General features: G+C 71.3%; 52 protein-coding genes (2 of these 52 cut by a window edge). 22 read left to right on the top strand and 30 right to left on the bottom strand.

Going from position 1 to position 55,481, the window contains the following annotated elements:
• The 7 genes from QBL25_RS26115 to QBL25_RS26085 all read right to left on the bottom strand — a co-directional run.
• Window positions 1–729, bottom strand: the 5' portion of a protein-coding gene (locus tag QBL25_RS26115) for a DUF5936 domain-containing protein (RefSeq protein ID WP_409062783.1). Its footprint begins 147 nt before the window's first position; 729 of the gene's 876 nt are visible here — the first part of the coding sequence; it begins with the start codon at window positions 727–729; the stop codon falls past the left edge of the window.
• A 27-nt stretch (window positions 730–756) separates the two neighbouring features.
• The gene (locus tag QBL25_RS26110) at window positions 757–1,701 is read right to left on the bottom strand and encodes a type II secretion system F family protein (RefSeq protein WP_409059399.1); all 945 of its coding nucleotides are present in this window, start codon (window positions 1,699–1,701) and stop codon (window positions 757–759) included.
• A 106-nt stretch (window positions 1,702–1,807) separates the two neighbouring features.
• Window positions 1,808–3,166: a CpaF family protein gene (locus QBL25_RS26105; protein ID WP_409059398.1), complete on the bottom strand. Its 1,359-nt coding sequence runs from the start codon at window positions 3,164–3,166 to the stop codon at window positions 1,808–1,810.
• A gap of 8 nt (window positions 3,167–3,174) precedes the next feature.
• Window positions 3,175–3,504, bottom strand: coding sequence for a TadE/TadG family type IV pilus assembly protein (locus QBL25_RS26100; protein ID WP_409059397.1), 330 nt, complete (start codon window positions 3,502–3,504; stop codon window positions 3,175–3,177).
• A gap of 274 nt (window positions 3,505–3,778) precedes the next feature.
• Entirely contained in the window at window positions 3,779–5,401 is a 1,623-nt protein-coding gene (locus QBL25_RS26095) for a CpaE family protein (RefSeq protein ID WP_409059396.1), read from the bottom strand.
• A 286-nt stretch (window positions 5,402–5,687) separates the two neighbouring features.
• On the bottom strand, window positions 5,688–6,401 hold the full coding sequence (gene cpaB / locus QBL25_RS26090; RefSeq protein WP_409059395.1) for a Flp pilus assembly protein CpaB: 714 nt from the start codon (window positions 6,399–6,401) through the stop codon (window positions 5,688–5,690).
• Between the two features lie 208 nt (window positions 6,402–6,609).
• On the bottom strand, window positions 6,610–7,521 hold the full coding sequence (locus tag QBL25_RS26085) for a hypothetical protein (RefSeq protein WP_409059394.1): 912 nt from the start codon (window positions 7,519–7,521) through the stop codon (window positions 6,610–6,612).
• A gap of 216 nt (window positions 7,522–7,737) precedes the next feature.
• Between QBL25_RS26085 and QBL25_RS26080 the strand changes: the two genes are divergently transcribed.
• Window positions 7,738–8,751 (top strand): chitinase, encoded by a 1,014-nt coding sequence (locus QBL25_RS26080; RefSeq protein WP_409059393.1) that lies wholly within the window; start codon window positions 7,738–7,740, stop codon window positions 8,749–8,751.
• An 87-nt stretch (window positions 8,752–8,838) separates the two neighbouring features.
• Here QBL25_RS26080 and QBL25_RS26075 read toward each other — a convergent pair whose 3' ends face one another.
• The gene (locus QBL25_RS26075; protein WP_409059392.1) at window positions 8,839–10,260 is read right to left on the bottom strand and encodes an Nramp family divalent metal transporter; all 1,422 of its coding nucleotides are present in this window, start codon (window positions 10,258–10,260) and stop codon (window positions 8,839–8,841) included.
• A 196-nt stretch (window positions 10,261–10,456) separates the two neighbouring features.
• Between QBL25_RS26075 and QBL25_RS26070 the strand changes: the two genes are divergently transcribed.
• Window positions 10,457–11,800 carry a M14 family metallopeptidase gene (locus QBL25_RS26070; protein WP_409059391.1) on the top strand — a complete coding sequence of 448 codons (1,344 nt, stop codon included), beginning with the start codon at window positions 10,457–10,459 and terminating at the stop codon, window positions 11,798–11,800.
• 63 nt (window positions 11,801–11,863) lie between these two features.
• Here the strand turns inward: QBL25_RS26070 and QBL25_RS26065 are convergent, their stop codons facing one another.
• The 4 genes from QBL25_RS26065 to QBL25_RS26050 all read right to left on the bottom strand — a co-directional run bounded on the left by QBL25_RS26065 (window position 11,864) and on the right by QBL25_RS26050 (window position 15,669).
• Window positions 11,864–13,354: a GntP family permease gene (locus tag QBL25_RS26065; protein WP_409059390.1), complete on the bottom strand. Its 1,491-nt coding sequence runs from the start codon at window positions 13,352–13,354 to the stop codon at window positions 11,864–11,866.
• 126 nt (window positions 13,355–13,480) lie between these two features.
• Window positions 13,481–13,891 (bottom strand): RidA family protein, encoded by a 411-nt coding sequence (locus QBL25_RS26060; protein ID WP_409059389.1) that lies wholly within the window; start codon window positions 13,889–13,891, stop codon window positions 13,481–13,483.
• Window positions 13,892–13,897: 6 nt separating this feature from the next.
• Window positions 13,898–14,656 carry an IclR family transcriptional regulator gene (locus tag QBL25_RS26055; RefSeq protein ID WP_409059388.1) on the bottom strand — a complete coding sequence of 253 codons (759 nt, stop codon included), beginning with the start codon at window positions 14,654–14,656 and terminating at the stop codon, window positions 13,898–13,900.
• Window positions 14,653–15,669, bottom strand: a complete 1,017-nt coding sequence (locus QBL25_RS26050; RefSeq protein WP_409062782.1) for a sugar kinase — start codon at window positions 15,667–15,669, stop codon at window positions 14,653–14,655. Before QBL25_RS26050 ends, QBL25_RS26055 begins: the two co-directional genes overlap by 4 nt.
• Window positions 15,670–15,851: 182 nt before the next feature.
• On the opposite strand from QBL25_RS26050, the gene QBL25_RS26045 reads away from it, so the two are divergent.
• Both QBL25_RS26045 and QBL25_RS26040 read left to right on the top strand, forming a co-directional pair.
• Window positions 15,852–17,159: an amino acid deaminase gene (locus QBL25_RS26045; RefSeq protein ID WP_409059387.1), complete on the top strand. Its 1,308-nt coding sequence runs from the start codon at window positions 15,852–15,854 to the stop codon at window positions 17,157–17,159.
• A 125-nt stretch (window positions 17,160–17,284) separates the two neighbouring features.
• A complete protein-coding gene (locus QBL25_RS26040; RefSeq protein WP_409059386.1) occupies window positions 17,285–18,886 on the top strand; it encodes an N-acyl-D-amino-acid deacylase family protein in 1,602 nt (533 codons plus the stop codon).
• A 14-nt stretch (window positions 18,887–18,900) separates the two neighbouring features.
• Here the strand turns inward: QBL25_RS26040 and QBL25_RS26035 are convergent, their stop codons facing one another.
• The 3 genes from QBL25_RS26035 to QBL25_RS26025 form a co-directional block, all read right to left on the bottom strand.
• On the bottom strand, window positions 18,901–19,512 hold the full coding sequence (locus QBL25_RS26035; RefSeq protein ID WP_409059385.1) for a hypothetical protein: 612 nt from the start codon (window positions 19,510–19,512) through the stop codon (window positions 18,901–18,903).
• Between the two features lie 114 nt (window positions 19,513–19,626).
• Window positions 19,627–20,520 carry a trypsin-like peptidase domain-containing protein gene (locus QBL25_RS26030; RefSeq protein ID WP_409059384.1) on the bottom strand — a complete coding sequence of 298 codons (894 nt, stop codon included), beginning with the start codon at window positions 20,518–20,520 and terminating at the stop codon, window positions 19,627–19,629.
• 145 nt (window positions 20,521–20,665) lie between these two features.
• Window positions 20,666–21,499: a serine protease gene (locus tag QBL25_RS26025; protein WP_409059383.1), complete on the bottom strand. Its 834-nt coding sequence runs from the start codon at window positions 21,497–21,499 to the stop codon at window positions 20,666–20,668.
• 229 nt (window positions 21,500–21,728) lie between these two features.
• On the opposite strand from QBL25_RS26025, the gene QBL25_RS26020 reads away from it, so the two are divergent.
• Both QBL25_RS26020 and QBL25_RS26015 read left to right on the top strand, forming a co-directional pair.
• Complete coding sequence (locus QBL25_RS26020) at window positions 21,729–22,940, top strand: pyridoxal phosphate-dependent aminotransferase (RefSeq protein WP_409059382.1); 1,212 nt, start codon at window positions 21,729–21,731, stop codon at window positions 22,938–22,940.
• A gap of 103 nt (window positions 22,941–23,043) precedes the next feature.
• On the top strand, window positions 23,044–23,454 hold the full coding sequence (locus QBL25_RS26015; RefSeq protein ID WP_409059381.1) for a hypothetical protein: 411 nt from the start codon (window positions 23,044–23,046) through the stop codon (window positions 23,452–23,454).
• Between the two features lie 75 nt (window positions 23,455–23,529).
• On the opposite strand, the gene QBL25_RS26010 is transcribed toward QBL25_RS26015, so the two are convergent.
• Together QBL25_RS26010 and QBL25_RS26005 are read right to left on the bottom strand one after the other, a co-directional pair.
• Window positions 23,530–25,242 (bottom strand): Ig-like domain repeat protein, encoded by a 1,713-nt coding sequence (locus QBL25_RS26010; RefSeq protein WP_409062781.1) that lies wholly within the window; start codon window positions 25,240–25,242, stop codon window positions 23,530–23,532.
• Window positions 25,243–25,435: 193 nt separating this feature from the next.
• The gene (locus QBL25_RS26005; protein ID WP_409059380.1) at window positions 25,436–27,280 is read right to left on the bottom strand and encodes a phosphoenolpyruvate carboxykinase (GTP); all 1,845 of its coding nucleotides are present in this window, start codon (window positions 27,278–27,280) and stop codon (window positions 25,436–25,438) included.
• Between the two features lie 310 nt (window positions 27,281–27,590).
• Here QBL25_RS26005 and trhA point away from each other — a divergent pair, with 310 nt between their 5' ends.
• The 3 genes from trhA (at window position 27,591) to QBL25_RS25990 (ending at window position 29,877) form a co-directional block, all read left to right on the top strand.
• Complete coding sequence (trhA, locus tag QBL25_RS26000; protein WP_409059379.1) at window positions 27,591–28,319, top strand: PAQR family membrane homeostasis protein TrhA; 729 nt, start codon at window positions 27,591–27,593, stop codon at window positions 28,317–28,319.
• 119 nt (window positions 28,320–28,438) lie between these two features.
• Window positions 28,439–29,074: a TetR/AcrR family transcriptional regulator gene (locus QBL25_RS25995; RefSeq protein ID WP_409059378.1), complete on the top strand. Its 636-nt coding sequence runs from the start codon at window positions 28,439–28,441 to the stop codon at window positions 29,072–29,074.
• A 68-nt stretch (window positions 29,075–29,142) separates the two neighbouring features.
• Window positions 29,143–29,877, top strand: a complete 735-nt coding sequence (locus QBL25_RS25990; RefSeq protein ID WP_409059377.1) for a Mut7-C RNAse domain-containing protein — start codon at window positions 29,143–29,145, stop codon at window positions 29,875–29,877.
• Between the two features lie 136 nt (window positions 29,878–30,013).
• Here the strand turns inward: QBL25_RS25990 and QBL25_RS25985 are convergent, their stop codons facing one another.
• The gene (locus tag QBL25_RS25985; protein ID WP_409059376.1) at window positions 30,014–32,026 is read right to left on the bottom strand and encodes a thioredoxin domain-containing protein; all 2,013 of its coding nucleotides are present in this window, start codon (window positions 32,024–32,026) and stop codon (window positions 30,014–30,016) included.
• Window positions 32,027–32,160: 134 nt separating this feature from the next.
• Between QBL25_RS25985 and QBL25_RS25980 the strand changes: the two genes are divergently transcribed.
• The gene (locus QBL25_RS25980) at window positions 32,161–35,355 is read left to right on the top strand and encodes a tetratricopeptide repeat protein (RefSeq protein WP_409059375.1); all 3,195 of its coding nucleotides are present in this window, start codon (window positions 32,161–32,163) and stop codon (window positions 35,353–35,355) included.
• On the opposite strand, the gene QBL25_RS25975 is transcribed toward QBL25_RS25980, so the two are convergent.
• Together QBL25_RS25975 and mca are read right to left on the bottom strand one after the other, a co-directional pair.
• Window positions 35,352–35,564 (bottom strand): hypothetical protein, encoded by a 213-nt coding sequence (locus QBL25_RS25975; RefSeq protein WP_409062780.1) that lies wholly within the window; start codon window positions 35,562–35,564, stop codon window positions 35,352–35,354. The two genes, QBL25_RS25980 and QBL25_RS25975, sit on opposite strands and share 4 nt — an antisense overlap.
• A gap of 19 nt (window positions 35,565–35,583) precedes the next feature.
• Window positions 35,584–36,465 (bottom strand): mycothiol conjugate amidase Mca, encoded by an 882-nt coding sequence (mca, locus tag QBL25_RS25970; RefSeq protein ID WP_409059374.1) that lies wholly within the window; start codon window positions 36,463–36,465, stop codon window positions 35,584–35,586.
• A 115-nt stretch (window positions 36,466–36,580) separates the two neighbouring features.
• Between mca and QBL25_RS25965 the strand changes: the two genes are divergently transcribed.
• Both QBL25_RS25965 and greA read left to right on the top strand, forming a co-directional pair.
• Window positions 36,581–37,012, top strand: coding sequence for a DUF4307 domain-containing protein (locus tag QBL25_RS25965; RefSeq protein ID WP_409059373.1), 432 nt, complete (start codon window positions 36,581–36,583; stop codon window positions 37,010–37,012).
• 211 nt (window positions 37,013–37,223) lie between these two features.
• Window positions 37,224–37,721 (top strand): transcription elongation factor GreA, encoded by a 498-nt coding sequence (gene greA, locus QBL25_RS25960; protein WP_409059372.1) that lies wholly within the window; start codon window positions 37,224–37,226, stop codon window positions 37,719–37,721.
• A gap of 71 nt (window positions 37,722–37,792) precedes the next feature.
• Here greA and QBL25_RS25955 read toward each other — a convergent pair whose 3' ends face one another.
• The 3 genes from QBL25_RS25955 to ilvA form a co-directional block, all read right to left on the bottom strand.
• A complete protein-coding gene (locus QBL25_RS25955) occupies window positions 37,793–38,659 on the bottom strand; it encodes an ABC transporter permease (RefSeq protein ID WP_409059371.1) in 867 nt (288 codons plus the stop codon).
• A complete protein-coding gene (locus tag QBL25_RS25950) occupies window positions 38,656–39,696 on the bottom strand; it encodes an ATP-binding cassette domain-containing protein (protein ID WP_409059370.1) in 1,041 nt (346 codons plus the stop codon). The genes QBL25_RS25955 and QBL25_RS25950 overlap by 4 nt, the downstream gene beginning before the upstream one ends.
• 214 nt (window positions 39,697–39,910) lie before the next feature.
• Window positions 39,911–41,140 (bottom strand): threonine ammonia-lyase, encoded by a 1,230-nt coding sequence (gene ilvA / locus QBL25_RS25945; protein WP_409059369.1) that lies wholly within the window; start codon window positions 41,138–41,140, stop codon window positions 39,911–39,913.
• Window positions 41,141–41,285: 145 nt separating this feature from the next.
• Here ilvA and QBL25_RS25940 point away from each other — a divergent pair, with 145 nt between their 5' ends.
• From QBL25_RS25940 to QBL25_RS25930, 3 genes are all read left to right on the top strand, one after another.
• Window positions 41,286–41,789 carry a MarR family winged helix-turn-helix transcriptional regulator gene (locus QBL25_RS25940; RefSeq protein ID WP_409059368.1) on the top strand — a complete coding sequence of 168 codons (504 nt, stop codon included), beginning with the start codon at window positions 41,286–41,288 and terminating at the stop codon, window positions 41,787–41,789.
• Between the two features lie 120 nt (window positions 41,790–41,909).
• Window positions 41,910–42,389 (top strand): sigma factor-like helix-turn-helix DNA-binding protein, encoded by a 480-nt coding sequence (locus QBL25_RS25935; RefSeq protein WP_409059367.1) that lies wholly within the window; start codon window positions 41,910–41,912, stop codon window positions 42,387–42,389.
• Entirely contained in the window at window positions 42,386–42,640 is a 255-nt protein-coding gene (locus QBL25_RS25930; protein WP_409059366.1) for a hypothetical protein, read from the top strand. The genes QBL25_RS25935 and QBL25_RS25930 overlap by 4 nt, the downstream gene beginning before the upstream one ends.
• A 13-nt stretch (window positions 42,641–42,653) precedes the next feature.
• On the opposite strand, the gene QBL25_RS25925 is transcribed toward QBL25_RS25930, so the two are convergent.
• A complete protein-coding gene (locus QBL25_RS25925; RefSeq protein ID WP_409059365.1) occupies window positions 42,654–43,808 on the bottom strand; it encodes a cystathionine gamma-synthase in 1,155 nt (384 codons plus the stop codon).
• Window positions 43,809–43,898: 90 nt separating this feature from the next.
• Here QBL25_RS25925 and QBL25_RS25920 point away from each other — a divergent pair, with 90 nt between their 5' ends.
• The 5 genes from QBL25_RS25920 to QBL25_RS25900 all read left to right on the top strand — a co-directional run bounded on the left by QBL25_RS25920 (window position 43,899) and on the right by QBL25_RS25900 (window position 48,617).
• Complete coding sequence (locus QBL25_RS25920; protein WP_409059364.1) at window positions 43,899–45,017, top strand: hypothetical protein; 1,119 nt, start codon at window positions 43,899–43,901, stop codon at window positions 45,015–45,017.
• A gap of 190 nt (window positions 45,018–45,207) precedes the next feature.
• Window positions 45,208–45,912, top strand: coding sequence for a peptide-methionine (S)-S-oxide reductase MsrA (gene msrA, locus QBL25_RS25915; protein ID WP_409059363.1), 705 nt, complete (start codon window positions 45,208–45,210; stop codon window positions 45,910–45,912).
• Between the two features lie 82 nt (window positions 45,913–45,994).
• Window positions 45,995–47,215, top strand: a complete 1,221-nt coding sequence (locus QBL25_RS25910) for an HNH endonuclease (RefSeq protein WP_409059362.1) — start codon at window positions 45,995–45,997, stop codon at window positions 47,213–47,215.
• A 152-nt stretch (window positions 47,216–47,367) separates the two neighbouring features.
• The gene (locus QBL25_RS25905) at window positions 47,368–48,009 is read left to right on the top strand and encodes an ATP-dependent Clp protease proteolytic subunit (RefSeq protein ID WP_409059361.1); all 642 of its coding nucleotides are present in this window, start codon (window positions 47,368–47,370) and stop codon (window positions 48,007–48,009) included.
• Window positions 48,010–48,011: 2 nt separating this feature from the next.
• Window positions 48,012–48,617: a ClpP family protease gene (locus tag QBL25_RS25900; RefSeq protein ID WP_409059360.1), complete on the top strand. Its 606-nt coding sequence runs from the start codon at window positions 48,012–48,014 to the stop codon at window positions 48,615–48,617.
• 13 nt (window positions 48,618–48,630) lie between these two features.
• Here QBL25_RS25900 and QBL25_RS25895 read toward each other — a convergent pair whose 3' ends face one another.
• Both QBL25_RS25895 and QBL25_RS25890 read right to left on the bottom strand, forming a co-directional pair.
• Window positions 48,631–49,044 carry a helix-turn-helix domain-containing protein gene (locus tag QBL25_RS25895; protein ID WP_409062779.1) on the bottom strand — a complete coding sequence of 138 codons (414 nt, stop codon included), beginning with the start codon at window positions 49,042–49,044 and terminating at the stop codon, window positions 48,631–48,633.
• 285 nt (window positions 49,045–49,329) lie between these two features.
• The gene (locus QBL25_RS25890) at window positions 49,330–50,295 is read right to left on the bottom strand and encodes an aminoglycoside phosphotransferase family protein (protein ID WP_409059359.1); all 966 of its coding nucleotides are present in this window, start codon (window positions 50,293–50,295) and stop codon (window positions 49,330–49,332) included.
• Between the two features lie 128 nt (window positions 50,296–50,423).
• Here QBL25_RS25890 and QBL25_RS25885 point away from each other — a divergent pair, with 128 nt between their 5' ends.
• Window positions 50,424–51,233 carry an alpha/beta fold hydrolase gene (locus tag QBL25_RS25885; RefSeq protein ID WP_409059358.1) on the top strand — a complete coding sequence of 270 codons (810 nt, stop codon included), beginning with the start codon at window positions 50,424–50,426 and terminating at the stop codon, window positions 51,231–51,233.
• On the opposite strand, the gene QBL25_RS25880 is transcribed toward QBL25_RS25885, so the two are convergent.
• A complete protein-coding gene (locus QBL25_RS25880) occupies window positions 51,230–51,616 on the bottom strand; it encodes a VOC family protein (RefSeq protein WP_409059357.1) in 387 nt (128 codons plus the stop codon). The two genes, QBL25_RS25885 and QBL25_RS25880, sit on opposite strands and share 4 nt — an antisense overlap.
• A 290-nt stretch (window positions 51,617–51,906) precedes the next feature.
• On the bottom strand, window positions 51,907–52,965 hold the full coding sequence (locus tag QBL25_RS25875) for an NAD(P)-dependent alcohol dehydrogenase (RefSeq protein WP_409059356.1): 1,059 nt from the start codon (window positions 52,963–52,965) through the stop codon (window positions 51,907–51,909).
• Between the two features lie 118 nt (window positions 52,966–53,083).
• Between QBL25_RS25875 and QBL25_RS25870 the strand changes: the two genes are divergently transcribed.
• Window positions 53,084–54,022, top strand: coding sequence for a helix-turn-helix transcriptional regulator (locus QBL25_RS25870; RefSeq protein WP_409059355.1), 939 nt, complete (start codon window positions 53,084–53,086; stop codon window positions 54,020–54,022).
• A gap of 19 nt (window positions 54,023–54,041) precedes the next feature.
• Here the strand turns inward: QBL25_RS25870 and QBL25_RS25865 are convergent, their stop codons facing one another.
• Both QBL25_RS25865 and QBL25_RS25860 read right to left on the bottom strand, forming a co-directional pair.
• Entirely contained in the window at window positions 54,042–54,812 is a 771-nt protein-coding gene (locus tag QBL25_RS25865; RefSeq protein WP_409059354.1) for a group II truncated hemoglobin, read from the bottom strand.
• Window positions 54,813–55,049: 237 nt separating this feature from the next.
• Window positions 55,050–55,481 carry the 3' portion of a S8 family peptidase gene (locus tag QBL25_RS25860; RefSeq protein WP_409059353.1) on the bottom strand. Its footprint extends 2,916 nt past the window's final position, so only the last 432 of its 3,348 coding nucleotides appear in the window; its start codon lies beyond the right edge, outside the window; it ends in the stop codon at window positions 55,050–55,052.

Below are 55,481 nucleotides of genomic sequence, written 5' to 3'. Positions count from 1 at the left end.
GGCGTCCGTGCGGCGCATGTCCGTGGCCAGCTGGATGAGCGTGTCCGCGATCGGCGAGCCAAGCTCCTCGCCCTGCTGGAGCGCCGACACGAACTGCGAGACCTGCTCGGAGGCGTTCCTGCGGCGCAGTTCGTCGAAGGCCTGGCGGCGGCTCACGCCCATGTCCATCTGCCGCAGGGTGATGCGCAGTTCGTCCGCCCACGGCCCCTCGTAACGCTCCGCCACGCGGTCCAGCGCCTGGCGGAAGCCAAGACCCGCCGACACCACCACCGCGAGGACGTCCAGGAAGTCCGGCAGCGTGCGGTCGATGACCTCGCGCCGTTCCCGTATCGCCTGCCAGATCAGCGCGTCCGCCGCCGTCACGCCGAAAGCGAAGGTCAGCAGACCGAACAGCGACGAGCCGTTCGTCAGGAAGACCAGGCCCATCACCAGACCGAACAAGCCGTACACCGCCCGCCGAGCCGCATAGCGGTCGATCGTCAGGCCCCCGGGGTTGCCCGCCATGTCGATCTTGCGGCGCTTGGCGTCCACCCGCTTGGGGCCCATCACGCGCAGCACGAAGGGCGCGAAGCGCATGCCCAGGCGGTCCACCGCCGAGCCCGCCGTGGAGACGCGCGTGGCGCCGACCTCCAGGGCTATCGCCAGGTCCGTGGGGAGCTTCGCCTCCGCCCGGTACATGCGGATGCCCTGGCAGACCCCCGCCACCGCGAGGCCCATCACGGCCGCCATCGCCAGACCGAACACGTGACCCGCTCCCTACACTTCGATCTTGCCGAGGCGCCTGATCACGAAGAAGCCCACGGCGTACAGGCCCAGCGCGATCAGGATCAGCGTCTGGCCCATCGGTGAACCCGTCACCCGGGCCAGCGCGCCCTCGTTGGAGGAGTTGATGAGGAGCAGCGAGCCGAGGCCGAGGAGCGGCACCGTGAACGCCGTCGCGTGCACCTCCGAGAGCATCGTGCGGACCTCACGCCGGGTCTCCTTGCGGTCCTCCAGGGTCTGCGTGAGGTTCCGCAGGGAGTTCACCACCGAGCCACCCGCCTTGTTGGACAGGACCAAGGTCGTCACGAGCACTATCAGTTCGCGGGACGGCAGCCGCGCGGCCAGCTCACCCAGGGTGTCGTCGATCGATCGGCCCAGCGTCAACTGGTCCGCCACCATCGACAGTTCCTCCCCCGCCGGCGCCTCCAGCTCCTCCGCCGCCATCGCAAGGGACGTACGAAGGGCCAGGCCCGCCGCCGTCGCGTTCGCCAGGATGCGCGCCACGTCGGGGAGTTGGTTGATGAACGCCTCGATCCTCTTCTGGCGTTGCCAGTTGAGGAAGACCACCGCGCTCCACACCGCCACGATGCCCGCGATCGGGCCGAAGAACGGGGCCAGCGTCGCCGCTGCCATCAGCCACAGCGCGGCGACGACCGCCACGACGTAGACGAAGAACTCGCCCGCCGTCAGGTCGAGGCCCGTCGCCGACAGGCGCAGGTGGATCGCGCGGCCGAGGCGCGTGCGGCGCAGGCGGCGGTCGACGGCCGAGAACCGGCGGCCACGGCCACCGGTGTCCCCCGTGCCGGGGCCGATCGACAGGCGGTCGACCAGCGCCTGGCGCTGGGCCCGCCCCGACGCGTACGCGTGGACGCCCGCCACGGCGAGCGTGCAGGTCAGGATCGTGGCGCCGAGGGCCAGCAGCGCGGATTGGTTCGCCATCAGCCCTTTGCCTCCCTCGTATGTGTGCTCGTATGTGTCCTCGGGTGGGTACTCACATACGTCCGTCCGCGCGTCGACGGATGCGTACGCGCCCTCGCCCGCGCCCTCATCCGATCGCCTCCCTCGTGTTCAGTACGTCGATCGCCTGGGCCACGCCGAAGCCGGGCGGCACCGGCTCGCCCGCCACGTACAGCCGCTCGGCGACGGAACGCGGCAGCGGGAGGTGCTCGAAGTAGCCGTGCACGCGGCGGTCCAGGCCGTTGCCGCCCGGCTGGTGCGGGACGAAGCGGGTCACCGGCGCGATGCGGAACTGTTCGCGGCCGTGCGAGACGAGCAGGACGATCTCGGCGATCTTGCGGGAGCCGTCCGCGTGCCGGGCGAGCTGGACGACGACGTCGACCGCCGAGTTGATCTGGTCCTTCAGGGCCTCGAAGGGGATCTGGACCTCGGACATCGAGCCCAGGGTCTGGAGGCGCATCAGGGCGTCCTCCGCCGTGTTCGCGTGGACCGTGGCGAGGGAGCCGTCGTGGCCCGTCGACATCGCCTGGAGCATGTCCAGCGTCTCGCCGCCTCGGACCTCACCGACGATGATGCGGTCGGGGCGCATGCGGAGGCTGTTGCGGACCAGGTCGCGGATGGTGATCTGGCCCTTGCCCTCCACGTTCGGGGGGCGGGACTCCAGGCGGATGACGTGGTCCTGCTGGAGCTGGAGTTCGGCCGAGTCCTCGATGGTGATGATGCGTTCGTGGCCCGGCAGCAGGCCGGAGAGCGCGTTGAGGAGCGTCGTCTTGCCGGAGCCCGTGCCGCCGCTGACGATGATGTTGAAACGGGCGCGCACGAACGCCGAGAGCAGGAGCAGCATGTGCTCGTCGAGCGACCCGAGGCCGATCAGCTCGTGCAGCGTGTACGCGCGCGGGAAGCGGCGGATGGTGAGGGTCGCGCCGGTGAGGGCCAGCGGCGGGATGATCACGTTGACGCGCTCGCCGGTGGGCAGGCGGGCGTCGACCATCGGGTTCGACTCGTCGACGCGGCGGTTGACCGTGGAGACGATGCGCTCGATGGTCTGCATGAGCTGGTCGTTCGACGCGAAGCGCAGCGGCAGCTGCTCGACGCGTCCGGCGCGCTCGACGAAGATCGAGTCGGGGCCGTTGACCATGATCTCCGTGATGGAGGCGTCGGCGAGGAGCGGTTCCAGTACGCCGAGTCCGAGGGCCTCGTCCACGACGCGGCGGATCAGCTGCGAGCGCTCCGAGGTCGAGAGGACGGGGCCTTCCCTGCTGATGATGTGGCCCATGACGCGTTCGAGACGGACGCGGCGGTCCGCCGCCGTCAGGGACGACATCTCGGCGAGGTCGATCTCTTCCAGGAGCTTGGAGCGGTAGACGGCCACCAGGCTGTCGTCGCGGCTTGGGCCGCTGCCCTTGCCGTGGTCGTGCGGGGTGGCCACGCGGTCGCGGAGGCTCATCTTCTCTCTCAGCTCCCCTCGTCGTCTTCGTCGTTGGGCATCGTGGCCGACTTCGTGACGGACCAGCCGGCGTCCACGAAGGGGAGGAGCGTGGGGACCTGGACGGTGACGTCCGCCGTCGTCGTGGCGCCGCCGCCGCTGATGGCGACCTGGGCGTCGAGGCTGCCGTCCATCGCCGCCATGCCCGCGGCCTCGCCGCCCTCGCCCTGCGAGGCGACACGGGCCGCGGCGCGGGCGCCGGATCCCGCCTGGTTGACGGCGTAGCCGACGAGGCCGAGCTGGATGGCGGCCAGGCCTACGAGGAGCAGGATGGGGAGGAAGCCAGCGAACTCCAGCATGGACACGCCTCGGTCGTCGAAGCCGTGCTTCCTGCTTGGACCCTGCCGCCTGTTCGCGCCCTGCCGCCTGTTCGCGCCCTGCCGCCTGTTCGTGCCCTGCGGCCTGTTTGGGTCCTGCGGCCTGTTCGTGCCCTGCGGCCTGTTTGGGTCCTGCGGCCTGTTCAGGCTCTGCCGCCTGTTCGGGCCTCGCCGCCCACGGGGACGATCCAGCCCGTCCGGCGTTTGAGGACGAACTCGGCGGAGCCGGTGATCGACGGTACGCAACGCTGCCGGGTCACCCCTCACCGTCCTCACCCTCCTTCGCCGCGCCCGCCTCCCCGCTGACGCTCCACCCCGCGTCGATCCCGGGGAAGAACAGCGGTACGTCCGCGTCCACGTGGGCCTTCCACACCGCTCCCTCGTCCGTGCAGGCCACCTCCGCGCCCTGCCACGCCGACGGCAGATGCTCCTTCGCCGCGGCCTCGCACGCCGCCGCGCCGCCCTGTCCCACCGCGTACGCGGCCGTCGCCGCCCGCGCCGCCTCGTCGGCCGCGTTGCCCGCGAGGGAGAACGTGTAGCCGTACAGCGCGCACTGCCACAGGAGGCCCATCACGGCGAGCAGCAGCGGGAACATCCCGGCGAACTCCAGCGTGACCGCGCCCCGGTCGCCGCCGACGCGTTTGCGGAGGTTCAGCGCACCGCGCTTGGTGCTGCCCGCCGCGGCCTCCGGGTCCACCAGGCCCAGCTCGCCCGCCAGCGCCCACAGGGCCTGCTTGACCGTGGACTTGCTGTCCAGGTCCTGCATGCGGCCCGCGTCGACCGCGCCCTGGAGTTCCTTGAAGTTCGCGGGGACGGTGGTGCGGGCCACGCGGGTCCCCGTCACCCGTTCCACCAGGGAGGGCTGGATGTCGGCGCCCTTGCCGTGGCGGTTGACGACCGTGAGCGTCTCCTCCGCCTTGCGGATCTGGAGGCGGTCCCACAGGCGCACCATGCGCTTGGCCGCGCGTACGGAGACGACGTCCGGGGTGACCAGGAGGATCGCCTGGTCGGCGAGCTCGATGGCCGCCGCGCTCGCCCCGGTGACGTACGTACCGCAGTCCACGAGCACGACGTCGTACCGGCTGCGCAGGGCGCTGAGCGTCTGGCGGGCCACCCGGTCGGTGATCTCCTCGCCGCGTTCGCCCTCGCTGGGGGCGAGGAGGAGGCCGATGCCGGTCTCGTGGGTGTAGACGGCGTCCTGGAGCACGCGGGGCGTGATGTCGGTGATCGACGCGAGGTCCGCGATGGAGCGGCGGAACTGGACGTCCAGGTACGAGGAGACGTCTCCCGCCTGGAGGTCCAGGTCGAGGAGAGCGACGGTACGGCCGGACGCGCGGGCGGCGAGGGCGAGTTGGACCGTGGCGAGGGTGGTCCCCACGCCTCCCTTGGCCCCGCTCACCGCCACGACGTGACCGCCGCCCGGGGTGTCGCCGCCGGGGCCCGCGTAGATCTCCAGGCCCGCACTGCCCAGGTGCCTGCGCATCCCGGCGGACCAGGCGGCCGCCGCGTGCACGCGCTCGGCGAGGGCGTCGTACGCGAGGGGGAAGCCGACGATGCCGCGGGCGCCGGAGTCCATCGCGGCGGTCAGGAGCGCCGGGCTCGTGTCGGCGGTGATCAGGACGACGCCGACCGCCGGGAAGCGGAGGACCAGGTCACGGATCAGGTCGAGGGCGGGGACGGGGCCGATGCGCTCGTGGATGAGGACGACTTCGGGCAGCTCGTCCAGGGACTCGGCGGCGAGCCTCGCCAGGGTGTCGAGCAGGGCCGTGGAGTCGGCCACGGGGAGGGCGGGTTCGGCGTCCGGGAGCTGGCCGGCGAGGGTCGAGAGGGCACGGGCGGCTTCCAGGTCCGCTACGACGGGGAGGATACGGGTCGTCATGCGGGGGCACCTCCCGGTTGGGGGGACCGGCCGTCTGCGCCTTGCCCCTCGTTGCCCGGCAGCGGGTCCTGCGGTCGACCCAGCGGCGGGTCCTGCGGTAGGTCCAGCAGCGAGCCCTGCGGTGGGTCCTGCCGAACAGACCCTTCCCACCCACCCACCCGATTACCCCGCACCCAGCCCCGGACGAACAACCTCCGAGATCCGCCACGCAGCCGCGCCCCCGGGCGGCCCCCCGCGGCGGGAGCGAGAAGCGGCGGTTCAGACGTGCAGCACATCCGCAGGCCCCCTACTTGTCCTCGTCGAGTGTGTAAGTCCGGTCCCCCCGCGGGATACTGCTCTCCCCGCCCTGCCCGACCAGCGCGAGCCGCACGTGCGTGGCGAACGACTCCGCGTACGCGACGCGCTGCGCGTCCGCCGTGTCGAGCGCGAACGTGATCGGCACCGCCTCCGTGCGCCGACGGCTGCCACTGCGGTCGTCCTGGTCCGGGTCGAGTGCCGTCAGCTTGCCCACGTCGATCACCTTCGCGGACTCGACGATGACCTTCGACTGGTCCTTGGCGTTGTCGGTCTCGCCCTTGAAGGTGGCGTAGATGTTGACGGTCGAGCCCGGCGTGATCTTGCCCGCGACGCCCGTCGCCGCGTCGATCATGATGGCGATCTCCTGCTGGCCCGGGGCGAGTTCCGGGCGGTCGACGATCATGTCGGTCTGGAGCAGCGAGCCCTTCCGCAGCTCGGTCACCGCGATCTTGCCGCGGAGCTGGCGCAGATCGGTGACCGCGTTCTCCGAGAGCCACCGCTCGGGCATCTCGACCTTCTGGAACTGGTCCGCGCTGAGCTCCTTGTACGGGGCGATGTCCCCCTTGAGCTTGTACGCGGCCACCTCCGGCCCCACCTTCGAGTTCACGTCCCGGACCAGCGAGAGGACGCCCGCGAACGCACCGAACGCGGCCAGGACCGACAGGACCAGCAGGATGACGCCGCGGCGCTGGCGTGAGTTCATGGACCGGACTACCTCGATCGGGTGCGGACGGCTACGGACAGTGAGCAGTGTGGCGCGCGTTCGATTCAGTTCATTTCAGGTGCGAGCGGTGCGGGAAGTGCCTGTGCGGTACGGGTGGTGCGTGCGGTACGGGTGGCGCGTGCGGTACGGGTGGCGCGTGCGGCAGGTGCCGTACATGCGGTACGGGCGGGCAGGCCGGTGGCGGCTCCTACGTCGCGCCTCTCGGCAGTGCCCGTAGCACCCGGGCCGGGGCGGGGCCCGGGGCCGCGGCGGGCGCCGGACGTTCGGGCGGTGGCGCCAGCGGTGCGGCGCAGAAGCCGCAGCGGTCGCCGATGAGTTCGAGACCGCACCAGTGGCAGTCGTCCCGCCGGACGGACGACACCAGTTGGTAGAGCACGGAGATGTCGGGGATCGCCGCGGCGAACTCGACGAGCTTGCCCGTGGCCCACCACCGCGCGGACTCCCCGGGAAGCCGCGTCTCCGACGCCCCTTGCGTACGCCATGCCGGAGCGAGCGTGTCGGTGACCCAGCCGGCGGCCAGCTGCCCGGTGGCGTACAGCAGCTTCGTGCCGAACCCGGGGCCGGGCAGCACCGCGTCCCCCGTCACCTTGATCAGCTCGGGGCGCGGGGTGGCGAGTACGGCGAACTGGGTGCCCGGCATCCACGACTTGGCGTGGGACTGGAGCGTGACCGGGACCCGGTCCAGCTTCGCCACCGAGCCGAGCAGCGCGCCCGCGTAGATGTAGTGGGACAGGAGGCGGGCCGCGGACGCCAGGACGCCGGGGCTGAAGTCGCAGATCGAGAGCTGGCGGAGCTGGAGCGCGAGGACCGCGAGGCCCAGCGGCGGCAGGTCGGGGCGGAGGATCGCGATGCGGTCGCTCTCCAGGACGGACCGGATGGCGTGCATGCGCTGGACGAGGGCGGGCGGCGCCGACGCGGGGCACAGGACGATCACGTAGCCGTGGTGCTCGATCAGCGTGTGCATCTCGGTGAGCGCCTGGTCCAGGGAGTACGTCCGCGGCGACTGGACGGCGCTCTGCAGGACGGCCGCGGACGGGGTGTGCCGGTCGGGCGACGGCAGCACCAGGTCAGGGCCGGTGACGGCTATGGCGGTCGGCATACGCACACCCCCCGGTCTTCGTGCACTTCTGCCTCAGCACCTTATCCAGGTCATCGCCACCTCAACACCCAACTTCCCACTGTTCACATTGAGGTTGGCCGGACGCGCGGGGCCGGGGTGATGCCAGAGGTCTTGACAACTCAATTGGTCTGGACCAGCTTGTACGACCAGGTGAGAGCTCTCCGAATGCCCCAACTCCCCCCACCGGAGGCATGAATGGACCACGCACGCGGCAGGACACGCAGGAAGGCAGGTTCCGTCATCGGTCTGACAACGGCACTCGCCCTCGCGCTCACCGGCCTGCTCACCGGCGGCGCCGACGAAGCCGACGCCGACACCCGCGCCGTGCCGAAGCACGCGGTGACGGGCTACTGGCAGAACTTCGACAACGGCGCCACCGTCCAGAAGCTGGCCGACGTACAGGACGAGTACGACATCATCGCGGTCTCGTTCGCCGACGCGACCGCCACACCGGGCCAGCTGGCGTTCAACCTGGACTCGGCCGGGCTCGGCGGGTACACCGTCGACCAGTTCAAGGCCGACATCAAGGCCAAGCAGGCGGCCGGGAAGTCCGTGATCCTCTCGGTCGGCGGCGAGAAGGGCGCGGTGGCGGTCAACGACTCCGCGTCCGCGACCGCCTTCGCGGACTCGGCGTACGGGCTCATGCAGGAGTACGGCTTCGACGGCGTCGACATCGACCTGGAGAACGGACTCAACTCGACCTATATGTCCCAGGCACTGAAGTCCCTGGCCGGGAAGGCCGGTTCGGGGTTCGTGCTGACCATGGCGCCGCAGACGATCGACATGCAGTCGACGTCGAACGAGTACTTCAAGACGGCGCTCGCGGTGAAGGACATCCTCACGGTCGTCAACATGCAGTACTACAACAGCGGTTCGATGCTGGGCTGTGACGGCAAGGTCTACAGCCAGGGCTCGGTGGACTTCCTCACCGCGCTCGCCTGCATCCAGCTGGAGGGCGGCCTCGACCCGTCGCAGGTCGGCATCGGCGTCCCGGCGTCGGCGAAGGCGGCGGGCGGCGGCTACGTCCCGCCGTCCGTCGTGAACCAGGCCCTCGACTGCCTGGCGAAGGGCACCGGCTGCGGTTCCTTCAAGCCGTCCACGACGTACCCCGGCATCCGGGGCGCGATGACCTGGTCGACGAACTGGGACGCCAGTGACGGCGACGCCTGGTCCAAGGCGGTCGGCCCGCACGTCCACGGGCTGCCGTAACCCCGAAGGGCCGCGGAGCGCACGCTCCGGACCCCGCAGACCGCAGCGCCGCCGCTCCCCCGGCGGCGCTGCCGGGTTTGTGCCGCCTTACCAGGGCAGGTCGCGCACCTGCTGCACGCACAGGACGAGGAAGAGCAGTCCGGCCGCCGCGAGCATGCCGTTGCTCAGGATGCCGTTGCGCCATTCCTTCGGCGTACGCGAGGAGTTGAGCAGCCAGAGCAGCGTGAGCGCGAGGAAGGGCATGAAGAACGCGCCGAGCACGCCGTAGGCCACGACCAGGCCGAACGGCTGGTCCAGGAAGAGCAGGCCCATCGGCGGGAAGGTGAGCCACAGGAGGTACGCCCGGAAGGGCGCCGACTTCTCGCGCTTGCCGGCCGCGACCTCCTTGACCATGCCGTCCGGCTCGATCACGCCGTCGGGCGTGACCGCACCCGCCGGCGTGACCGTACCCGCGGGCGTGACCGTTCCGTCGGCACCCTCGGCGGTCTTCCCGGGGGCGGTCTTGGCGGCGGCGGCCACACCGGCCCGCTCGCGCCGCAGCCGCTCCACGAAGTCGGCGAACATCAGGCTCACGCCGTGCCACACGCCCATCAGGGCGCCGAAGGACGTGGCGAAGAAGCCGATCAGGAAGAGGTTCGCGGTGACCGCCCCGAACTTGTCCTCCAGGACGTTGCCGAGGTCGATCAGGCCCCGGTCGCCCGAGGTGAGGGCGATGTTCGTGGAGTGCAGGAGCTCGGCACCGATGATCATCATCGCGACGACGAAGATGCCGGTGGTGATGTAGGCGACGCGGTTGTCGAGCCGCATGACCTTGAGCCAGCTGATGTCGGTCCAGCCCTTGGAGTTCACCCAGTACCCGTACGCCGCCATGGTGATGGTGCCGCCGACTCCGCCGATCAGGCCGAGCGTGTACAGGAGCGAGCCGTCGGGCAGGACCGGCGCGAGGCCCGCGAAGGCGTTGCCGAGGTCGGGGGCGACGCGGATGGCGACGTACACGACGATCAGGAACTTCATTCCGATGACGACCGTCATGACCTTCTCGAAGACGGCGTACCGGTTGAACCAGACGAAGGCGAGGCCCAGCAGGCCGCACAGGATCGCCCAGGCCTTCAGGGACGGGCCGTCCGGGAAGAGCGCGACGAGCGGCAGGGCGCTCGACGACATCGCCGTGGCGCCGTAGACGAAGCCCCAGACGACGACGTAGACCGCGAAGTACCAGGTGGTCCACTGCCCGAGGCTGCGCCAGCCCTCGAACAGTGTCTTTCCGGTCGCGAGGTGCCAGCGGCCCGTCGCCTCGGCGAGCGAGATCTTCACGAGGCAGCCGATGATCGCGGCCCACATGAGCGTGTAGCCGAATTTGCTGCCCGCGATGAGCGTCGCGACGAGGTCGCCCGCACCGACGCCGGTAGCGGCGACGACGATGCCGGGGCCGACGTACTTCCAGCTCGCTTTGCGGAGCCGGGGAGCCGCATCTCCCGTGGCAGCGCCGCTGCCTGTCGTTTCAGCCATGCCGATCAAGAAACCGCATGGGCGCGCGTGGCACAAGGGGTTGGCCGAAGACAGCGTTGACCGGAGCATGCCAGGCGCCCACGATGGGCCCGCGCGATCCGCACCGCACGACGCACCACGGCATGCGCCACAGCACGCACCGTACCCCGCACGACCAAGCGTCGCACTGAACCACCCCCACCCCCCAGGAGACTTCATGCGACTTCGCATACGCGGCAGAAGATCCGCCTCTCTCGCGGTCCTTCTCGCCCTCGCCGTCGCGGCCCCCGTGACCGCGACCGCCGTACCCGACTCGGCCGGCCGGTCCGCGGCACGGACCGCGGCGGCCGACGACAACGAGACGCGCCAGTACGAGATCCGCCTCGGCGACGACCCCGCCGCCCGCACCGCGCTCGCCCGCACCGGCGTCGCCATCGACGAGGTGGACGCCCGCTCGGTGGTCGTCTCGGCCGACGGCCGCGAGGCCGCGGGCCTGAGGGACGCGGGCTACGCGCTCAAGGCCCTGGCCGGACCCCCGAAGCGGACGAACGGCGAGCCGGTGGAGGCCAAGGACTTCCCGCCCGCCGACTCCAGGTACCACAACTACGCCGAGATGACCGCGGAGATCGACCAGCGCATCGCGGCCCATCCGACCCTGATGAGCAAGAGGGTCATCGGCAAGTCCTACTCCGGCCGGGACATCGTCGCCATCAAGATCAGCGACAACGTCGGCACGGACGAGGCCGAGCCCGAGGTCCTGTTCACCCACCACCAGCACGCCCGCGAGCACCTGACCGTCGAGATGGCGCTCTATCTGCTGCGCGAACTCGGCGACGACTACGGCACGGACGCGCGCATCAAGAAGATGGTCGACGAGCGCGAGATCTGGATCGTGCCTGACCTGAACCCGGACGGCGGCGAGTACGACATCGCGACCGGCTCCTACCGCAGCTGGCGCAAGAACCGCCAGCCCAACAGCGGTTCGTCGAACGTCGGCACCGACCTGAACCGCAACTGGGCCTACCGGTGGGGCTGCTGCGGCGGCTCGTCCGGCTCCACGGGGTCCGAGACCTACCGCGGCCCGAGCGCCGAGTCGGCACCCGAGACGAAGGTCGTCTCCAACTTCGTGCGCAGCCGCGTCGTCGGCGGCAAGCAGCAGATCAAGGCCTCCATCGACTTCCACACGTACAGCGAGCTGGTCCTGTGGCCCTACGGCTACACGTACAGCGACACGGGCCCCGGCCTCACCCAGGACGACCGCGACGCGCACGCCGCCATCGGCCGGAAGATGGCCGCGAGCAACGGCTACACGCCGCAGCAGTCCAGTGACCTCTACATCACGGACGGGTCGATCAACGACTGGCTGTGGGGCAACCAGAAGATCTTCAGCTACACCTTCGAGATGTACCCGTCGTCCGCGGGCGGCGGCGGCTTCTACCCGCCCGACGAGGTGATCGAGCGGGAGACGAACCGCAACCGGGACGCGGTCCTCCAGCTCCTGGAGAACTCGGACTGCATGTACCGCTCCATCGGCAAGGAACAGCAGTACTGCACGAGCTGATCCCGTACGCCGAAAAGGGGCGCCCGGCGCATTCGCCGGGCGCCCCCACGGGCGCAGGGACCGCTACACGAACAGGCTGACCACGGCCGCGACCGCGAAGCCGGCCAGGGAGAGGACCGACTCCAGGACCGTCCACGTCTTGAGCGTGTCGCGCTCCGAGATGCCGAAGTACTTCGCGACCATCCAGAAGCCGCCGTCGTTGACGTGCGAGGCGAAGATCGAGCCCGCCGAGATCGCCATGATGACCAGGGCGACGAACGCCTGCGAGTGGTCGCCCTCGGCGAGGAGGGGGGCCACGATGCCGGCCGTCGTCACGATCGCCACCGTCGCCGAGCCCTGGGCGACGCGCAGGACCAGGGAGAGCAGGTAGGCGAGGACGATGATGGGCAGGCCCACGTCCTGGAAGGTGTCCGAGAGGGCGGCGGCGACACCGCTCGCCTTGAGGACCGCGCCGAAGATGCCGCCGGCGCCGACCACCAGGAGGATGTTGCCGACCGGCTTCAGGGACGAGGTCGAGACCGTCTCCAGGGACTTGCGCGACCAGCCGCGCCGGATGCCCAGGAGGTAGTACGCCATCAGCAGGGCGATCGTCAGGGCGACGAAGGGGCTGCCGAAGAACTCGATGACCGAGCGCAGGGTCGAGGGGTCGAAGGCGATCGAGGAGAAGGTCGCCAGGAGGATCAGGAACAGCGGCGTCCCGATGATCGCGAAGACGATGCCGAGCGGCACCGGCTTCTCCCGGGGCGCCACGCCCGCCTCACGCTGCTCGGCGATGACCGCCTGGCGCGCCTCGTCGGCGGCCTCGACCATGTCCTGCGGGACGGGCACGAAGATGCGCTTGCCGATCCACGCGGAGTACACCCAGGCGGCGAGGACGGCGGGGATGCCGCAGACGATGCCCATGAGGATGACCCAGCCGAGGTCCACGTGGAGCAGACCGGCCGCGGCCACCGGGCCGGGGTGCGGGGGCAGGAACGCGTGGGTCATCGACAGACCCGCGAGCAGGGGCAGGCAGTAGAGCAGAATCGATTTGCCGGAGCGCTTGGCGGCGGCGTACACGATCGGCGCGAGGACGAAGATGCCGACGTCGAAGAAGACGGGGATGCCGAAGATCAGACCCGTCAGGCCCATGGCCAGCGGTGCGCGCTTCTCGCCGAAGAGGCCGAGCAGCCGGGAGGCGAGCACTTCCGCGCCGCCGGAGACCTCCAGGATCGCGCCGAGCATCGTGCCGAGGCCGATGATGATCGCCACATGGCCGAGGATGCCGCCCATGCCGGACTCGATGACGGAGACCGCGTCGGACTTCTGGACCGTGCCGAAGAGTTCGGTGACGGAGAGGCCGGCCGAGAGGCCGACGACTATGGAGACCGCGAGCAGCGCCACGAAGGGCTGGAGCCTGACCTTGATGATCAGGAAGAGGAGAAGCACGATGCCGAGCGCGGCGACGGTCAGCAGACCGGCGGTGCCGTCGATCAGGGTGAGGATTCCGCCCGTGTGGGGTGGTGCCTCGGCGGGGGCGGCGGCCGCGAGCGCGGCGAAGGGGGACGGGGACATCTTTGACCTCGTAAGTGCATGGAGCTTTCGGGGCAGGGGGGATCACGGCGCGGCTCCGGAAGGGGGGAGTTCGGAGCCGCGCCGTGAAGACGTACGGCTTGCGGGGGTTTCAGCGAGGGGTGCGGATCAGCCCAGGACGGCGAGCGCGTCGATCTCGATGAGCAGCCCCTTGGGCAGGCCCACGTAGACCGTGGTGCGGGCCGAGGCGGGGGCCTTGAGGCCCTGCTCCTCGAAGTAGGCGTTGTAGATCTCGTTCATCTCGGCGAAATGGTCCACGTCCGTGAGGTAGACGCGCATCATCATCACGTCGTCCCAGGTCGCGCCGCCCTCTTCGAGGATCGCCTTGACGTTGGCGAAGGTCTGGAGGGTCTGCTCGCGCAGGGTGGGGCCGGCGGGGGTGGGGGCCTTGCCCTCCTCGGCCGGGAGGAAGCCGACCTGACCGGCGACCTGAAGGATGTTGCCCTTCTTGACGCCGTGGGAGAACTTCGCGGGCGGGGTCGTGTGGGTGGCCGGGGTCAGTGCGGTCTTGTCGGTCATGGTCGTTCAGGCTTCCTTGAGGGGTGACTTGCCGGAGTACTCCCGGCTGATGGCGTCCGCCGTACGGCGCACCAGCGGGAGCAGCGTGAGGAGTTCGTCGGCGGTGACGACGACATTCGGCGCGGAGACCGACATGGCGGCGACGACGCGCCCGTCCGCACCGCGGATGGGGGCCCCGATGCAGTTGATGGACTCCTCGTGGCCACCGAGGTCGGTGGCCCATCCCTGCTCGCGCACGGCGCCGAGCTCCTTGAGGAACGCGGCGGCGTTGGGCGTCGAACGGGACGTGTACGTGGGGTAGTCGAGCTTCTCCGCGATGGCGCGGCGCTCGGCTTCGGGCAGGTCGGAGAGCAGCAGCTTGGCCACGGCGGCGACGGTGATCGCCACGGGCTTGCCGATGCGCGAGTACATCCGCACCGGGTAGCGGCTCTCGACCTTGTCGATGTAGAGGACTTCCTGCTCCTCGTAGACCGCGAGGTGCACGGTGTGGCCGCACTTCTCGTTGAGCGCGAGGAGGTGGGGGTGCGCGATCTCGCGTACGTCGAGGTTCTCGACGGCCTCCTGGGCGAGCGCGAAGAGGCGGGCGCCCAGGCGGTAGCGCTGGTCGGACTGGCGGTAGACCAGGCCGTGTTCGTGGAGCGTGCGCAGGAGCCGCAGGGCGGTGGACTTGTGCACGTCCAGGCGCTCGGCGACCTGGCCGAGGTCGGCGGGGCCTTCGGCGAGCAGCGGCAGGATGGACAGGGCGCGGTCGACGGTCTGGCTCATGTACGTGCCTCCTCCTTGGCCTCAGTGTGCGCGGGGACGCCGTCCGTCCAGCCGGGGCCGAGACGAAGTGTCCCCCAGGCGTCGGCGTCCAGGGCGGCAAGACGGTCGGTGTGCTCCCGCGCGGGAGGGGTGGCGAGGTCGCCGGCGACGGTGAGCGCGGCGGCCGCCATGAGGTGCCCGTGGCGCAGGCGCCGCTCGGCGGGCAGTCCGCGCAGGGTGGCGGAGAGGAACCCGGCGGCGAAGGCGTCACCGGCGCCCACGGGGGCGACGACGTCGACCTTGAGCGCGGCCTGGAAGACGGCGGGCTCGCCCGCGGCGGCCCCTCCGGTGTAGACGGTGGCGCCGCGGTCGCCCTGCTTGACGACCAGGGTGGCGGGCTCGGGCAGCGCGGCGCGGATGGCGTCGGGGCCGCCGGTGACGCCCCAGGCGTCGGCGGCCTCGTCCTCGCCGACGAAGACGAGGTCGGCGCCGCGTGCCAGCTCCAGGAGGACGCCGGGCCCTTCGCTCGCCTGGCCGGTCCACAGGCCCGGGCGGTGATTGACGTCGAAGGAGACCAGGGGGCGGCCGGGGCGGGGCGCGGTCAGTTCGCGCAGGAGGGCCAGGCAGTCCGCGGACAGGGCGGCCGTGATGCCGGACAGGTGCAGGATCCGGCCGGAGGCGAGCGCCTCGTGGTCCACGGACTCCGGGTCGGGGGACATCGCGGAGGCGGCCGATCCCGCGCGGTAGTAGAGGACCTCGTGGGCGTCGGTGTCGCGGTCGTCGGCGGTGCGGAAGTAGATGCCGGTGGGGCGCCGGGGGTCGCGGCGCACGGCGCTGGTGTCGACGCCGTAGCGGGCGATCGCCTCGACGAGGTGGTCGCCGAAGCCGTCGGCGCCGACGCGGCTGACCCAGCGGGTGCGGTGTCCGGCCGCGGCGAGCGCGCAGGCGACGTTCGACTCGGCGCCGCCGATCCCGCGGTCGAAGGAGGGCACGTCGGCGAGGCGGCCCGCGCGGGAGGGCAGGAACGTGACCATGGACTCGCCGAGCGCGACGACGTCCACTGCTGGCTGCGCGGCCTGTGCGGTCACGATCTTCCTGCCCCTCAACCGACTGCCCGGATCCGTTGACCCGGCGTTGGCTCGGATGTTAGACAGCAGTAAGCGACATACGCAATGACCGTTGCACATCATGCAACGCACCTTTTCGAGGAGGCGCCATGGCCGCCGACAACGCAGCCGACCGCTCCGCCGGACGGCGGGCCCAGGAGCTGACCCGGCTCGCGGAAGAGCGGGTCGACCACCGCTTCAAGGGCCTTCCGCCGGACGCGGAAGGCCTGACGGTCGGCGAGCTGGCGGCCCAGCGCAGGAACCTCTTCACGGGCGGCTTCACCACCCCCGTCCTCGCGCTCTCCGCCGAGCGCCTTGAGCACAACCTCGCGCTGATGGAGACGTACTCCACGCGGCACGGCCTCGCCTTCGCGCCGCACGGCAAGACCTCCATGGCGCCGCAGCTCTTCGCGCGGCAGATCGAGCACGGCGCGTGGGGCATCACTCTCGCCGTGCCGCACCAGGTGCGCGTCGCGCGGGCCTTCGGCATCGAGCGGATCTTTCTCGCCAACGAGCTGGTGGACGCGGCGGCGCTGCGCTGGATCGCGGGCGAGCTGGACGCCGACCCCTCCTTCCGCTTCATCTGCTACGTCGACTCCGTGCCCGGCGTCGCCCTGATGGACGCCGCGCTGCGCGAGGCGGGCGCGACGCGTCCGGTCGACGTCGTGGTGGAGCTCGGCGCGGGCGAGGGCGCGCGTACCGGGGTGCGCACGGAGGACGAGTGCGTCGAGATCGCCAACGCGGTCGCGGCGGCGGACACCTTGCGCCTGGTGGGCGTCGCCGGGTACGAGGGCGAAGTGCCGGACGCGACCCCCGAGCGGGTGCGGGCCTGGCTCGGCCGGCTCACCGCGCTCGCCGTCGAGTTCGACAAGGCGAACCGGTTCGCGGACCTGGACCAGATCGTCGTCAGCGCGGGCGGCAGCGCGTGGTTCGACGCGGTGGCGGACGTCTTCGCCGAGATCCCCGCCCTGTCCGTGCCGGTCCTGAAGCTGCTGCGCTCGGGTGCGTACGTCTCGCACGACGACGGCCACTACCGCCACCTGACCCCCTTCAACCGGATCCCGGACGAGGGCGCCCTGCACCCCGCGTTCCGCCTCTGGGCGCAGGTGGTGTCCCGGCCCACGCCGGAGCAGGCGTTCATCAACGCGGGCAAGCGGGACGCGGCGTACGACATCGATCTGCCCGAGGCGCAGGTCGTGCACCGGGACGGGGCGGACCGGGCCGCGACGGGCGTCACGGTGACGGGCCTCTCCGACCAGCACGGCTGGGTCCGCACGGCGTCCGAGGCCGATCTCGCCGTGGGCGACTGGGTGGGCCTGGGGCTCTCCCACCCCTGCACGTCCTTCGACAAGTGGCAGCTGATTCCGCTGGTCGAGGCCGACGGCACGGTCACGGACTACGTCCGCACCTACTTCTGACCTCTTCTGGCCCCTGGGCCTCTGAGGGTGGGCGAACAAGCAGAACCGCCGCCCCGCGACGGATGTCTCCCACCCACCCACCCGATTGCCCCGCAACCCGCAGACAAGCAGAGAGAGGCACCCCCATGGACCTCGTCATCCGGGACGCACGCGTCATCGACGGCACCGGAGGTGCCTCCTACCGCGCCGACGTCGGCGTGCACGAGGGCAGGATCGCCGAGATCCACCGCGCGCAGGACGCGGGTCCCCGCCCCACGGGGGCCCGCACCGTCGACGCCCACGGTCTCGCGCTCGCGCCCGGCTTCATCGACATGCACGCCCACAGCGACCTCGCCCTCCTGCGCGACCCGGACCACAGCGCGAAGGCCGCCCAGGGCGTGACCCTGGAGGTCATCGGCCAGGACGGGCTGAGCTACGCCCCCGTCGACGACCGCACCCTCGCCCAGGTCCGCCAGGCCATCACCGGCTGGAACGGCGACGGCGGTGACATCGACTTCGACTGGCGCACGGTCGGCGAGTACCTGGACCGCCTGGACCGGCAGGGCACCGCCGTGAACGCGGCCTACCTCATCCCGCAGGGCACCGTCCGCATGTACGCGGTCGGCTGGGACGACCGCCCGGCGACCCCCGCCGAGGTCGAGCGGATGAAGCAGCTGGTCGCCGAGGGCATGGAGCAGGGCGCCGTCGGCATGTCGTCGGGCCTCACCTACACCCCCGGCATGTACGCCGACGACTCCGAACTCACGGAGCTGTGCAAGGTGGTGGCCCGGTACAAGGGCTACTACTGCCCCCACCACCGCAGTTACGGCGCCGGCGCCCTCCAGGCGTACGAGGAGATGGTCGACCTCACGCGCGTCGCGAACTGCCCCCTCCACCTCGCGCACGCCACCATGAACTTCGGCGTGAACAAGGGCAAGGCGCCCGATCTGCTCGCCCTCCTGGACGACGCGCTCGCGTCCGGCGCGGACATCACGCTCGACACGTACCCCTACACCCCCGGCTGCACGACCCTGGTGGCCATGCTGCCCAGCTGGGCGAGCGAGGGCGGGCCCGACGCGATCCTGGCCCGGCTCCAGGACGACGCGACCGCCGAGAAGATCCGCCACCACATGGAGGTCATCGGCGCCGACGGCTGTCACGGCGTACCGATCGAGTGGGACAAGATCGAGATCTCCGGCGTCTCCGACCCGGGGCTGGCCTCCTGCGTGGGCAAGACGATCGCGGAGTCGGCCCGGCAGCGCGCCGAGGAACCGTGGGTCACCGCCCGGCGCCTGCTGATCAACGACAAGCTGGGCTCGACGATCCTCCAGCACGTCGGTCACGAGGAGAACGTCCAGGCGATCATGCGCCACCGCGTGCACACCGGCGGCAGCGACGGCATCCTCCAGGGCTTCAAGCCGCACCCGCGCGCGTACGGCACGTTCCCGCAATACCTCGGCCGCTACGTGCGCGAACTCGGCGTCCTCGGCCTCGAAGAGTGCGTCGCCCATCTGACCGGGCGCCCCGCGGCCCGGCTCCGGCTCGCCGACCGGGGTGTCGTGCGCGAGGGACACCGCGCGGACCTGGTCCTCTTCGATCCGGAGACGGTCGCGGCGGGCTCGACGTTCGACGCTCCCCGCACGCTGCCGACGGGCATCCCGCACGTCCTGATCGACGGCAAGTTCGTGATGGAGGACGGCCGGCGCACGGACGTCCTGGCGGGACGGTCCGTGCGCCGGACCCCGTAGGCTCCGCTACCGCCTCACTTCTTCTTGCCCTTGATGTCGATGTGGGCGTTGAACTTCGCGCCCAGGACCGTCACGAAGACGTTGCCCTGCCGCCCGCGCGTGTCCAGGGTGTCCCCGACCTGCCCCTTGCCGAGGGCCGCCTTGTCCTGGACGTCCGTCGCGCGGAGGTCCGTGAACTGGTCGTAGCGCTCCTCGGCCAGCTCGGCGGCGTCCCGCCACTCCTGCCGGAAGGCGGCGTATTCGACCTCGGTCATGCCCGACCCGAAGGTGAAGTTGGGGTGGTTGGCCTGCTCGTAGTGGTGCCTGCACAGGTCGAGGAGGCGGCCGGCGTCGGTCTTGACCCCGACCGCCTTCACGAAGGAGTCGGCCTGCTTCTGGATCGCCGCCGTGCGTTCCGCGACCCGTTCCGCGCGCCGCTGTTCGTTCAGGTCGTCGTCGAGGGTCTTCTTGGCCGCCGCCAGACCGTTGTTCTTGTCCTCGACGGTCGCGATGCGGACGGAGGCTTCCCGCTTGCGCTGCGGGATCAGTCCCCAGGGCAGGCCGATCGACTCGCTGTATTCGGTGAGCAGGTCGGTCGCTTCCGTCTCGTCGTCCGCGTACTCCACGTGACCGATCATCTTGGTCATGGTGCCCCCTTCGTCCCCGCCGGCCCCTCCGGCGGGAAGTCCGCGGGCAACGTCTCACCGGCACGGGCCGCCGTCACCGGGTGGCGGCCCGTCCGGTTCACGCCTGCGGGCGCGCTACCTCCGGGCGGCTGCCGGGCGCGGCAGCTTGCAGCCCTTGCGGCCGAGGTCGATCTTGCTGTCGTGTCCGACGCAGGGCACGATCCCGTAGGTCTGCTGGGCGTAGTTGATGCCCTTGCGGACGGTCACCTTGCCGCGCCGGTCGACCTCGCACGGGTTGTTGAGCGTGCAGCGCTCGCCGTCCTCGTTCCCCGTGTTGTTGACGGCCGTGACCTTGCCGGTCTTGTGGTCGATCACGGGTGAGCCGGACGTGCCGCCGATCGTGCGGCACGCGGGGGTGTAGCGGACCGAGTCCTTCCAGGTCCACTCCCCCTCCTTGAGGCGGTATGCGAAGCCGTCGATCTCGCAGGTGTACGTCTTCTTCCAGTACCCGGAGACGACCGTGACGGCCCGCTTCCTGACCGGGTGGTCGTCCTCGATCTCCAGCGCCTTGATGCCGTACTTCTTCTTGATGTCGGCGTAGCTGCTGGTGAGTTGGTACAGCGAGATGTCCGTGTCGGTCATCGTGGCGTACGAGATCTTGCTCGCCCGGAGCGTCGCCTTCTCCGCGCCCTTCGCGTCGAGCAGCTTAAAGGTGCGGGTGGACGGCTGGTCGACGACGACTTCGCCCGCCGCCGGGAACCCGCTCTCCAGGCAGTGGCCGTTGGAGAGGACGAGCGCGGGGTCGTCCGGCTGGGACCGGGGCACGCGGACGACGGAGCCGGAGCAGTTGCTGAGCGCGACGGTCCCCGCGAAGTCGACGCCCTTCTTCGCGGCCTGGTCCGCGGCCTGGTCCGTGGCCCGGTCCGCGGCCCGTTGTGCCGGTGCGCCGTCCGGCGCCGCGACCGCCGGCGCGGAGCCCACTCCTGCGAGGGAGAGGGCGAGCAAGCTGCCCGCGAGAGCCTTCTTCATGTGTGGAGCCCCCCTTGTCACCGTGCCCTGTGTGGTTGTCATGGGCATTCTTCGGGGGCCCGCGGAGGGGGGACAAGGGGTGGGAACTCTTGACAATTCGGCGGGCCGGCCCGGAAGGGCCGGCCCGCCGCCGTGGTCCGAAGCCCTACGGCTTGGGGAGCGCGCAGCCCTCGCGGCTCAGGTCGATCTTGTTGCCGGGTGCCACGCACGGCACGATGCCGTACGTCTGCTGGGCGTAGTTGATGCCCTCGCGGACCGTCACCTTGCCGCTCTCGTCGACCTCGCACGGATTGTTGTCCGTGCACTCCTCGCCGCTCTCGTTGCCGGTGTTGTTGACGGCGACCACCTTGCCGGTCGCGTCATCGACCACGGGCGAGCCCGAAGTGCCGCCGATCGTCTTGCAGTCGGGGGTGTAGCGGACCGAGTCCTTCCAGGTCCAGTTCCCCTCCTTGAGGCGGTAGGCGAAGCCGTCGACGCTGCACTTGTACGTCTTCTTCCAGTAGCCGGAGACGACGGTGATCGCCTTCCCCTGCTCCGGACGTGCCGCGTTCAGCTCAAGGGCCTTGATGCCGAACTCGCTCTCGATCTCGGCGTAGGTGCTGGTGAGTTCGTAGAGCGAGAGGTCGGTGTCCGTCATCGTGCCGTAGGCGATCTTGCTGGCCTTGACCGTGCCGGCGTCGCCGCCACCGGCGTCGAGGAGCGTGAAGCTGCGGGACGACGGCTTGTCGACGACGACTTCGCCGGGCGCCGGGAACCCGGACTCCAGGCAGTGGCCGTTGGACATCACGAGCGCCGGGTCCTGCGGCTTGGAGTCCGCCACGCGGACGACGGAGCCGGAACAGTTGCTCAGCGCCACGGTGCCCGCGAAGTCAACTGCCTGCGCCTTGACGGGCCGTTCGTCGCCGACGGCCGTCGCGGGCACCGCCGTCACCCCGAGGAGCAGGGCGGAGAAGCACGCGACGACGAGAGGCTTGTTCATGTGGGGGGTCCCCTCTGTTGACCATGTGACCGAAGTTGCTTCGGTTTTGTCATGCGCATTGTTGAGGTACCGGGCCGTGAGAACAAGACCGCATGCGGACACCGCTGACCGCTGACAGGACGGTCCCGGGCACCCCGCCGGGCGCGCCACGCCGCACCGGCCCCCGCCACGCCCCGACGTGGCGGAAAACACGAGGCGGGTGCCGTTACGCGGCCGTAAGCTCGCGGACATGCAGGTCATCCAGTCGACGAAGCTCGCCAACGTCTGTTACGAGATCCGGGGTCCGGTGCTCGAGGAGGCGATGCGGCTGGAAGCGGCGGGCCACCGCATCCTCAAGCTCAATACGGGCAACCCCGCGGCCTTCGGATTCGAGTGCCCGCCCGAGATCCTGGAGGACATCCTCCGCAACGTCGGCGACGCGCACGGCTACGGCGACGCGAAGGGCCTCCTCGCCGCCCGCCGCGCGGTGGTGATGCACAACCAGACCCTGGGCATCGAGACCGACGTCGAGCACGTCTTCATCGGCAACGGCGTCTCCGAACTCATCGTCATGGCCATGCAGGGCCTGCTCGACGACGGCGACGAGGTCCTCGTACCGGCGCCGGACTATCCGCTGTGGACGGCCGCGGTCTCGCTCTCCGGCGGCACGGCCGTGCACTACCGCTGCGACGAGCAGGCGGACTGGATGCCGGACCTCGCCGACATCGAGCGCAAGGTGACCGACCGCACCAAGGCGCTCGTGATCATCAACCCGAACAACCCGACGGGCGCCGTCTACAGCGAGGACATGCTGCGCGGCCTGACCGACATCGCCCGCCGCCACAACCTCCTGGTCTGCTCGGACGAGATCTACGACAAGATCCTCTACGACGACGCGGTCCACACCCCCACCGCCGCCATCGCCCCCGACCTCCTCACCCTCACCTTCAACGGCATGTCGAAGGCGTACCGGGTGGCCGGTTACCGCGTCGGCTGGGTGGCCATCTCCGGGCCGAAGGCGCACGCGTCCTCGTACATCGAGGGTCTGACGATCCTCGCCAACATGCGCCTGTGCGCGAACATGCCGGGCCAGCACGGCGTGGTCGCCGCGCTCAGCGGGCGCCAGACCATCACCGACCTCGTGCTGCCGGGCGGGCGCCTGGTGGAGCAGCGCGACACGGCGTACGACCTGCTGACGCAGATCCCCGGCGTGACCTGCGTGAAGCCCAAGGGGTCGCTCTATCTCTTCCCGCGGCTCGATCCGAAGGTCTTCAAGATCAAGGACGACCGCCAGATGGTGCTCGACCTGCTGCGCGCCGAGAAGATCATGGTCGTCCACGGCACCGGTTTCAACTGGCCCGAGCCCGATCACTTCCGGGTGGTCACCCTGCCCACGGCGACGGACCTGGCCGAGGCGGTGACCCGGATCGGCACCTTCCTGGACGGCTACGGCCAGCACTAGCCGCGGGCGGCCGGGACGGACGGGCCGCCGCGGCCACTCGACTCAACTTTAGACTGAATCTAATGTAGGATGGCTTTCAAGCTACCCGCCAGGAGGCCATCCCATGTACGAGCCGATCCGCACCAAGTCGGTCCATGCCATGGCCGACCCGGGCGACTTCCCGCACCGCTCCCGCGAGGAGGAGCTGGACATCCAGCTCGCCGCGCATCTGGCGGCGCTCCTCGCCGTCACGGACGAGCTGCGCGCCCTCGCGCCCGACGCCGACCTGGACGACGCCGCCGAGAGGCTGGCGTCCGAGGTGGCCCGGCTCCGCGGCGGTCTGCCGCCCGTCCGCTCGGCCGTGGTGACCGCGATCCACGAACCGCACCTCACCGCCCTGCACCAGCGCGCCCACGCCCTCGCGGGCCGCGCCCTGGTGGTGGCGGCCTCCCGCGCCGACACCGCGGCGGCGATCCTCGCCGCCCGGCGCATGGACGCTCACGCGGGCGCCGCCCACCTCGTCGGCGCCCACTGAGCCCGCGCCCGGGCCCCCAGGAACGGCCCCGGTCCGAACGCCTGGAGGCGTTCGGACCGGGTGCCATCTACCCGGCTAGCCGGTCACCCGCACCGTCGCCTCGGCCGACGAGCCCGCGTGCAGGGCATCACCCTCGTAGCTCACGGCGTAGACGGTCCTGCCCTTCTTGCTCGGCAGGTCCCTGATCCGGAACGAGCCGTCCGCCGCCACCGGCGCCGACGTCAGCTCGCCCGTCGTGCCGAGCCGGTCGGTCCGCGTCACCTTCAGGGCGATCCCGGACGGCAGCGCACGCCCCTGTCCGGTCAGCTTCCCGGTGATGTCGACGCCGCCCGCGCGGGTCGCGTCGGCCGGGGCCGTCAGCTCGATCGCCGTCGTCGCCTTCGCCACGTCGACGGTGACCGTGACGTCCTCGGCGGGCCGGTGCGTGACGTCACCGAGGAACCGCAGCGTGTACGTCGCCTCGCCGAGCCGGTCCGGCACGTCCAGGACGGTGAAGCTGCCGTCGGCGGCGACCTTGGCGGACGCCACCTCCGTCGTGCCGTCGGCGTCCTTGCGGACCGCGGCGACCTTCACGGGCTCCGCGGGCGCGGGGCCGTCCAGCTCGAGCCTGCCGCGGATGCCGAGCGGCTCACCGACCATGGGCTTGGTGGGCGTGGTGCTCAGGGCGCCCGTGAAGCGCGCGTCGTACTGGGCGGCCGGGGGCTTGATGACGTGCAACCAGTGACTGGTGCCGCCGTCCGAGGCCACCGCGAAGAGCCGCGAGCCGTCCTTGGCCCAGCCGAGTCCCCGCGGCACGATCCGCGAGCCGTCGAGCTCGCCCTCGAAGGCGAACTCGATCGGCGTGGCGCCGTCCGCCGGGTCGGCGGGCTGGATCAGCAGATCGGACACGCTGCCCGCGGCGGCCGCACCGCGCGCCACGTACGTCCCGTCGCCGCTGAACGCCACCGCCGATGCCTTGGCGCCCTCCGGCAGCGGCTGGTAGCCGGCCGGGGCGTCCGCCAGGTCGGAGGCGTCAAGGAGCCGGGTGCCGTAGGCCGCGTCGGCGACCGCGATCCGCTTGCCGTCGGCGCTCAGGGCGATGTCCTTGAGGTCGAGCGCGCCCTTGCCCTCGGCGTCCGCGAACCGCCGCTGCGGGCCGCGCACCAGGGTCTCGCCGCTGGCGTCGAACGTGGTGAGGAACGCGTTGGCCGCGCTGCCCGCCCCCGCCTGCCCCATCACGAGCCGGTCGGGAGCCCCGGGCCCCGCCGCCAGCTTCAGCCGCCCCTCGCTGTTCCAGCCGGTGCTGACGAACGAGGTGTCCTTGACGCCGTACAGGTACGCGGCGTTGTCGGTCCGGTCGCAGTACGAGCTGGTGTACGGCGTCTCGGTGAACCACGTCTTGCCGCCCGCCACGGCGACGTCCCGGCCGCACTCGACGTCGTAGGGCGTGTAGGACGCGCCGCTCTTGGTCTGCGTGGCCGTGTCGAACGTGACGATCCGGTTGGACACCGACACGTTCAGGGTCGCGCCGTCCGCGCTGAGCGCCATGCCGGAGGCCGGCTGGTCGGTGGCGAGCGAACCGACGCGCTGCCCCTCGAAGTTGTAGACCCAGACCTGGCTCGCGCCACTGGTCTTGCGTGCGTCGGTGACGTAGACCCGCTCGTGCGCGTCGTCGACCACCAGTGCCCCGAACGAGGAGATCGGCAGCTTGGCCACCTCGTCCGACGGCGTGGCGGCATACGCGGCGGGTGCCCCGACGGCGGTCAGACCCGCCGAGCCGAGGATCACCGCGAGCGCGGCACCCGTCACCCGTCTCAACCGCTGAGACTTCTTCAACTTTGCCCCCCACAGGCTCATTTGGGGCACGCGTCGATCAACGGCCCCCCGTGTGGGGTCATTGAAACATGTGAGGGCCATGTGAAGGCAGGGTGCGCGAGATGCGTACACATGCGGAAGGGCCCCGCACGCCGTTGTGCGGGGCCCTTCCGGAACGCGCGGGACGTCAGCCCAGACGCCGCACCAGCGCGCGGTACTCGTCCCACAGCTCCTTGGGCGTGTGGTCGCCGAAGGTGTTCAGGTGCTCGGGGATCAGCGAGGCCTCGTCGCGCCAGACCTCCTTGTCGACCGTGAGCAGGAACTCCAGGTCGTCCTTGGCCAGGTCGAGGCCCTCGGTGTCCAGCGAGTCGACCGTCGGCAGGATGCCGATGGGGGTCTCGACGCCCTCGGCCTTGCCGTCCAGGCGGTCGACGATCCACTTCAGGACGCGGCTGTTCTCGCCGAAGCCGGGCCACACGAACTTGCCGTCGGCGTTCTTCCGGAACCAGTTCACGTAGTAGATCTTCGGGAGCTTGGACTGGTCGGGCTTGTCCGCGCCGACCTTGACCCAGTGGGCCATGTAGTCGCCCATGTTGTAGCCGCAGAACGGCAGCATCGCGAACGGGTCGCGGCGCAGCTCGCCGACCTTGCCCTCGGCCGCGGCGGTCTTCTCGCTCGCCACGTTCGCGCCCAGGAAGACGCCGTGCTGCCAGTCGAAGGACTCCGTCACCAGCGGCACCGCGCTGGCGCGGCGGCCGCCGAAGAGGATCGCCGAGATCGGCACGCCCTTGGGGTCCTCCCACTCGGGCGCGATGATCGGGCACTGCGAGGCGGGGGTGGTGAAGCGGGCGTTGGGGTGAGCCGCGGGGACGCCGGACTCGGGGGTCCAGTCGTTGCCCTTCCAGTCGGTGAGGTGGGCGGGGGTCTCCTCCGTCATGCCCTCCCACCAGACGTCGTTGTCGTCGGTGAGCGCGACGTTCGTGAAGACCGAGTTGCCCCACAGGGTCTTCATGGCGTTGGCGTTGGTGTGCTCGCCGGTGCCGGGGGCGACGCCGAAGAAGCCGGCCTCGGGGTTGATCGCGTAGAGGCGGCCGTCCTCGCCGAAGCGCATCCAGGCGATGTCGTCGCCGATGGTCTCGACCGTCCAGCCGCGGACCGTCGGCTCCAGCATGGCGAGGTTGGTCTTGCCGCAGGCGCTCGGGAACGCGGCCGCGACGTACTTGCTCTCGCCCTGCGGGGGCGTGAGCTTGAGGATGAGCATGTGCTCGGCCAGCCAGCCCTCGTCGCGCGCCATGACGGAGGCGATGCGCAGGGCGTAGCACTTCTTGCCGAGCAGGGCGTTGCCGCCGTAGCCCGAGCCGTACGACCAGATCTCGCGGTCCTCGGGGAAGTGCGAGATGTACTTCGTGGAGTTGCAGGGCCACGGCACGTCGGCCTCGCCCTCTTCGAGGGGCGCGCCCAGCGTGTGGACGGCCTTGACGAAGAAGCCGTCCTCGCCGAGCTCGTCCAGGACCGCCTGGCCCATGCGGGTCATGGTGCGCATGGAGACGGCGACGTACGCCGAGTCGGTGATCTCCACACCGATGGCGGACAGCGGTGAGCCGACCGGGCCCATGCAGAAGGGCACGACGTACATGGTGCGGCCGCGCATGGAGCCGCGGAAGACGCCCTGCTCCCCCGCGAAGATCTCCCGCATCTCGGCGGGGGCCTTCCAGTGGTTGGTCGGGCCCGCGTCCTCTTCCTTCTCGGAGCAGATGAAGGTGCGGTCCTCGACGCGCGCGACGTCGGTCGGGTCGGAGGCCGCGTAGTACGAGTTCGGGCGCTTGATCGGGTCGAGCTTCTTGAACGTCCCCTTGGCGACGAGCTCCTCGCACAGGCGCTCGTACTCGGCCTCGGATCCGTCGCACCAGACCACGCTGTCCGGCTGGGTCAGTTCGGCGATCTCGTTCACCCAGGAGACGAGGTCCTGGTGGTGGGTGGGGACGGTGCCCAGGGACTCAGAGAGAAGGGGAGCCGCGATGTCGCGCGCCACGATTGCTCCTATACGAGGGGTTTATAGGTTTGTTGCCCCGTGGGGGCTGCGACCCGGACGCTTCACGTGTTGTTCCCTCTGGCGCTCATCCGGTGCCGACCGCACTCATTTGATCATCCGACGCTTCCGCGCATATGTCCAGAGGGCCTCACAGGTGAGCGGCGTGAGGATCGCCACTCGTTCCGGTCGCCCTCCGTACACGAATCCGTCACTTGTACGCTCGGGTATCACCGTGAGCATCGCCACTTGTGGGCCACGGAGGCCCCATGACTGATGCTTAACTTACGGTTGCGTAGGTACGATGCCGTTTATGACCGCTCCCGTCCCCGACGCGATCTCGAACTCGCAGGACGCGAGTTCGGACTCGTCCGCGCTCGACGCCCTGCCGCTTCCCGACCTCGCAGAAGTGAAGCCGAAGATGCGCGGCTGGCTGCACGCGGGCATGTTCCCCGCGGTGCTCGTCTCCGGCATCGTCCTGACGGCGCTCACGGACTCCACCCGCGGGCGGATCGCCTGCGGGATCTACGTCCTGACGGCCTGCCTCCTCTTCGGGGTCAGTGCGATCTACCACCGGGGCACCTGGGGCCCGCGCGCGGACGGCGTGCTGCGCAGACTCGACCACGCCAACATCTTCCTGATCATCGCCGGCACGTACACCCCGCTGACGATGCTGCTCCTGCCCGACTCCAAGGGGCAGTGGCTGCTCTGGGGCGTCTGGGGCGCGGCGGTGGCCGGCATCCTCTTCCGGGTCTTCTGGGTCGGCGCCCCGCGCTGGCTCTACACCCCGTGCTACATCGCGATGGGCTGGGCGGCGGTCTTCTTCCTGCCCGACTTCCTGCGGGCGGGCGGCATCGCCGTCCTGGTCCTCGTGATCGTCGGCGGCCTGCTCTACAGCGCGGGCGGCGTGATCTACGGCATCAAGCGCCCGAACCCGTCCCCCCGCTTCTTCGGCTTCCACGAGGTCTTCCACTCCCTGACCCTGGCCGCCTTCGCCGTGCACTACGTGGGCATCTCCCTGGTGGCGTACCGGTACGGGTGACCGCGCTCCCCTCTTCCCCTCTGCCCCTTCATGGCCGCGGCTTCCGAGCCGCGGCCATGCGCGTGCGGGCGGCGGCGCGGGGGTGAGGGTGAGGGTGAGGGTGCCGGAGAATGAGGGGCATGACGGCCGTACGCACCACCTCTGCTCCGCAAGGGCCCCGGCCGGGGCTGCGTGAGCGGAAGAAGCTCAAGACCCGCATCGCCATCCGTGAGGCCACCTACCGGCTGATCGGGGAGCAGGGGTACGAGGCGACGACGGTGGAGCAGATCGCCGAGGCCGCCGAGGTGTCGGCGTCGACCGTCTTCCGGTACTTCCCGGTCAAGGAGGACATCGTCCTCACCGACGAGTACGACCAGGTGATCGAGGGCGAGCTGCGGGCGCGCCCCCTGGACGAGCCGATCGTGGAGTCCCTGCGGCACGTGCTGCGCAGGGCGGTCGACCTCGGTTTCGCCGAGGGCGCCGAGATCTCGCGCCTGCGCACGCGCCTGATGATCGAGGTCCCCGCCGTGCGCTCCCGGATGCTGGAGAGCATGTCGGTCACCGGCCGGATGCTCTGCCGGGTCATCGCCGAACGCAGCGGGCGCGACCCGGGGGAGCTGGAGGTCCGGGTGTTCTCGATGGGCCTGATCGGGGCGCTGACGGAGGCGGCGGCGTACTGGGCGGAGCACGGCCACCAGGACGACCCGGGCGAGCTGGTGGACCGCTCCCTGACCATGCTGACGACCGGCTTCGGCGCGGGCGGGCCCGCGGCCTGACGCCGGGCTCCTCGCAGCGCGCCGCAAATCCCCGGCCGCGGCTGCTCGCCCCGTGCCATCCTGACCGCATGAACGGTCCGGAGATCCTCATCGAATTCGCCCCCGAGCTGGGGCTTTTCGTCCCGCACGAGCGAAGGGGCGGACCCGCCAAGGCCGTTACGGACGGCGTGTCCACGCTCGGGCACGTCGTCGAATCGCTCGGGGTCCCGCTGACGGAGGTCGGCGCGCTCCTCGTGGACGGCACCGAGGTCCCGGTCTCGCACGTGCCCGCGGCGGACGAGTCGGTGGAGGTCCGCGCCGTTCCCCGCCCCCAGCCCGTGCCCGGCGCTCCCCTGCGCTTCCTGCTCGACGTCCATCTCGGCACGCTGGCCCGCAGGATGCGGCTCCTGGGCGTCGACGCGGCGTACGAGAGCACGGACATCGGCGACCCCGCCCTCGCCAAGCGCTCGGCCGCCGAGCGGCGGGTGCTCCTGAGCCGGGACCGGGGTCTGCTGCGGCGCCGCGAGCTGTGGGCGGGCGCGTACGTCTACAGCGACGCGCCGGACGAACAACTCCGGGACGTACTGGGCCGCTTCGCGCCCGCCCTGCGCCCCTGGACCCGCTGCACCGCCTGCAACGGCTCCCTGCGGGCGGCGACGAAGGAGGACGTGGCGTCCCGCCTCGAAGGAGGCACGCGGGGGACGTACGACGTGTTCGCGGAGTGCGGGGAGTGCGCCCGGGTGTACTGGCGCGGCGCCCACCACGACCGCCTGGAGGAGATCGTGGCCCGGGCGGTGGCGGAGTTTCCCTCGGGGGTCCGCTGACCGTGCCGCTGGGGGCCAGGGGCCCGTTGACCGTCGCGCTGGGGGTCAACGGACCGTCGCGCTGGGGGTCAGCTGACCGTCGCCCTGCGGACGCCGGGGCGGGCCGGGCACATCCCGGCCCGGCCCGGCCGAGGCCTCAGTTCGACAGTTTTGCCGCCAGTTCCTTTGCGTCCGTGGTCGGTGCGTCGCAGACGAAGTGGCGGCAGACGTAGGCTGCGGGCTTCTCCCGGCCCGCGAGCAGCGGGAACTCGTCCCCGCCCGCGGGGCCGACGGCGACGACGGCCCCGGGGGCCGTCCCCAGCAGCGCGGTGCGGTGCAGCTCGCCGCCCACCGGCCCGATCACCGCGACCTCGCGCGGGCCGTCGAGCGCGGCCTCGGCCACCGCGAGGCCGTTGCCGATGAACCGGGGCGCCCGGGGCGCGAGCCCCTTCACGACGCCGAGGGCCCGCTCCGCCGCCAGGCGATGCGGCTCGGCCCCGGTCTGCGCCGCGTACGAGAGCAGCGCGCCCGCGGCCGCCGTCCAGCCGGACGGCACCGCGTTGTCCGTGGGGTCCTGCGGCCGCCGGATCAACTGCTCGGCGTCGGCGGCCGTGTCGTACAGGGAGCCCGACTCCTCGTCGACGAACTGGCCGAGCACATGGTCGAGCAGGAACCCGGCGAACTCCAGCCAGACTCCCTCCCCCGTCACGGAGGCCAGCGCGAGGAACCCCTCGGCGACATCCGCGTAGTCCTCCAGGACACCCGCGTTGGCGCCGACCTGGCCGTCCTTGGAGGTACGGGAGATCCGCGCCCGGTCGTCCATGTGCAGCCGTACGAGAAGGTCGCCGGCACCGACCGCGGCCGCCACCAGGTCCGGCCGGTCGAAGTACGCCCCGACCTCCGCGAGCGCGGCGACGGCGAGGCCGTTCCAGGCGGCGACGATCTTGTCGTCACGGCCGGGCGCGGGCCGCAGCGAGCGCGCGACGAGGAGCCGCTCCCGGATCGACCCGATACGGGCGGCGTCCGCCGCCCCGTCCTGCCCGGCGGGGAGTTGGAGCACCGAGGCGCCCTCCTCGAAGGTGCCCTCCTCGGTCACCCCGAAGTACGTGGCGGCCAGCTCGGCGTCCGCGTCGCCGAGCACCTCGCGCAACTGCTCCGGCGTCCACACGTAATAGGCGCCCTCGACGTGCTTGCCGGTGGCGGCGTCCTCGCTGTCCGCGTCGAGCGCCGAGGCGAAGCCGCCTTCGTTCGTGCGCAGTTCGCGCACCATGAAGTCGGCGGTCTCCAGGGCGACGCGCCGCGCGAGGTCCGAGCCCGTGGCCCGCCACAGATGGGCGTACACCCGGCAGAGCAGCGCGTTGTCGTACAGCATCTTCTCGAAGTGCGGCACGACCCACTCCCGGTCCACGGAGTACCGGGCGAAGCCGCCGCCCAGCTGGTCGTAGATCCCGCCGCGCGCCATCCGCTCGCAGGTGTCGGCCGCCATCTGGAGGGCGCCCTCCGAGCCGGTGCGGGCGTAGTGCCGCAGCAGGAACTCGACGACCATGGACGGCGGGAACTTGGGCGCGCCGCCGAAGCCGCCGTGTGCGGCGTCGTAGTCGCGGGTCAGGCCGAGGAGCGCCTGGGCGAGCTCGTCCTCGCCGGGCAGTTCGTCGGCCCCGAACGACAGCTGGCGGTCCGCGAGGTCCCGCACGATCTTCCCGGCGACCTCGCCGACCTCGTCGCGCCGGTCCTCCCAGGCGCGCCGGACCCCGTCGGCCACCTGCTGGAAGGACGGCATGCCGTGGCGCGGCTCGGGCGGGAAGTAGGTGCCGAAGTAGAAGGGTTCGGCGTCGGGCGTCAGGAAGACCGTCATGGGCCAGCCGCCCTGGCCGGTCGCGGCCTGCACGGCCTCCATGTAGACGGCGTCGATGTCGGGCCGCTCCTCGCGGTCGACCTTGATGTTGACGAAGTGGGCGTTCAGGAAGGCGGCCGTGCCGGCGTCCTCGAAGGACTCGTGGGCCATGACATGGCACCAGTGGCAGCTGCTGTACCCGACGCTGAGCAGCACCGGCACACCCCGTTCGCGCGCCTCGTCGAAGGCCTCCGCCGACCAGGGCCACCAGTCGACGGGGTTGTCGGCGTGCTGAAGAAGGTAGGGGGACGTCTCGTGGGCCAGTCGGTTCGGCATACCTCCCATCCTCGCGCACATGGCGCGCCGATCCGGGTACTGGCCCACGTGATCCGTGGACTCCCTCGCGCCGGAGGCCCGTACGCAGGACACTTGGGTCCGCAGGCGACCAGTGCACGCGGAGGGGGACCCATATGCGGGACAGCCATCGGGCCGAAGCCGAGCGGCTGTTGGTGCGGGCGGTGGAGGAAGAGGTGCGGCGCTCCGGCGGCCGTGTCGACGGGGGCGTACTGCTCTCCCGGGCCAGGTCCTCGCTCGACGCCATGGGACGGACCGCGGCCGAGGAGTACGCGGCGTACACGCACGCCCTGGACGAGTCGGAGGCCGGACAGCTCTCCTTCCGGCAGCGGTACGCGAAGGAGGGCGCCGGGACGCCGCTGCTGGTGGCGGCGGTCGCGGCCGTCGGCGCGTGTCTGGCCGACCTGGTGCTCGGCACGGAGGTCTCGACCGCCATGAGTGCGGGCGCCGCCGTCGCCGTCGTCGGCGCGGCCACCACCGTCGTGAAGGTCACCGCCTCCCATGTGCCCGCGGCCAGCCGCCGCGCCGGCGCGATCAGCCAGCCGGGCGGGCCCGAGCAGCTGCGGCTCCAGTGGCTGACGGCCCTTGAGGTGCGGGGCATCCGGCCCTTCCTGGACCAGCAGCGGGTGCTCCAGGCGCCCACCGGCAAGAAGAAGGCCGCCCCGCAGCTGCGGGGCACGGACAAGAGCGCGGCGGCCCGCAGGCGCACCGTACTGGAGCAGTCCTTCGCGCAACTCCCCGAGCCCGACGGCCCGTTCGCCGGACGCCGGGCCGAGCTGGCCCGGGTCACCCAGTGGGTGCACGCCGCGCGGGCCTCCACCGAGACCCGGCCCACCGTCGTCGTGCTGCACGGCGCGCCGGGCTCCGGGCGCTCCACGCTCGCCGTCCGGGCGGCGCATGACCTGCGGGACCAGTTCCGGGGCGCCTGCGTCGTGGATCTGCGGGGCGAGAGCTCCCAGCCGCTGTCCACGCGGGACGCGCTGCTGCACCTGCTGAATCGATTGGGCGCCCCGCGCGAGCAGCTGCTCTTCCGTGAGCGTTCCTCGCAGGAACAGCAGGTCAAGCGGCTCGGCGAGCTCTACCACCAGTATCTGACCGGCCTCGCCGTCACGGTCGTGCTCGACGACGCGAGCGATCCGGAGCAGGTGCGCACCCTGGTGCCCGAGCGCTCCGACAGCCTCGTCGTCGTCACCTCCCGCAAGCCCCTGGAGTTTCCCGCCGACCTCCCCGCCTGGGTGCACCAGCTGCCGGTGGAGCCGCTGGACGCGGCGGGCGCGGAGCAGCTCCTGCGCGAGGCGGCCGAGGACGCCTCCGGTCCCTACGACGCCGAGTCCGCCGACGCGGTGCGGGAGTTGTGCGGCGGTCTGCCGCTGGCGCTGCGCGTCGCCGGGTCCTCGATCGGGACGCGGACGACACGTCAGCTCGCCGCCGACCTGGCCGCGTACGGCCCCGTGGAACCCGTCGAGCGGGTGCTGTGGCTGCGCTACACCGACCAGACCGAGCCCGCGCGGCGCCTGCTGCGCAGGCTCGCGCTCGCCGGGCGAGCCTCCCTGGGCACGGCGGCCGCCGCCGCCCTGCTCGGCGCCGACGAGAACGAGGCGGCCCGCCAGCTGACCGCGCTCTCCCGCGCGGGCCTCGTCGACCACGTGCGCGGCAGCCGCTACCGCCTGCACGATCTCGTACGGGCCTTCGCGCTGGCCCGGCTCATCGACGAGGAGGAGCCCGCCGAGCGCACCGCCGCGCAGGAGCGCCTGATCGTCAGCTACAGCGAGCTCGCCGGGTCGGTGATCCGCCTGGTCGACGGCAAGATGTCGACGCGGGCCGGCCAGTTCGACCGGCACGGCTTCTCCTCGCTGGACGCGGCCCTGCGCTGGCTGGACGACGAGTCGAGCTTCATCACGGCGGCGCTGCGGCACGCGGAGGGCGTCGACCAGGCGGCGGTGCTCAATCTGCTGGGCGCCCTGTGCGACTACTGCCTGCTGCGCGGCGACCTCTACCGCCTGGGCGAGATCAGCGAGCTGACGCAAGCCGTCGACCAGGGCCTTCTCGTACGGAGCGTGCGGTGGCGCACCGGCATCGCGTCCCGTCAGCTCGGCGAGCTCGACCAGGCGCGCACGACCCTGACGTCGGTCGTGGACCTGTACATGGAGGCCCAGCAGGACGCGGGCGCCGCCCTGGCCCTGTGCTCACTGGGGATCACCCTGCACCACCAGGGCAATCTGACGGAGGCGTCGGCCCGCCTGCGCGAGGCCCTGGAGCTCCAGTCCGCCGACGAGCTGGCCGGTGACCGCGCCTGGACGATGCACGCCCTCGCCGCGGTGGAGCGGGACCGCGCCAACCTCAACGAGGCGCTGCGGCTCCTGGAGGACTCCCTCGCCCTGCACCGCGAGAACGACTCCCTGCACGGCGAGGCCTGGGCGCACTTCCAGCTCGGCCAGCTCTGCCTGCGCAGGGGCGACGTACCGCGCGCGGAGGAGCAGCTGCGCGGCGCCCTCGACCTGTACGGGCGCACGCGGGACGGCCGCGGCGAGGCCTGGGCCCTGACGCAGCTGGCGCGGGCCCGCCTGGTGGACGGTGACGCGACGGCCGCGGTGGACGGGCTGCGGCAGGCGGTGGCCCGGCACCGCGAGAACGAGGACGCGCGGGGCGAGGCGTGGAGCGCCTACTACCTGGGCCAGGCCCTGGAGGAGGCGGGCAGCCTCGACCAGGCGGTGCGCGAGCTTGAGCGCTCGCGGACGATGTTCTCGCGGATGCGGGACGTGTACGGCCTGGCCTGCGCCCGGCACCACTCGGCCCGGGTCACCCGCGACCAGCGTGCCGCGCAGACGGGCTCGCTGCGCAACTCCGGCTTCGCGCGCCAGCTCCTGGTGGACGCCCGCGCCGACTTCCAGCGCATCGGCGTCGCGCACGGCGAGGCGTGGACGTGCCTGGAGCTGGCGGTCGTGGACGCGGGCAACGCGCGCGCCCAGCAGGCGCTCGCCCTGTGCGACGAGGCCGCCGCGCTGTTCGCGTCGTACGGCGACCGGCGGGGCGAGGACTGGGCCCGCTTCCTGCGCTGCACCCTGCTGCCGTACGGCTCGCCCGGCGGCTGGGAGATCGGCACCGCCGTCGCGCAGGAGGAGCTCGCCCAGCTGGCCCGCGCCGGTCATCCGACGCGCGACGGCAAGCTGGACGACTACATGGAGGCGTTCGGCCTGCTCCTGGAGCGCGGCGCCGAGCTGGAGGCCGGCTGGCAGGCCTGGCGCCTGGGCATGGTGCCGAACCGTCACTCCCGCGAGGTGATGGGAGTGACGGTGGCCACGGCGGGCTAGCCCTTGCGGGACTCGGCCTCGGAGGCCTTCGCCTCACCGGTGGAGGCCTCCGCGGGCTCCTTGAAGTCGACCTTCCGCATGTGCTTGCTCATCGACTTCATCAGTCCCCAGACGGCGAGAGCCATCACCGCGAAGACGATGAAGCCGAGAACACCCGGGGTCACCTTGTCATCGTCGACCTCTTTGGCGAGAGGGACGAGATGCGTCATTGCCAGATGTGCGTTCACGCTAGGCATTGTCGCGGATGCCCGCAAAGAGGTCGTCCTCGGGGAGGGATGTATCGACGAGCGACTTCGCGAGCTCGTACTCCTCCGTGGGCCAGACCTCCTTCTGGAGCTCCATCGGGACGCGGAACCAGCCGCCCTCGGGGTCGATCTGCGTGGCGTGCGCGATCAGCGCCCGGTCACGGACCTCGTAGAAGTCGGCGCAGGGAACGTGCGTGGTCAGCGTGCGCTCGACCCGCTCGAACTCGTCCCAGCGCTTGAGCCAGTCCCCGTAGGGCGACTCCAGGCCGCGGTCGAGCATCGCCTGGTGCAGCGCCTCGGTGCGCGGCCGGTTGAAGCCCTGGTTGTAGTAGAGCTTCTTCGGCTGGTAGACCGGGCCGAACTCGCTCTCCGGGTACTTCTCGGCGTCCGCCGCACCGTCGAAGGCCACCATCGAGATCTTGTGGGTCATGATGTGGTCGGGGTGCGGATAGCCGCCGTTCTCGTCGTACGTCGTGATGACCTGCGGACGGAAGGAGCGGATCTGCCGGACCAGCTCGCCGGCCGCCTTGTCGACGTCCTCCAGGGCGAAGCAGCCCTCGGGCAGCGGCGGCAGCGGGTCGCCCTCGGGCAGACCCGAGTCGACGAAGCCGAGCCAGTCCTGCTTGACGCCGAGGATCTCGCGGGCCTCCTCCATCTCCTTCCTGCGCACCTCGTGGATGTTCTCCTGGATGTACGTGTCGCCCTGGAGTTTGGGGTTGAGGATGTCGCCGCGCTCCCCGCCCGTGCAGGTCACGACATGCACGTCCACCCCCTCGGACACGTACTTGGCCATGGTGGCCGCGCCCTTCGACGACTCGTCGTCGGGGTGGGCGTGTACGGCCATCAGTCGCAGCTGCTCAGTCAAGACTCTGATCCTCAGTGATCCGGCGCCCTCGGTCATTCGGCGCAATGGGCGGCTTCTATAGTGACGGAACCGGGGGGTGGAAAATTCCGGCATCCCTTTTTCCTGGAGGACGATCATGGTGGCCGCGAGCGACAGCGACATCAGCGGCTCCACGGCGCCCGCCCCCGATGGCCGGTACGGCCACGTGCGCTCGGACGACGAGCGCGCGGACCGCAAGCTGAAGGTCGCCGGTGGCATCCTCGGCGTCCTCTTCCTCCTGATGATCGGCTGGTTCGGATACGACTACGTCTCCGGCACCAAGATCAGCGGTGAAGTGATCAAGTTCGACGTCGTCTCGGACAGCGCGGTCGAGGTGCACCTGGAGGTGCGCAAGGACGCGGACGCCAAGGGCTACTGCACCCTGCGCTCACAGGCCGAGGACGGCGAAGAGGTGGGCCGGGCGGACTTCCGCTTCGACCAGAACGACGGCCGCATCGACAAGGTCGTCACGCTCCGCACAAAGGCCCGCGGGACGAGCGCCGAGCTGCTCGGCTGCCACTCGGGCTGACGTCCGGCCGCCCTGGGGCGCCCCTTGCGCCACACCGGCCACCCGACTCCCCCGGTGTACCTGCCCTCACCTGCGTTGACGTATTTCTGATGGCTTATGTCCTCCCCCTCACGCGCCGGAATTGTTAGGCTCGTGGTTTCGCCCACCCGTTAGGGAACATCCTTCTGGGTAGGGCGATGCTTTGTATTCCCAGTACCTACGAGGAGCACCTGTGACCCAGACCAGCGAGAACGTCACCTGGCTGACCCAGGAGGCGTACAACCAGCTCAAGGCCGAGCTGGAGTACCTGTCTGGTCCTGCGCGCACCGAGATCGCTACGAAGATCGCGGCGGCACGTGAGGAGGGCGACCTGCGCGAGAACGGCGGGTACCACGCAGCCAAGGAGGAGCAGGGCAAGCAGGAGCTCCGCGTCCGCCAGCTGACCCAGCTCCTGGAACACGCGAAGGTCGGCGAGGCGCCGGCCGCGGACGGCGTGGTCGCGCCCGGCATGGTCGTGACGATCGCCTTTGACGGTGACGAGGACGACACCCTGACGTTCCTGCTCGCCTCGCGCGAGTACGCGAGCGCCGACATCGAGACGTATTCGCCGCAGTCCCCGCTCGGCAGCGGCGTGAACGGCAAGAAGATCGGCGAGGACGCGCAGTACGAGCTTCCGAACGGCAAGCTCGCCTCGGTGAAGATCCTCCAGGCTCAGCCGTACCAGGCCTGAGGCCCGCGACAGCGACACGCGAAAGGCCCCCGCACCTGAGGTGCGGGGGCCTTTCGCGTGTCCGGGCCCGGCTAGTCCGCCCGGCGGTACTTCCGGACCGCGAGCGTACGGAACACCACGATGATCAGCACGGACCAGATCAGCGAGGCCAGGATCGGGTGCTCCATCGGCCAGGCCCCCGTGACCGACTTCGGAACTCCCTCGATCGTGTTGCCGAACAGCTCCCGGGCCGCCGCCACCGTGGCACTGAAGGGGTTCCACTCGGCGACGTACTGCAAGAACTTCGGCATGCCGTTGACCGGCACGAAGGCGTTCGAGATGAACGTCAGCGGGAACAGCCAGATCAGTCCGCCCGAGGTCGCCGCCTCGGGAGTGCGCACGGACAGGCCGATCAGCGCGCCGATCCACGTGAACGCGTACCCCAGGAGGAGGAGCAGGGCGAAGCCCGCGAGGACCTTGCCGATGTTCTCGTGCGTGCGCCAGCCGACGATCAGCGCCACCGCCGCGAGCACGGCCAGGGTCACGGCCGTCTGCACCAGATCCGCGAGGGTGCGCCCGGTCAGCACGGCACCGCGCGCCATCGGCAGCGACCGGAAGCGGTCGATCAGGCCCTTGTGCATGTCGTCGGCGATGCCCGCGCCGGCGCCCGCCGTGGCGAACGTGACGGTCTGCGCGAAGATGCCCGCCATCAGGAATTCCTTGTAGGCGCTCGCGCTGCCCGCGGGCGCACCCGGGATGTTGATGGAACCGCCGAAGACGTACGTGAACAGCACCACGAACATCACCGGCTGGATGACCCCGAACAGGATCATCTCGGGGATCCGGGTCATGCGGATGAGGTTCCTGCGGGCCACGACGAGCGAGTCCCTGGCCGATTGGACGATGCCGCCCTTGGGGCGGGGCGCAAGGAGCTGTCGTGTGTCGGATACAGCGCTCACTTCGCACCCTCCGTGTCCGTGGCGGCCGTGGCGGCCGTGGCACCTGTGGCACCCGAGCCGTCCGTGGTGTCCGTGGCGTCCTCGCCGTTCGTGGCCACCTCGGCCACGTGTCCCGTCAGCGAGATGAACACGTCGTCCAGGGTCGGGCGGCGCAGGCCGATGTCGTCGATCTCGACCCCGCGGTTGTCCAGCTCGCGGATGACCTCCGCGAGCAGCTTGGCGCCGCCGGAGACCGGGACGGTGAGCTTGCGGGTGTGGCTCTCGACGGCGACCTCGCCCTTGCCGAAGCCGCGCAGGACCTCGGTGGCCGCGGTGATCTGCTCGCGCTCGTGCACCACGACCTCGACGCGCTCGCCGCCCGTCTGCGCCTTGAGCTGGTCGGAGGTGCCGCGGGCGATGACCCGGCCGTGGTCGACGACGCAGATGTCGTGCGCCAGGTGGTCGGCCTCTTCGAGGTACTGGGTGGTGAGCAGCAGGGTCGTGCCGCCCGACACCAGTTCCTGGATGACCTCCCAGAGCTGCTGGCGGTTGCGCGGGTCGAGGCCGGTGGTCGGCTCGTCCATGAACATCACCGGGGGTGACACGACGAGTGCGGCCGCGAGGTCGAGGCGGCGGCGCATACCGCCTGAGTACGTCTTGGAGGGGCGGTCGGCGGCGTCGGCGAGGTGGAACCGGTCGAGCAGCTCGCCCGCCCTGACCTTCGCCTCCTTGGCCTTCATCTGGTAGAGCTGGCCGACCATCTGGAGGTTCTCGCGGCCGGTCAAGTACTCGTCGACGGCGGCGAACTGGCCGGAGAGGCCGATCGACCGCCGTACTTCGTTCGGATGCTTCAGTACGTCGATGCCCGCGACGACCGCGCGGCCGCTGTCCGGCGTGAGAAGCGTCGTCAGACAGCGGACCGCCGTGGTCTTGCCCGCGCCGTTCGGCCCGAGGAGGCCGAGCACGGTGCCTTCCGGGACATCCAGATCGACGCCGTCCAGAGCCCTTACGTCGCCGAAGGTCTTCACGAGACCTTCGGCGTAGATGGCGCCTGGCATGTGGGTTCTCCCCGTGGTGTGGGTGACTTCCTACGGAAAACTTTAGATTTGCCGGGTGTGAAGCGCCCGGCGACCAGTGACGTGAGACACACCATAACGCGATACATCGCGTCTGTTCAACGGGTTTGGTGAAGCCTGTGGACAACGCAAAATATCGGGGAACAGCCGTGCGCGCCCGGGAATTTCGGCGCGGTGACGGGCGCGGCGCCCGGCCTCAGCCGATGACGGTGTAGCCCGCCTCGCGCAGGGCCGCGCCGACCTCGGCGCAGTGCGCCGGTCCCTTGGTCTCCAGGTGCAGCTCCACCTCCACCTCGGTGAGTCCGAGGCGCGGATCGGTCCGCACGTGGCCCACGTCGAGGACGTTGGCGTCCACCACCGACAGCACCCCGAGGAGCGTGGCCAGCGCCCCCGGCCGGTCCGTCAGGCGCAGGCGCAGCGAGAGGTAGCGGCCCGCGGCCGCCATGCCGTGGCGCAGGATCCGCTGCATCAGGAGCGGGTCGACGTTGCCGCCGGACAGGAGCGCGACCACCGGCCCCTCGAACGACCGCGGCCTGCTCAGGAGCGCCGCGACCGGGCTCGCGCCCGCCGGCTCGACGACCATCTTGGCGCGCTCCAGGCACAGCAGCAGCGCGCTGGACAGCTCGTCCTCGGAGACGGTCACGATGTCGTCGAGCAGCTCGTCGATGATCCGGAACGGCACGTCACCGGGGCGCCCGACCTTGATGCCGTCGGCCATCGTCGCCGGGTTCTCGATCGACACCGGGTGCCCCGCGGCGATCGAGGGCGGGTACGCCGCCGCGCCCGCGGCCTGCACGCCGATCACCTTGACGTCCGGGCGCACCGTCTTGACGGCCACCGCGATGCCCGCGGCCAGCCCGCCGCCGCCGACCCCCAGGACCAGGGTGCGCAGCTCGGGGCACTGCTCCAGGATCTCCAGGCCCACCGTGCCCTGCCCCGCGATGATGTCGGGGTGGTCGAAGGGGTGGATGAAGACCGCTCCCGTCTCGTGCGCGTACTCCTGGGCCGCGGCGAGCGTCTCGTCGACCACCTGGCCGTGCAGCCGCACCTCCGCGCCGTACTCCCGGGTCGCGGCGACCTTGGGCAGCGGCGCGCCCACCGGCATGAACACCGTGGAGCGCACGCCGAGCAGCGAGGACGCGAGGGCCACGCCCTGCGCGTGGTTGCCCGCGCTCGCGGCCACCACACCGGCCGCGCGCTCCTCGGGATACAGGCCCGCGATCCGCACGTACGCGCCGCGCAGCTTGAACGAGCCGGTCCGCTGGAGGTTCTCGCACTTGAGGTGCACCGGCGAGCCCACCAGCTGCGACAGGTGCCTGCTGCCCTCCATCGCCGTCACCCTGGACACACCGGAGAGCATCTTCTGGGCACCGCGCACGTCGTCGAGGGTGACCGTCGGCAAGGAGTGAGGCGTGCGGTAGCTCATGACCTCCAGTCTCCCAGTTCACACCGGGGTCCTCTTGCGGTGCCCACGTGCCGAGACTGGTTTGCGCAGCGCCGGTACGCCCCGCGTCCCGGCCGCGTACCCTGTCCCCCAACCCATCGCCCTCGCATGAAGTGAGCCCCCGGCCATGCCCACAACTCCGGACATGACGACCGCCAGCGATCCCGGCCTCCTCGACACGCTGCAACACCAGGTGGCCGTGTTCGCCCGCCGTGCGGAGCAGACCCGCCTCGGCGGCGTAGGACAGGTCCGCAACTCCATGGACCGCGCCGCGTATCTGCTGCTCAACCGCCTCGACAAGGAGGGGCCGATGGGCGTGAAGGCGCTCGCGGCGAGCATGGGGATCGACTCGTCGACGGTCACCCGGCAGGTCGCCCCGCTGGTCGACACGGGGCTCGTCAAGCGCACCTCGCACCCCGAGGACGGCCGTGCCGTGGTGCTCCAGCTGTCGCCGCGCGGCGAGGCACGCCTCAACGAAGTGCGCTCCTCGCGGCGCGACCTCATGGCCGAGTTGACGGGTGACTGGTCCCCGGAGGAGCGCGAGAGCTTCTGCACGCTCCTCACGCGCTTCAATTCCGCGCTCTCCGCCCGCCAGACCTCGCAGTCCACTCCGGACACCCCCGCTTCCTGACCCGGGGCGCCCGCTTTCCGCGGCCCTGCGGCTCCCGGGCCGTGCCCGCCTCTTGACCCCGGCCACCCGCCTGGCCTCATATGAGACCGGGGGCCCGTCCCCCTCCAGGCGGGAGGCGCGGTGCGCGGACGGCAGGCGTCGGTGAGCGCCCGCCGGGCCCGGGAGTTCGAGGCATTCGTCGCGGGCGCGGCAGGGCGGCTGCTGCATGCGGCGACGCTGCTCACGGCCGAGCCCCCGGACGCCAACCCACGCGCGCGTGCCCTGCTGACCGCGTCCCTCGCGCACTCGTACGCGACCTGGGACCGGATGCGCGGCGAGGACCCGTACGACCGCACGCGCCAGCAGCTGGCCGTCCGCTTCGCCCGCGGGGCCTGGCGCAGGCACCGCGGCCACGGCGGCGTCCTGGCCCGCCTCACGCCCCAGGAGCGGCTGATTCTCGTCCTGCGGCTGTACGAGGGCGTCGCCGAGGAGCAGACGGCGGCGCTGCTCGGCCTGCCCGCCGACCGCGTGGAGACGATCTGCGCCCGGGCGATGGAGACCGTCCTGCACCCGCCGCGCGGCCCGGCGCCGACGGTCCTGGGAGAGGCGGCCCCGTCATGAACCACTACGACCGCAGGGCGAGCGAGGTCCGCCACCTCCTGGACGACGGCACGCCGCCTTCGGCACCGCCCGAGCTCCACGAGGAGGCGGTCCGCCGCGGCGGCCGCATGCTCCGCCGCAGGCGGGCGGTGCGCCGGCTGCTGTGGCTCCTGCTGCTCGCGGCGGCGATCGCCTTCGTGATCTGGGCGTCGGCCGAGCAGCCGTGGGTGGAGCCGCCCTCGGAGACGACTCCACCGCTCACACAGTGGTGACCCGCGGCCCGCTCTAGCCCAGCGCCTGCTGGAGGTCGGCCAGCAGGTCGTCCGCGGCCTCGATGCCCACGGAGAGCCGCACCAGGTCCGCGGGGACCTCCAGGGCCGAGCCCACCACGGAGGCGTGCGTCATCCGCCCGGGGTGCTCGATCAGGGACTCCACGCCGCCGAGCGACTCGCCCAGGGTGAACAGCTTCGCGCGGTCGCAGACGGCGACCGCCGCCTCCTCGCCCCCGGCGACCTGGAAGGAGACCATCCCGCCGAACGCCTTCATCTGCTTCGCCGCGGTCTCGTGACCGGGGTGGTCGGGAAGCCCGGGGTACAGGACACGCGTCACGCGCGCGTGCCGCGTCAGCATCTCGGCGACCTTCGTCGCGTTCTCGCTGTGCCGGTCCATCCGGACGGCCAGCGTCTTGATGCCGCGCAGCACCAGCCACGCGTCGAAGGGCCCGGCCACCGCGCCCATCGCGTTCTGGTGGTACGCCAGCTCCTCGCCGAGCGCCGCGTCGCTGACCACCAGCGCGCCGCCCACGACGTCCGAGTGCCCGCCCATGTACTTGGTCAGGGAGTGCACGACGACGTCCGCGCCGAGCGTGAGCGGCTGCTGGAGGTAGGGGCTCGCGAAGGTGTTGTCGACGACGAGCCGGGCGCCCGTCTCCTTGGCGACCTGCGCGACCGCGGCGATGTCCGTGATGCCCAGCAGCGGGTTGGAGGGCGTCTCCACCCAGATCGCCTTCGTCCGGTTGGTCACCGCGGCCCGTACCGCCGCCGGGTCGGAGGTGTCGGCGACCGACCACTCGACGCCCCACCGGGAGACGACCTTCGCGAAGAGCCGGAACGTGCCGCCGTACGCGTCGTTCGGGATGACCACGTGGTCACCGGGAGCGAGCAGCGTACGCAGGAGGCAGTCCTCGGCGGCGAGACCCGACGCGAAGGCGAGCCCCCGGCTGCCGCCCTCGATGGCGGCCAGGTTCTCCTCCAGGGCGGTGCGGGTGGGGTTGGCGCTGCGGCTGTACTCGTATCCGCCGCGCAGCCCGCCGACACCGTCCTGCTTGTACGTCGACACCTGGTAGATCGGCGGGACGACCGCGCCGGTGAGCGGGTCCGCGGTGTTGCCCGCGTGGATCGCGGCGGTCTCGAAACTCTGGCTCCTGAACGTGTCACTCATGTGGCCAGAGCCTAGTCCGGGACGAGGGCGCGGCCGACAAGTTCGAGACTGGTTCGCCAAGTGTCAGAGCAGTCTGGTTCGCTTGTAGTCATGGAGATTCTCTGGGTGCTGATGGCAGCCATCATGATCGGGGCGGTCCTGGGGCCGTTCCTGCTGCGCAGGCGGGGCGGGATCCGCCAGGTCGCCCCCGGTTCACCGGACGCCGCGGACCCGGCGGACTACGGCTTCGCGCGCCAGGAGGAGCTGGACATCCGCATGCCGGGCCCGGACCGCGACCTCCTGGACGTCCTGGACGTCGTCCAGCAGTCGCAGAGCTGGAAGGCGGCCTCGCAGCTCCTCGCGGGCACGGAGGTGCACGGCGAGGTGCGCTGGCAGCGTGTGCAGGCCTTCGCGGGCGCGGCCTCCCTGGAGCTCCAGGAGCGCCCCGGCGGGGTCGGTGACCAGCCGGGCGGGCAGTGGCTGCGGGTGTGGCGGGCCGAGGCGCCCAAGGACGCGGGCGGCGCGGCGGTGCACGCGGAGTTCCTGGTCCAGCAGGCCTGGCGCTCGTCGACGACCGGGACGGACGAGTTCCGGATCATCCTGGAGGAGGCGAAGGAAGCGTGCGCGCAGGCCGCGCTCCTCTCCCCCGGCGACCCCGTCCCGTACATCATCGAGCTGTCGATCGCGCGCGGCCTGGCGTACCCGCGCGAGGAGTTCGAACAGCTGTGGCTGAAGATCCTGGACCGCGCGCCCGCGCACATGGGGGCGCATCTGGCGGCCCTGCACTACTGGTGCGAGAAGTGGCACGGCTCGCGCGACCTTGCCTACGGCTTCACCGAAGCCGCGGCGGCCCGCGCACCCAAGGGCTCGCTCCTGTCCGCGCTCCCGCTCTTCGCGGTGTACGAACACCTGCCCGACCTGAACCTCGTCAGCGGGTTCTACGAGAGCGAGGTCGTCACCAAGGCCGTCGAGGGCGCGCTGTACGCCGTGCACTCGGCCCGTCCGGACGACCCGATGCTGGCGCACGTGCGGCATCTGCTGATCTTCTTCCTGGTCCGCGGCGAGCGCTGGGCGGAGGCGATGAACCAGCTGGTCCACGTGGACGGCCACGTCGGCGCCCTGCCCTGGACGGTCTCCGGCGACCCGGCCGCGGACTACGCGGTGTACAGGGCGCTGGCGGTCGCGGGGTACGAGGCGAACGGCGGCAGCCCGGCGACGCTGTCGCACTGAGCCGGGTGCGTCCGGGGGCGGGCGGGCCGGCGCAGGAATGCGGCCCACTCCGCACACGTTGACGTAGAAGCCGCACGCCCGGCTGGACGCGGAAGCGGCACACCAAGCAGGCAGCGCCCGCCCCCGTTCCGTTCCGTCCCGCCCCTTCCCTTCCCGTCCCGTCCCGCCCCGTCGCAGGAGGAAAGCTCCCATGCTCTTCGGTCGTACGCCCGAGCTCCCCACCCCCGAGCAGGCCCTCAAGGGCCGCGCGACCCCCGAATTCGAGGTCCCGTCCCGCCACACGGTCCTCGGCAACCCCCTCCTGGGCCCGTACCCCGACGGTCTGGAGATCGCGGACTTCGGGCTCGGCTGCTTCTGGGGTGCCGAGCGCAAGTTCTGGCAGACGGAAGGCGTCTGGACGACCTACGTCGGCTACCAGGGCGGCTTCACCGAGAATCCCTCGTACGAGGAGGTCTGCTCGGGCCTGACCGGTCACGCCGAGGTGGTCCGCGTGGTCTTCGACCCGACCCGCGTCTCGTACGCCGCGCTCCTGAAGCTCTTCTGGGAGTCCCACAACCCCACGCAGGGCTTCCGCCAGGGCAACGACGTGGGCACCCAGTACCGCTCGGCGATCTACACCCACTCCGCCGAGCAGGAGGCGGGCGCGGTGGCGTCCCGCGACGCCTACCAGCAGGTCCTGAACGCGGCGGGCCTCGGCGAGATCACCACGACGATCCTCCCGGCGGCCTCCCGCCCGTTCTGGCCGGCCGAGGGCTACCACCAGCAGTACCTGGACAAGAACCCCGACGGCTACTGCGGAATCGGCGGCACGGGCCTCCACCTGGACAGCCCCTCGGAAACAAACTGGGGCCGAGCCTGCCCGACGGGCATCGCGTCTGCGCCTTCCGAGAGCTGAGGACGGACCGGCCCCCTGGCTCGACGGCTCGGGGGCCGTGGGTACGACGTGGCGGTGCGGCCCCCGGCCTATCGTGGGCGCCATGGCTCTGAGCGACATAGGTGAACGGGAAGTCCTGCGGGCCGTCGAGGAGTTCGACCGGCGGGGTCGGAGCACCTTCCTGCACGACTTCGGCTTCAAGCCCTCCCGCGCCTATTTCCTCGTCGTCGACGGCCGGCACTACGACTCGAAGGCCGTTCTCGGCGCCGCCCACGGCTACTTGGAAGGGCAACGTCCGCTGGCGGCCTCGGAGTTCTCCGGCGGCCGGGACCACGCGGCGAAGCTGCTCGGAGCGCTGGGGTTCCAGGTGGTGGCCCAGGAGGCCCCGGCCGATGCCACCCCTGACGGTTTGATCGACCACATCGCCCGACTCCGCGTGGCCCATACGGACACGGGCCCCCGCCTCTACCAGCCGATCACCCTTCTGTGGGCGATCGGCCGGGCTTTCCGTGGCGAGTCACGCACGCTGCCCTGGGGCGAGACGAGCACGGCCCTGAGCGGCCTGCTGCACACGTACGGCCTCCGGGGCGAGCGCCTCCGTCCCGACTACCCCGTCCTCGCGCTCTACCACGCCGGGCTCTGGACTCTCAGCGGCCATCACGGCACGGTTCCGCTCGCCCACGGCGATGCCGGGCCCCGCCGGTGGTTCGCCGAGCAGCAGCCGGACGGGGGCCTGGCCCCCGCGGCGTACGAACTCATGCGGACCTCCGGGCAGGCCCGCGTCGCCGTCATCCAGACGCTCACCGACCGGTTCTTCGGGGACCTGGACGAGGTGCCGCTCCTCACCGGGGTCGGTCTGTACGACGAGTCCGTGGCCGACGACCGGCCTGGCCGGCCGGAAGGCACCGCCGCGCCTTCCCCCACCATGGATGCGGTCACCTCGGCGGCACAGTACGAAAGGCTGTGCACGGTCGTGGAGCGGCGGGAGGAGACTCATGGCGCCGTGCGGCGCCGCGAGAGGATCTCCCGCGACCCCATCCGTTCGGGAGCTGCCAGACGGGCGGTGCTCCTGCGGAGCCGGGGGCGTTGCGAGAATCCCGCCTGCGCCGGGCAGCCCGATGACGTGACGGACTCGGGCGAGCCGATCCTGGAGGTCGACCACATCGTGGAAATCGCGCGAGGCGGCCGCGACCACCCGGCCCAGATGATCGCCCTGTGCCCGAACTGCCACGCCGTCAAGACCCGTGGCAGCACCCGGAATGAACTGCGCTCGGCCTTCCTGGACGTAGTGCGTGAACTGCACCGGCTAACGCGCACGCGTTAGCGGGAAGGCACCAGTCGGCCTCGGGAACGCTCTGCCGTCAGCGAATCTGCCGCAGGCCGAGAAGTCTTACGTGGTGGGTGGGGGCGGTCGAAGGTGGGGGGACACGACAGCGGCCGGCCGGTGTGCCGCTTCCACCGTCAGGAGGACGAACCATGCCCCCCATCGACACTGCCCCGCGGGCCTCCGGGGACGAGACGCCCTCGACGCGGTTCGACGACCATCTGGCCGCGCAGTTGCTGACCCAGCGGATCGTCTTCCTCGGCACCCAGGTCGACGAGGTCTCCGCGAACCGGGTCTGCGCGCAGCTCCTGCTGCTCTCCGCCGAGGACCCGCGGACCGACATCAGCCTCTACATCAACAGCCCCGGAGGTTCCGTCACCGCCGGGCTCGCCATCTACGACACCATGCGGCTGATCCCGAACGACGTGTCGACCCTCGCCATGGGATTCGCCGCCAGCATGGGACAGTTCCTGCTGACCGTCGGCACCGCGGGCAAGCGGTACGCCCTGCCCAACGCGCGGATCATGATGCACCAGCCCTCCGCGGGCATCGGCGGCACGACCGCCGACATCGCGATCCAGGCCGAGAACCTGGAGTTCACGAAGAAGTCCGTCGAGCGGATCACCGCCGACCACACCGGGCAGAGCGAGGAGGTCATCTCGCGCGACGGCGACCGCGACCGGTGGTTCACCGCCGAGCAGGCCAGGGAGTACGGGATGGTCGACCGGGTGCTCGACTCGCTCGCCGACGTGCGGCCGGCCGCGTCCAAGCCGCGGATGGGACTGGGGATCTGACGATGAGCCAGTACACGATTCCGACCGTCGTCGAACGCACCCCGCAGGGCGAGCGCGCCTACGACATCTACAGCCGGCTGCTCTCGGAACGGATCATCTTCCTCGGGACCGAGATCGACGACGGCGTGGCCAACGTCGTCATCGCGCAGCTGCTCCACCTGGAGTCCTCGAACCCCGAGCGCGAAGTCGCCATCTACATCAATTCTCCCGGCGGCTCCTTCACTTCGCTCATGGCGATCTACGACACCATGAGTTTCATCAGCGCCCCCATCTCGACGTTCTGCGTCGGGCAGGCGGCCTCCACCGCCGCCGTGCTGCTCGCGGGCGGCGACCCCGGGCGGCGCTTCGTCCTGGAGCACTCGCGGGTGCTGCTCGGGCAGCCCGCGAGCGGCGGGCAGCAGGGCACGGTCTCCGACCTCAGCCTCCAGGCCAAGGAGATGCTGCGGATCCGCTCGCAGGTGGAGGAGGTGCTGTCCCGGCACTCGGGGCACGACGTCGCCACCCTGCGCGCGGACATGGACCGCGACAAGGTGTTCACCGCGCAGGACGCGGTGGCGTACGGGCTCGCGGACGAGGTCCTCAGCCGCCGGATGCTCGCCGCGGCGTAGCCCTCGAACAGCCTTACGCGGCCAGGCGGATGTCTCCTTGGCGCGGTCGCGCGGGCTGCGCGTGGCGGACCGGCTGCGTGGGGCGGGTCAGCTGCGCGGGACGGGTCAGTTGCGTGTGGCGGGTCAACTCGGTCTGGGCCAGGGAGAGCAGGTCCGCCAGGCTCAGGCCGAGTGCCCGGGCGCCGGCCGCGAGGACTTCGGAGGAAGCCTCCTTGCGGCCGCGCTCCACCTCGGAGAGGTACGGCATCGAGATGCGGGCCGCGTCGGCGACGTCCTTGAGCGTGCGCTCCTGGGCGAGGCGCTCGCGGCGCAGCACGTCACCGATCACGTCCCGCCACAGGGGCTCTTTCGCCGCCGGTGCATCCGGGGCGGCCGGTACGGCGGGGGCGGCGGGGACGGCAGGCGGGGTCAGGGGCGTGGTGCGCATCGGGGCGGGGCGCGTCCCGGCCGTACGCGCGGCGCGTGGACGCAACGGGATGACGCGGGCCGGCTCCTGGGAGCCGGCCCGCTTCCGGGGCCCGGCCTGCTCCCCGGGCTCTGCCTGCTCCGGCTCGTTGTACCGCTCGTGGCTGCTCACCCCCTCAGCGTAGGAGCCGTCCCGCTTCCCGGGCAGTGATCGGCGTTCCGCCCCCGGCGAAATCCCCCGAGCGGCACCACCCCACCGGGCGGCCCGGCGCCTGCCGCCGCCTCGCGTCAGGCGCCGGGCGCCGCCTCACGTCAGGGCCTCCGCGAGCGCCTCCGTCGCCTTGACCAGCCATGCGGGGTCGCCGTGCCGCAGCCCCCAGTGGGCCGCCGTCACCGCCCGCGCCTGCGCCCACCTCCTGGCCCGTTCGCGGTCGACCTCCGCCGCGTCGGCGAAGACGTCCAGGCGGCGCAGGGCCGCGGCGCGGGGATCGGGGGCGGTGAGCAGGGCGTCGAAACGGGTGCGGAGCAGCGTGATGGAGTCGTACGCCGGGTCGCCGACGTAACCCTTGGGGTCGATGGCCAGCCAGGGTTCGCGGTCGGACCTCAGGACGTTGGTGAAGTGCAGGTCGCCGTGGACGAGGGTGTCCGGCTGGTCGCGGCCGAGCTCGCGCACGGTCGCGATCGCCGCGGCCACCACGCGCGCGGGCAGCGGTGACCCCAGATCCCGGCCCTCGTCCCGCAGTTCGCACTCCCACTCGGCGACGAGCGAGCTCATCCGGGGCAGCCCGGCGGGTGCGGGCACGGCGAGGCGGCGGGCCAGGCGCCCGGCCACGGCCACCGCCTCGTCGGTGTCCGCCACGTCGGCGAGGGAGCCCCCGCCCGCTCCAGCGCCGTTCGCCCCTACGCCGTTCGCCCCTGCCCCTCCCCCTCCCGCGCGCTCCAGGAGCATCGCGAACCGGGCGTCGTCCCGTTCGTACAGGCGGACCGCGCCCCGGCCCGACCACACCGCGAAGGCGTCCGGCTCGTGCGCGTTGCCGGGGTGCGGGAAGGAGATCTTCAGGACGGCGGGCGTCCGGTCGTACCGCCGTCTCACGGGGACGACGAGGCCGACCTGCCCGTGCGTGACGGCGTCCGTCGGCTCGCAGTCCCAGCGCCGCAGCAGTTCGTCGGCGAGTCCCGGCAGCGTCGCGAGCCAGGCCCGGCCGCGTTCGCCCTCCCGGTGGACCGTGCCGCGCGCGAAGTCCTCTGGTACGTCGATGGGTGTCCCGGTCATCCCGGCACCCTAGGTCCTGCCCTGCCCGACCCCCTAGGCCCCGTCCCGTCCCGTCCGACGCCCTAGGTACCGTCCCGTCCGGCCCCCTAGGTCCCGTCGGCGGACCGCCGATGGTTACCGTTCGTCCCATGCCCTTCGCCGAAGCCGCCGACGGAACCGCCCTGCACTACGAAGTCCACGGCTCCGGCCGCCCCCTGGTCCTGCTCAGCGGGCAGTCCAACAGCCGCCGCTGGTGGGACCCGGTGCGGGACGACTTCGCCGCCGCGTACCGGACCGTCGTCCTGGACTGGCGCGGCACCGGCGAGAGCGGGCGCCCCGACACCGACAGCTACAGCACGCCCGGCTTCGCCCGTGACGTCGTCGCCGTCCTGGACCACGCGGGCATCGAACGCGCGCACGTGTACGGCACCTCTATGGGCGGCCGGGTCGCCCAGTGGATCGCCGCCGACCACCCCGGGCGGGTGGACCGCCTCGTCCTCGGCTGTACGTCACCGGGGGCGCCGCACGGCATCGAGCGCGGCCCCGCGGTACAGGCCGCCCTCACCCAGGGCGACCCGGCGGCGGCGCACCGCGCGCTGATGGAGCTGATGTACACCCCCGGCTGGATCGCCGAGCGGGAGCGCGGCGCCGCGAAGCCGGTGTTCCACACCCTCGGCGATCCGGACATGCCCCCGCACGCCAGGCGGCGCCATCTGCGGGCCAGCGCCCGGCACGACTCCTGGGACGCCCTGCCGCGGATCACGGCGCCGACGCTCGTCGTGCACGGCACGGACGACGTGTTCAACCCGGCCGCGAACGCTCCCCTGCTCACGGAACGCATCGCCGGGGCCCGGATGCGTCTCGTGCCGGGTGCGCGGCACGCGTACTTCGAGGAGTTCGCGGACGTGGCGACGCCGCTCGTGCTCGACTTCCTGGCGCAGGGGCTGGCGGGTGCCTAACTGCCGCTGCCGTACGGCCTGGTGAGGATCTCCAGGCTGTGGCCGTTCGGGTCGTCCCAGTACGCGCCCCGGCCGCCGTCGTTGGTGTTGATCTCGTTCTTGACCGTGTGGTACGGGTCGGCCCAGTAGGTGAGGCCCGCGTCCTCGATGCGCCCGAAGATGGCGTCGAACTCGTCCTCGGAGACCAGGAAGGCGTAGTGCTGGGAGGTGACCGGGCCGTCGCCGGCCTCCATGTAGTCGAGCGTCACGCCGTTCGGGATCTCGACCGGGAGGAACGGTCCGTACCGCGGGCCGACCTCAAGGCCGAGGATGTCGGCGAGGAACTGGGCGGACGCCTTGCTGTCCTTGGCGGCGACGATGGTGTGGTTGAGCGCGATGGACATCGTGCGACCTCTTCCTGTGCGTCTGAAGTGCCCGACCGGACGCCCCTCACCCTAGGCACGCCCCGTCTCCCCGGCATCGGCCGCAGGACCCCCCACCACCTGCGCAATGCGGCCTAGGGCCGCGGCCCGAGGCGAGTTCCGGCCACGCGCACACGCACTCGCACACGCACACACACGCACGCGCACGCGCCGCGCATCCGGATCACGCCCCCACCACGGCCCTGGCCGCCACAGACGCCTCAGGTGACTCAGGCATCCCAGAGATCACAGACGTCTCAGACGCCTCAGGCTCAGATCGTCGCCGCGTCGATCACGAAGCGGTAGCGGACGTCGCTGGCGAGGACGCGCTCGTAGGCCTCGTTGATCTGGCTCGCCTCGATCAGTTCGATCTCCGAGCCCAGGCCGTGCTCGGCGCAGAAGTCGAGCATCTCCTGGGTCTCCCGGATGCCGCCGATCATGGAGCCGGCGAGGGTCTTGCCGCCGCCGATGACGGAGAACAGGTTGAGCGAGACCGGCTCCTCGGGGGCGCCGACGTTCACGAAGGCACCCTCCGGGCGCAGGAGGCCGAGGTACTTGTCCAGCGGCAGCGGCGCGGAGACCGTCGAGAGGATCAGGTCGAAGGACCCGGCGAGCTGCTCGAAGGTCGCGTCGTCACTGGTCGCGTAGTAGTGGTCGGCGCCCAGGCGCAGGCCGTCGTCCTTCTTGCGCAGGGACTGCGACAGGACGGTCACCTCGGCGCCCATGGCGTGCGCGATCTTGACGGCCATGTGGCCGAGGCCGCCGAGGCCCACGACGGCGATCTTCTTGCCGGGGCCCGCGTTCCAGCGGTGGAGCGGGGAGTACGTGGTGATGCCCGCGCACAGCAGCGGCGCGGCGACGTCGAGGGAGAGGCCGTCGGGGATGCGGAGGGTGAACGCCTCGTCGACGACGACGTGGGTGGAGTAGCCGCCGTAGTTCGGCTCGCCGTCCTTGCCGAGGGCGTTGTACGTCTGGACGTTGCCCTGGTCGCAGTACTGCTCGAGGCCCGCCTTGCAGTTGTCGCACTCGCGGCAGGAGTCGACCATGCAGCCGACGCCGACGCGGTCGCCGACGGCGAACTTGGTGACGGCCGGGCCGACCTCGGTGACGACACCGGCGATCTCATGACCCGGGACCATCGGGAAGATGCCCTCGCCCCAGCCGTCGCGGGCCTGGTGGATGTCCGAGTGGCAGATGCCCGCGTACTGGATCTCGATCAGCACGTCGGACGCGCCCACCGGGCGGCGCGGGATGGTGGTCCGCTCCAGGGGGGCCTTGGCGGACGGGGCGGCGTAAGCGGAAACGGTGGTGGTGCTGGTCTGTGCGGTCATGCCGTCCACCGTGCCAGCCACAGGGGCATCTACCCAGGTCACGGCTCTGCCTACGTCCAGTGGTCCTACTACTGGCGGGGACAGGCTCGTACGTCCGCGACGCCGGATACTGGAACGCATGAACGCCGACGCCGAGCAGCCCCCGAGCTCCCCCGTCCCCGAGCCCCTCGACGGCCGCGCCGAGCTCAGCGAGTTCCTGCGCACCCGCAGGGCGCGGCTCCAGCCGGAGGACGTCGGCCTGCCGAACTTCGGGCGGCACCGGCGGGTGCCCGGGCTGCGGCGCGAGGAGCTGGCGCAGCTGGCGGGGGTGTCCGTCGCGTACTACACCCGTCTGGAGCAGGGCAACGGCCGCAACGTCTCGGGTGAGGTCCTGGACGCGATCGCGCGTGCGCTGCGGCTCACGGACGCCGAGCACGCCCATCTGACGCACCTGGCGAAGCCGAAGCAGCACAAGAAGAAGCGTCCGGCGCGCCCGCAGCGCGTGCGGCCCGCGCTGCTCCAGCTGATGGACGCCATGGAGGGCGTCCCCGCCTACGTGGTCGGGCGCCGCTCGGACATCCTCGGCTGGAACCGCATGGCCGCGGCGGTCTTCGGGGACTGGGGCGAGGTGCCGCCCGAGGAGCGGAACTGGGCGCGGATCTGCTTCCTGCGGCCCGATTCCCGCGTGCTGTTCCGGGACTGGGAGCAGAAGGCGTCGGACATCGTGAGCTTCCTGCGGATGGACGCGGGCTGCTTTCCGAACGATCCGCTGCTTTCGGCCCTGGTCGGCGAGCTCTCCGTGAAGAGCGAGGAGTTCCGGAGCCTGTGGGCCACGCACGACGTGCGGGAGAAGGGCCACGGCGTCAAGCGCCTGCACCACTCCCTGGTGGGCGATCTGACCCTGTCGTTCGAGACGCTGAGGCTGCCGGACGACCACGACCAGTCACTGGTGACCTACCACGCGGAGCCGGATTCGGCGTCGGCCGACGCCCTGCGGCTGCTCGCCAGCTGGGGAGCGGACGCGACACGTACGAGCACGGGCGCGGCGGGGACGGGCGCGGCGGGCACCCGGAAGTAGGCCCCCGCCGCCCCGCGCGTCACGGCTGGTACGGAGGCGCCGCGCCCCAGTGCCACGACGGCACCGGCTGGTCGGTGGGGCGGGTCGCGCCGGGCCCCGAGAAGTAGACCGCGAGGCGGGTGCCCCACTCGACGTAGGCGAGGAAGGCGGAGCGGAACTCGGCGTCCGTGGGCAGGCCCGCGTCGTCCGCGGCGTCCTGCATGAGGTTGACCCAGCGGCGGCGCTGCGGCTCGGTGATGCCCTTGCCGAGGTGCTTGCCGACCATCTGGGTGTGCCCGCCGTGCTCCTGGGAGTAGGTGGCGGGGCCGCCGAAGACCTCGCCGAGCCACTGGGCGACGTGCCGGGCGTGCTCGGCGGGCAGGCCCTCGAAGAGCGGGGCGAGGAGCTCGTCCTTGAGGACCTTCTCGTAGAAGACCTCGGTCAGCCGCTCGAAGCTCTCCTCACCTCCCGCCCAGGCGTACAGGGTCGGGGTGGACGCGCCCGTGCCGCGGACGGCGGTGGGCGTGTAGTGGCGCATCTCCTCGATGTTCTCGACGTACGGACGGATCTCCGCGAGGAAGTCGCGGAAGAGTTCCGAGCCGCGGAAGCCCTCCAGGTGGTCCTTGGTCGACGTCCAGGTGATGCGCAGGACGAAGTGCTCGAAGTCCTCCTCGCAGCGGGTGAGTTCGTAGTCCACGCACTGCGGCGCCGCGGCGAGCGGGACGGCGGCCCGAGTGTAGGCGGAGAGGAACTCGGCGGAGCGCTCGGAGGGGATGCGGTAGCGGATGTACTCGACGGTGTGGGTGGTCATGTGACGTCGGCTCCTCGGTGGTGGGCGGTGCCGGCACGCGTGAGCACTGTCTCCGACAACTCCCCGCGTGGGGAGGCCGGTTCGCTGTACGCGTAGGAGGCGCGGCCGCTCGGGGCGGCCGGCCCGGCGCGCGGACACCGCGTGACGCGCCGCGGCGCCGAGGGACGCCGCCGACTCGTGGTCGGCGGCTCCTCCGGCGCCGCGGCTTTCCGTCCGTTCAGCGCGTCGTGCGGCTGCTCACTTGCCGTAGTACGCGTTGTAGATCGACAGCGTGGACTTGTTGCCCTTCTTGTCCGTGATCTTGGCGTGGAAGGAGATCCCCTTGCCCGCGGCCGGGTTCTTGACCTTGATCTTGCCGCCGCTGACGGTGACCTTCTTCCAGGTCTGGCCGTAGTCGTACGACACGTACGCGGCGAGGGACTTCAGGTTCGAGCCGGCGGCCGCGCCCTGGACCGTCACCGGCACGGACTGGGTCGCGCCCGCCTTGGCCTTGCTGCTCAGGTCGGTCGCCGCGGCGAACCGCGCGGTGGAGACCGGCAGCTTGGCGCCGTCGGCCTTCTTCGAGCGGAACGTCCAGCTCGCGTCGATGCGCGTGGAGGCCGCGGCCACCTTGACGCTGCGCTTCACGGACGTCGTCAGCTTGTACGCGGCCTCGGCCGCGGGGACCTT

Source organism: Streptomyces sp. SYP-A7185 (assembly GCF_046103685.1).
Lineage (GTDB): Bacteria > Actinomycetota > Actinomycetes > Streptomycetales > Streptomycetaceae > Streptomyces.
This window is presented reverse-complemented; position numbering and strand designations above follow the sequence as displayed.

Bases quoted from the DNA above. Each gene is read 5' to 3' on its own strand.
- QBL25_RS26110 (WP_409059399.1), bottom strand. From the start codon at position 1,701: ATGGCGAACCAATCCGCGCTGCTGGCCCTCGGCGCCACGATCCTGACC.
- QBL25_RS26105 (WP_409059398.1), bottom strand. From the start codon at position 3,166: ATGAGCCTCCGCGACCGCGTGGCCACCCCGCACGACCACGGCAAGGGC.
- QBL25_RS26100 (WP_409059397.1), bottom strand. From the start codon at position 3,504: ATGCTGGAGTTCGCTGGCTTCCTCCCCATCCTGCTCCTCGTAGGCCTG.
- QBL25_RS26095 (WP_409059396.1), bottom strand. From the start codon at position 5,401: ATGACGACCCGTATCCTCCCCGTCGTAGCGGACCTGGAAGCCGCCCGT.
- cpaB (WP_409059395.1), bottom strand. From the start codon at position 6,401: ATGAACTCACGCCAGCGCCGCGGCGTCATCCTGCTGGTCCTGTCGGTC.
- QBL25_RS26085 (WP_409059394.1), bottom strand. From the start codon at position 7,521: ATGCCGACCGCCATAGCCGTCACCGGCCCTGACCTGGTGCTGCCGTCG.
- QBL25_RS26080 (WP_409059393.1), top strand. From the start codon at position 7,738: ATGGACCACGCACGCGGCAGGACACGCAGGAAGGCAGGTTCCGTCATC.
- QBL25_RS26075 (WP_409059392.1), bottom strand. From the start codon at position 10,260: ATGGCTGAAACGACAGGCAGCGGCGCTGCCACGGGAGATGCGGCTCCC.
- QBL25_RS26070 (WP_409059391.1), top strand. From the start codon at position 10,457: ATGCGACTTCGCATACGCGGCAGAAGATCCGCCTCTCTCGCGGTCCTT.
- QBL25_RS26065 (WP_409059390.1), bottom strand. From the start codon at position 13,354: ATGTCCCCGTCCCCCTTCGCCGCGCTCGCGGCCGCCGCCCCCGCCGAG.
- QBL25_RS26060 (WP_409059389.1), bottom strand. From the start codon at position 13,891: ATGACCGACAAGACCGCACTGACCCCGGCCACCCACACGACCCCGCCC.
- QBL25_RS26055 (WP_409059388.1), bottom strand. From the start codon at position 14,656: ATGAGCCAGACCGTCGACCGCGCCCTGTCCATCCTGCCGCTGCTCGCC.
- QBL25_RS26050 (WP_409062782.1), bottom strand. From the start codon at position 15,669: ATGGTCACGTTCCTGCCCTCCCGCGCGGGCCGCCTCGCCGACGTGCCC.
- QBL25_RS26045 (WP_409059387.1), top strand. From the start codon at position 15,852: ATGGCCGCCGACAACGCAGCCGACCGCTCCGCCGGACGGCGGGCCCAG.
- QBL25_RS26040 (WP_409059386.1), top strand. From the start codon at position 17,285: ATGGACCTCGTCATCCGGGACGCACGCGTCATCGACGGCACCGGAGGT.
- QBL25_RS26035 (WP_409059385.1), bottom strand. From the start codon at position 19,512: ATGACCAAGATGATCGGTCACGTGGAGTACGCGGACGACGAGACGGAA.
- QBL25_RS26030 (WP_409059384.1), bottom strand. From the start codon at position 20,520: ATGAAGAAGGCTCTCGCGGGCAGCTTGCTCGCCCTCTCCCTCGCAGGA.
- QBL25_RS26025 (WP_409059383.1), bottom strand. From the start codon at position 21,499: ATGAACAAGCCTCTCGTCGTCGCGTGCTTCTCCGCCCTGCTCCTCGGG.
- QBL25_RS26020 (WP_409059382.1), top strand. From the start codon at position 21,729: ATGCAGGTCATCCAGTCGACGAAGCTCGCCAACGTCTGTTACGAGATC.
- QBL25_RS26015 (WP_409059381.1), top strand. From the start codon at position 23,044: ATGTACGAGCCGATCCGCACCAAGTCGGTCCATGCCATGGCCGACCCG.
- trhA (WP_409059379.1), top strand. From the start codon at position 27,591: ATGACCGCTCCCGTCCCCGACGCGATCTCGAACTCGCAGGACGCGAGT.
- QBL25_RS25995 (WP_409059378.1), top strand. From the start codon at position 28,439: ATGACGGCCGTACGCACCACCTCTGCTCCGCAAGGGCCCCGGCCGGGG.
- QBL25_RS25990 (WP_409059377.1), top strand. From the start codon at position 29,143: ATGAACGGTCCGGAGATCCTCATCGAATTCGCCCCCGAGCTGGGGCTT.
- QBL25_RS25985 (WP_409059376.1), bottom strand. From the start codon at position 32,026: ATGCCGAACCGACTGGCCCACGAGACGTCCCCCTACCTTCTTCAGCAC.
- QBL25_RS25980 (WP_409059375.1), top strand. From the start codon at position 32,161: ATGCGGGACAGCCATCGGGCCGAAGCCGAGCGGCTGTTGGTGCGGGCG.
- QBL25_RS25975 (WP_409062780.1), bottom strand. From the start codon at position 35,564: ATGACGCATCTCGTCCCTCTCGCCAAAGAGGTCGACGATGACAAGGTG.
- QBL25_RS25965 (WP_409059373.1), top strand. From the start codon at position 36,581: ATGGTGGCCGCGAGCGACAGCGACATCAGCGGCTCCACGGCGCCCGCC.
- QBL25_RS25950 (WP_409059370.1), bottom strand. From the start codon at position 39,696: ATGCCAGGCGCCATCTACGCCGAAGGTCTCGTGAAGACCTTCGGCGAC.
- ilvA (WP_409059369.1), bottom strand. From the start codon at position 41,140: ATGAGCTACCGCACGCCTCACTCCTTGCCGACGGTCACCCTCGACGAC.
- QBL25_RS25940 (WP_409059368.1), top strand. From the start codon at position 41,286: ATGCCCACAACTCCGGACATGACGACCGCCAGCGATCCCGGCCTCCTC.
- QBL25_RS25930 (WP_409059366.1), top strand. From the start codon at position 42,386: ATGAACCACTACGACCGCAGGGCGAGCGAGGTCCGCCACCTCCTGGAC.
- QBL25_RS25925 (WP_409059365.1), bottom strand. From the start codon at position 43,808: ATGAGTGACACGTTCAGGAGCCAGAGTTTCGAGACCGCCGCGATCCAC.
- QBL25_RS25920 (WP_409059364.1), top strand. From the start codon at position 43,899: ATGGAGATTCTCTGGGTGCTGATGGCAGCCATCATGATCGGGGCGGTC.
- msrA (WP_409059363.1), top strand. From the start codon at position 45,208: ATGCTCTTCGGTCGTACGCCCGAGCTCCCCACCCCCGAGCAGGCCCTC.
- QBL25_RS25910 (WP_409059362.1), top strand. From the start codon at position 45,995: ATGGCTCTGAGCGACATAGGTGAACGGGAAGTCCTGCGGGCCGTCGAG.
- QBL25_RS25905 (WP_409059361.1), top strand. From the start codon at position 47,368: ATGCCCCCCATCGACACTGCCCCGCGGGCCTCCGGGGACGAGACGCCC.
- QBL25_RS25900 (WP_409059360.1), top strand. From the start codon at position 48,012: ATGAGCCAGTACACGATTCCGACCGTCGTCGAACGCACCCCGCAGGGC.
- QBL25_RS25895 (WP_409062779.1), bottom strand. From the start codon at position 49,044: ATGCGCACCACGCCCCTGACCCCGCCTGCCGTCCCCGCCGCCCCCGCC.
- QBL25_RS25890 (WP_409059359.1), bottom strand. From the start codon at position 50,295: ATGACCGGGACACCCATCGACGTACCAGAGGACTTCGCGCGCGGCACG.
- QBL25_RS25885 (WP_409059358.1), top strand. From the start codon at position 50,424: ATGCCCTTCGCCGAAGCCGCCGACGGAACCGCCCTGCACTACGAAGTC.
- QBL25_RS25880 (WP_409059357.1), bottom strand. From the start codon at position 51,616: ATGTCCATCGCGCTCAACCACACCATCGTCGCCGCCAAGGACAGCAAG.
- QBL25_RS25875 (WP_409059356.1), bottom strand. From the start codon at position 52,965: ATGACCGCACAGACCAGCACCACCACCGTTTCCGCTTACGCCGCCCCG.
- QBL25_RS25870 (WP_409059355.1), top strand. From the start codon at position 53,084: ATGAACGCCGACGCCGAGCAGCCCCCGAGCTCCCCCGTCCCCGAGCCC.
- QBL25_RS25865 (WP_409059354.1), bottom strand. From the start codon at position 54,812: ATGACCACCCACACCGTCGAGTACATCCGCTACCGCATCCCCTCCGAG.